The 57,671-nt window shown below is 34.7% G+C and carries 53 protein-coding genes, 1 tRNA gene and 1 pseudogene (1 of these 55 running past the window's edge); 13 read left to right on the top strand and 42 right to left on the bottom strand.

Features of this window, described 5'->3' with window-relative positions:
• The 4 genes from RT250_RS12160 to RT250_RS12145 form a co-directional block, all read right to left on the bottom strand.
• Nucleotides 1-246, bottom strand: the beginning of a protein-coding gene (locus RT250_RS12160) for a P-loop NTPase family protein (protein ID WP_313115057.1). 492 nt of this gene lie to the left of the window's left edge; only the first 246 of its 738 coding nucleotides appear in the window; its start codon is at nt 244-246; its stop codon lies beyond the left edge, outside the window.
• Nucleotides 247-342: 96 nt separating this feature from the next.
• Nucleotides 343-963 (bottom strand): hypothetical protein, encoded by a 621-nt coding sequence (locus RT250_RS12155; protein WP_313115056.1) that lies wholly within the window; start codon nt 961-963, stop codon nt 343-345.
• A 76-nt stretch (nt 964-1,039) separates the two neighbouring features.
• Nucleotides 1,040-1,315, bottom strand: a complete 276-nt coding sequence (locus RT250_RS12150; protein ID WP_185098758.1) for a helix-turn-helix domain-containing protein — start codon at nt 1,313-1,315, stop codon at nt 1,040-1,042.
• Between the two features lie 325 nt (nt 1,316-1,640).
• Nucleotides 1,641-2,477, bottom strand: a complete 837-nt coding sequence (locus RT250_RS12145; RefSeq protein ID WP_313115054.1) for an RteC domain-containing protein — start codon at nt 2,475-2,477, stop codon at nt 1,641-1,643.
• A gap of 202 nt (nt 2,478-2,679) precedes the next feature.
• On the opposite strand from RT250_RS12145, the gene RT250_RS12140 reads away from it, so the two are divergent.
• Entirely contained in the window at nt 2,680-3,363 is a 684-nt protein-coding gene (locus tag RT250_RS12140) for a DNA-binding response regulator (RefSeq protein ID WP_313115053.1), read from the top strand.
• Here RT250_RS12140 and RT250_RS12135 read toward each other — a convergent pair.
• Both RT250_RS12135 and RT250_RS12130 read right to left on the bottom strand, forming a co-directional pair.
• Nucleotides 3,360-4,607, bottom strand: a complete 1,248-nt coding sequence (locus RT250_RS12135; RefSeq protein WP_271393770.1) for a site-specific integrase — start codon at nt 4,605-4,607, stop codon at nt 3,360-3,362. The genes RT250_RS12140 and RT250_RS12135 overlap by 4 nt on opposite strands.
• 216 nt (nt 4,608-4,823) lie before the next feature.
• Nucleotides 4,824-4,897 (bottom strand) — tRNA-Pro (locus tag RT250_RS12130).
• A gap of 236 nt (nt 4,898-5,133) precedes the next feature.
• Between RT250_RS12130 and trxB the strand changes: the two genes are divergently transcribed.
• Nucleotides 5,134-6,105, top strand: a complete 972-nt coding sequence (gene trxB / locus RT250_RS12125) for a thioredoxin-disulfide reductase (RefSeq protein WP_139855729.1) — start codon at nt 5,134-5,136, stop codon at nt 6,103-6,105.
• A gap of 72 nt (nt 6,106-6,177) precedes the next feature.
• Here the strand turns inward: trxB and RT250_RS12120 are convergent, their stop codons facing one another.
• The 5 genes from RT250_RS12120 to RT250_RS12100 form a co-directional block, all read right to left on the bottom strand.
• Nucleotides 6,178-6,609, bottom strand: a complete 432-nt coding sequence (locus RT250_RS12120; protein WP_271424637.1) for a hypothetical protein — start codon at nt 6,607-6,609, stop codon at nt 6,178-6,180.
• Nucleotides 6,610-6,736: 127 nt separating this feature from the next.
• Nucleotides 6,737-7,456, bottom strand: a complete 720-nt coding sequence (locus RT250_RS12115; protein ID WP_313115052.1) for a head GIN domain-containing protein — start codon at nt 7,454-7,456, stop codon at nt 6,737-6,739.
• A 50-nt stretch (nt 7,457-7,506) separates the two neighbouring features.
• Nucleotides 7,507-9,201, bottom strand: coding sequence for a PspC domain-containing protein (locus RT250_RS12110; protein WP_313115051.1), 1,695 nt, complete (start codon nt 9,199-9,201; stop codon nt 7,507-7,509).
• Nucleotides 9,198-9,536, bottom strand: coding sequence for a PadR family transcriptional regulator (locus tag RT250_RS12105; RefSeq protein ID WP_139855725.1), 339 nt, complete (start codon nt 9,534-9,536; stop codon nt 9,198-9,200). Before RT250_RS12105 ends, RT250_RS12110 begins: the two co-directional genes overlap by 4 nt.
• A gap of 166 nt (nt 9,537-9,702) precedes the next feature.
• Nucleotides 9,703-10,203, bottom strand: a complete 501-nt coding sequence (locus RT250_RS12100; protein WP_313115048.1) for a DUF4870 domain-containing protein — start codon at nt 10,201-10,203, stop codon at nt 9,703-9,705.
• A gap of 362 nt (nt 10,204-10,565) precedes the next feature.
• Here RT250_RS12100 and RT250_RS12095 point away from each other — a divergent pair, with 362 nt between their 5' ends.
• A complete protein-coding gene (locus tag RT250_RS12095) occupies nt 10,566-11,018 on the top strand; it encodes a DUF4442 domain-containing protein (RefSeq protein WP_313115047.1) in 453 nt (150 codons plus the stop codon).
• Between the two features lie 189 nt (nt 11,019-11,207).
• A complete protein-coding gene (locus tag RT250_RS12090; RefSeq protein ID WP_139855722.1) occupies nt 11,208-11,405 on the top strand; it encodes a hypothetical protein in 198 nt (65 codons plus the stop codon).
• Nucleotides 11,406-11,463: 58 nt separating this feature from the next.
• Here RT250_RS12090 and RT250_RS12085 read toward each other — a convergent pair whose 3' ends face one another.
• Nucleotides 11,464-12,858 carry a GFO_1087 family putative carboxy terminal peptidase gene (locus RT250_RS12085; protein ID WP_313115044.1) on the bottom strand — a complete coding sequence of 465 codons (1,395 nt, stop codon included), beginning with the start codon at nt 12,856-12,858 and terminating at the stop codon, nt 11,464-11,466.
• Between the two features lie 192 nt (nt 12,859-13,050).
• Here RT250_RS12085 and RT250_RS12080 point away from each other — a divergent pair, with 192 nt between their 5' ends.
• The 4 genes from RT250_RS12080 to RT250_RS12065 are packed head-to-tail and all read left to right on the top strand — an operon-like array spanning nt 13,051 to nt 15,106.
• Nucleotides 13,051-13,557, top strand: a complete 507-nt coding sequence (locus RT250_RS12080; RefSeq protein ID WP_313115042.1) for a GFO_1088 family ECF-type sigma factor — start codon at nt 13,051-13,053, stop codon at nt 13,555-13,557.
• Nucleotides 13,544-13,984 (top strand): PG0215 family putative anti-sigma factor, encoded by a 441-nt coding sequence (locus tag RT250_RS12075; protein ID WP_313115041.1) that lies wholly within the window; start codon nt 13,544-13,546, stop codon nt 13,982-13,984. Before RT250_RS12080 ends, RT250_RS12075 begins: the two co-directional genes overlap by 14 nt.
• Nucleotides 13,985-14,025: 41 nt before the next feature.
• Nucleotides 14,026-14,565 carry a GFO_1090 family protein gene (locus tag RT250_RS12070; RefSeq protein ID WP_139855718.1) on the top strand — a complete coding sequence of 180 codons (540 nt, stop codon included), beginning with the start codon at nt 14,026-14,028 and terminating at the stop codon, nt 14,563-14,565.
• 1 nt (nt 14,566) lies between these two features.
• Nucleotides 14,567-15,106, top strand: a complete 540-nt coding sequence (locus RT250_RS12065) for a GFO_1091 family lipoprotein (protein WP_185098769.1) — start codon at nt 14,567-14,569, stop codon at nt 15,104-15,106.
• Nucleotides 15,107-15,181: 75 nt separating this feature from the next.
• Here RT250_RS12065 and purB read toward each other — a convergent pair whose 3' ends face one another.
• The 13 genes from purB to RT250_RS12000 all read right to left on the bottom strand — a co-directional run bounded on the left by purB (nt 15,182) and on the right by RT250_RS12000 (nt 29,592).
• Entirely contained in the window at nt 15,182-16,525 is a 1,344-nt protein-coding gene (purB, locus tag RT250_RS12060) for an adenylosuccinate lyase (protein WP_313115039.1), read from the bottom strand.
• A 197-nt stretch (nt 16,526-16,722) separates the two neighbouring features.
• On the bottom strand, nt 16,723-18,366 hold the full coding sequence (locus RT250_RS12055; RefSeq protein ID WP_313115038.1) for an acyl-CoA carboxylase subunit beta: 1,644 nt from the start codon (nt 18,364-18,366) through the stop codon (nt 16,723-16,725).
• A gap of 149 nt (nt 18,367-18,515) precedes the next feature.
• Complete coding sequence (gene ribB / locus RT250_RS12050; protein WP_313115037.1) at nt 18,516-19,664, bottom strand: 3,4-dihydroxy-2-butanone-4-phosphate synthase; 1,149 nt, start codon at nt 19,662-19,664, stop codon at nt 18,516-18,518.
• Nucleotides 19,665-19,779: 115 nt separating this feature from the next.
• Entirely contained in the window at nt 19,780-21,219 is a 1,440-nt protein-coding gene (locus RT250_RS12045) for an LptF/LptG family permease (RefSeq protein ID WP_313115036.1), read from the bottom strand.
• Nucleotides 21,220-21,229: 10 nt separating this feature from the next.
• Nucleotides 21,230-21,868: an outer membrane lipoprotein periplasmic chaperone LolA1 gene (gene lolA1 / locus RT250_RS12040; RefSeq protein WP_313115035.1), complete on the bottom strand. Its 639-nt coding sequence runs from the start codon at nt 21,866-21,868 to the stop codon at nt 21,230-21,232.
• 1 nt (nt 21,869) lies between these two features.
• Nucleotides 21,870-24,251, bottom strand: coding sequence for a DNA translocase FtsK (locus RT250_RS12035; RefSeq protein ID WP_313115034.1), 2,382 nt, complete (start codon nt 24,249-24,251; stop codon nt 21,870-21,872).
• Nucleotides 24,252-24,411: 160 nt separating this feature from the next.
• Nucleotides 24,412-24,771, bottom strand: a complete 360-nt coding sequence (locus RT250_RS12030) for a diacylglycerol kinase family protein (protein ID WP_313115032.1) — start codon at nt 24,769-24,771, stop codon at nt 24,412-24,414.
• The gene (tpx, locus tag RT250_RS12025) at nt 24,771-25,271 is read right to left on the bottom strand and encodes a thiol peroxidase (RefSeq protein ID WP_313115031.1); all 501 of its coding nucleotides are present in this window, start codon (nt 25,269-25,271) and stop codon (nt 24,771-24,773) included. Before tpx ends, RT250_RS12030 begins: the two co-directional genes overlap by 1 nt.
• A gap of 180 nt (nt 25,272-25,451) precedes the next feature.
• Complete coding sequence (locus RT250_RS12020) at nt 25,452-25,700, bottom strand: DUF6952 family protein (protein WP_313115030.1); 249 nt, start codon at nt 25,698-25,700, stop codon at nt 25,452-25,454.
• Entirely contained in the window at nt 25,681-25,995 is a 315-nt protein-coding gene (locus RT250_RS12015) for a thioredoxin family protein (protein WP_313115029.1), read from the bottom strand. Before RT250_RS12015 ends, RT250_RS12020 begins: the two co-directional genes overlap by 20 nt.
• 3 nt (nt 25,996-25,998) lie before the next feature.
• Nucleotides 25,999-26,634 (bottom strand): peroxiredoxin, encoded by a 636-nt coding sequence (locus RT250_RS12010; RefSeq protein WP_313115027.1) that lies wholly within the window; start codon nt 26,632-26,634, stop codon nt 25,999-26,001.
• Between the two features lie 151 nt (nt 26,635-26,785).
• Complete coding sequence (gene nhaC, locus RT250_RS12005) at nt 26,786-28,279, bottom strand: Na+/H+ antiporter NhaC (protein ID WP_313115026.1); 1,494 nt, start codon at nt 28,277-28,279, stop codon at nt 26,786-26,788.
• A 110-nt stretch (nt 28,280-28,389) separates the two neighbouring features.
• Nucleotides 28,390-29,592 carry an aminotransferase class I/II-fold pyridoxal phosphate-dependent enzyme gene (locus tag RT250_RS12000; RefSeq protein ID WP_313115025.1) on the bottom strand — a complete coding sequence of 401 codons (1,203 nt, stop codon included), beginning with the start codon at nt 29,590-29,592 and terminating at the stop codon, nt 28,390-28,392.
• 168 nt (nt 29,593-29,760) lie between these two features.
• Between RT250_RS12000 and lpdA the strand changes: the two genes are divergently transcribed.
• Entirely contained in the window at nt 29,761-31,164 is a 1,404-nt protein-coding gene (gene lpdA / locus RT250_RS11995) for a dihydrolipoyl dehydrogenase (RefSeq protein ID WP_313115023.1), read from the top strand.
• Between the two features lie 95 nt (nt 31,165-31,259).
• Here the strand turns inward: lpdA and RT250_RS11990 are convergent, their stop codons facing one another.
• Together RT250_RS11990 and RT250_RS11985 are read right to left on the bottom strand one after the other, a co-directional pair.
• Nucleotides 31,260-31,844: a superoxide dismutase family protein gene (locus RT250_RS11990; RefSeq protein ID WP_313115021.1), complete on the bottom strand. Its 585-nt coding sequence runs from the start codon at nt 31,842-31,844 to the stop codon at nt 31,260-31,262.
• Nucleotides 31,845-31,975: 131 nt separating this feature from the next.
• Complete coding sequence (locus RT250_RS11985; protein ID WP_313115020.1) at nt 31,976-33,190, bottom strand: bifunctional alpha/beta hydrolase/OsmC family protein; 1,215 nt, start codon at nt 33,188-33,190, stop codon at nt 31,976-31,978.
• 180 nt (nt 33,191-33,370) lie between these two features.
• Between RT250_RS11985 and RT250_RS11980 the strand changes: the two genes are divergently transcribed.
• Together RT250_RS11980 and RT250_RS11975 are read left to right on the top strand one after the other, a co-directional pair.
• Nucleotides 33,371-34,492 (top strand): vWA domain-containing protein, encoded by a 1,122-nt coding sequence (locus tag RT250_RS11980; protein WP_313115019.1) that lies wholly within the window; start codon nt 33,371-33,373, stop codon nt 34,490-34,492.
• Between the two features lie 74 nt (nt 34,493-34,566).
• Nucleotides 34,567-36,030 (top strand): magnesium chelatase, encoded by a 1,464-nt coding sequence (locus RT250_RS11975; RefSeq protein ID WP_313115092.1) that lies wholly within the window; start codon nt 34,567-34,569, stop codon nt 36,028-36,030.
• A 62-nt stretch (nt 36,031-36,092) separates the two neighbouring features.
• Here the strand turns inward: RT250_RS11975 and RT250_RS11970 are convergent, their stop codons facing one another.
• A complete protein-coding gene (locus RT250_RS11970) occupies nt 36,093-36,470 on the bottom strand; it encodes a LysM peptidoglycan-binding domain-containing protein (RefSeq protein WP_313115017.1) in 378 nt (125 codons plus the stop codon).
• 191 nt (nt 36,471-36,661) lie between these two features.
• On the opposite strand from RT250_RS11970, the gene RT250_RS11965 reads away from it, so the two are divergent.
• Entirely contained in the window at nt 36,662-37,294 is a 633-nt protein-coding gene (locus RT250_RS11965; protein WP_313115016.1) for a fasciclin domain-containing protein, read from the top strand.
• A 51-nt stretch (nt 37,295-37,345) separates the two neighbouring features.
• Here the strand turns inward: RT250_RS11965 and RT250_RS11960 are convergent, their stop codons facing one another.
• From RT250_RS11960 to RT250_RS11945, 4 genes are all read right to left on the bottom strand, one after another.
• Nucleotides 37,346-38,011 (bottom strand): ATP-binding cassette domain-containing protein, encoded by a 666-nt coding sequence (locus tag RT250_RS11960; RefSeq protein WP_313115014.1) that lies wholly within the window; start codon nt 38,009-38,011, stop codon nt 37,346-37,348.
• Nucleotides 38,012-38,454: 443 nt separating this feature from the next.
• A complete protein-coding gene (locus tag RT250_RS11955) occupies nt 38,455-41,745 on the bottom strand; it encodes an amidohydrolase family protein (RefSeq protein WP_313115012.1) in 3,291 nt (1,096 codons plus the stop codon).
• Nucleotides 41,746-41,787: 42 nt separating this feature from the next.
• Nucleotides 41,788-43,410, bottom strand: a complete 1,623-nt coding sequence (locus RT250_RS11950; protein WP_313115010.1) for a M1 family metallopeptidase — start codon at nt 43,408-43,410, stop codon at nt 41,788-41,790.
• A 262-nt stretch (nt 43,411-43,672) separates the two neighbouring features.
• The gene (locus tag RT250_RS11945; RefSeq protein WP_313115008.1) at nt 43,673-44,539 is read right to left on the bottom strand and encodes a TolB family protein; all 867 of its coding nucleotides are present in this window, start codon (nt 44,537-44,539) and stop codon (nt 43,673-43,675) included.
• Nucleotides 44,540-44,745: 206 nt separating this feature from the next.
• Between RT250_RS11945 and RT250_RS11940 the strand changes: the two genes are divergently transcribed.
• The gene (locus RT250_RS11940; RefSeq protein WP_313115006.1) at nt 44,746-45,894 is read left to right on the top strand and encodes a cysteine desulfurase family protein; all 1,149 of its coding nucleotides are present in this window, start codon (nt 44,746-44,748) and stop codon (nt 45,892-45,894) included.
• A gap of 167 nt (nt 45,895-46,061) precedes the next feature.
• Here the strand turns inward: RT250_RS11940 and acs are convergent, their stop codons facing one another.
• The 10 genes and pseudogenes from acs to RT250_RS11895 all read right to left on the bottom strand — a co-directional run bounded on the left by acs (nt 46,062) and on the right by RT250_RS11895 (nt 57,315).
• Nucleotides 46,062-47,969 (bottom strand): acetate--CoA ligase, encoded by a 1,908-nt coding sequence (gene acs / locus RT250_RS11935; RefSeq protein ID WP_313115004.1) that lies wholly within the window; start codon nt 47,967-47,969, stop codon nt 46,062-46,064.
• Nucleotides 47,970-48,171: 202 nt separating this feature from the next.
• Nucleotides 48,172-48,378 carry a YgaP family membrane protein gene (locus tag RT250_RS11930; RefSeq protein ID WP_313115003.1) on the bottom strand — a complete coding sequence of 69 codons (207 nt, stop codon included), beginning with the start codon at nt 48,376-48,378 and terminating at the stop codon, nt 48,172-48,174.
• Nucleotides 48,379-48,479: 101 nt separating this feature from the next.
• A complete protein-coding gene (locus RT250_RS11925; RefSeq protein ID WP_313115001.1) occupies nt 48,480-48,785 on the bottom strand; it encodes a hypothetical protein in 306 nt (101 codons plus the stop codon).
• Between the two features lie 111 nt (nt 48,786-48,896).
• A complete protein-coding gene (locus tag RT250_RS11920) occupies nt 48,897-52,094 on the bottom strand; it encodes an efflux RND transporter permease subunit (protein ID WP_313114999.1) in 3,198 nt (1,065 codons plus the stop codon).
• Nucleotides 52,095-52,096: 2 nt separating this feature from the next.
• Nucleotides 52,097-53,176, bottom strand: coding sequence for an efflux RND transporter periplasmic adaptor subunit (locus RT250_RS11915; protein ID WP_313114997.1), 1,080 nt, complete (start codon nt 53,174-53,176; stop codon nt 52,097-52,099).
• Nucleotides 53,177-53,182: 6 nt separating this feature from the next.
• Nucleotides 53,183-54,487, bottom strand: a complete 1,305-nt coding sequence (locus tag RT250_RS11910) for a TolC family protein (protein ID WP_313114996.1) — start codon at nt 54,485-54,487, stop codon at nt 53,183-53,185.
• 567 nt (nt 54,488-55,054) lie between these two features.
• A pseudogene (locus tag RT250_RS13625) lies at nt 55,055-55,174 on the bottom strand (DUF302 domain-containing protein); the annotation flags it as partial.
• Nucleotides 55,175-55,458: 284 nt separating this feature from the next.
• Nucleotides 55,459-55,872 carry a DUF6691 family protein gene (locus RT250_RS11905; protein WP_313114994.1) on the bottom strand — a complete coding sequence of 138 codons (414 nt, stop codon included), beginning with the start codon at nt 55,870-55,872 and terminating at the stop codon, nt 55,459-55,461.
• Nucleotides 55,873-55,883: 11 nt separating this feature from the next.
• Nucleotides 55,884-56,447, bottom strand: coding sequence for a YeeE/YedE family protein (locus tag RT250_RS11900; RefSeq protein WP_341769334.1), 564 nt, complete (start codon nt 56,445-56,447; stop codon nt 55,884-55,886).
• A 280-nt stretch (nt 56,448-56,727) separates the two neighbouring features.
• Entirely contained in the window at nt 56,728-57,315 is a 588-nt protein-coding gene (locus RT250_RS11895; protein ID WP_313114990.1) for a hypothetical protein, read from the bottom strand.
• Between the last annotated feature and the right edge of the window lie 356 nt (nt 57,316-57,671).

Below are 57,671 nucleotides of genomic sequence, written 5' to 3'. Positions count from 1 at the left end.
ATACTTTTCACAGCTTAGTTTGTCTTTGATAAAGTAAAGGCAGAGCTGGTAGATGATTGGATGATCTTCTTCGTGAATTTTAAAGTGTTTGCCGAATAGTATTTTTCCTTTTGCTGATAGATAGTTGAGCATTTTGGGAAAATCATACTGGATTGCGTTTCCTTTTATCTTTCCTAGCGTGAATTGTAAACCGCCTTCGATGAGGATATGTGGTGTTGCTGGATCGTATTTTGGTAGCGTTATCATTGTTGAGCGTTTTCGTCCTTCGGTACGTTTTCTTCAGCTCTTCTAGCTTAAGAAAACACTCAGGAGCCTTTATATTCTTCACTATTTATATGGTGGTTATAGAGGTTCTTTGTAATTTTTAGATTTGGTGGTTTTGAGGTTGTCCTTGTTTTGGGACAGTGGAGGTGAATGTTTTAGGTTGAGGTCTTTGGCTTTTAGCATCCAACTTTTTGCGGATGCGTGCCAATCGGTCATATTAATTTTTCCGCCAATTTTCCAACCGACGGCTGAATAGTGTGCGAAGAATTTTTGAGCTTCGATTTTTGGCCATTTATTTGCAGAAAAAAAAGAAATTACTTCATTTTCATTTTTCGGGAGCTCTCGTTTAAATCTGTTTTCTATAGGTTTATTATAGTTTATATATGATACCAACGGTTGTCCTGAATTTGGTACAGTTGAGTCCAACGGTTGTCCAGAGGTTGTCCCAAAAATGAACAACCTAATTCTACTTCCTCTAAATGAATTGTGGGATGGGATATATTGGATGTACTTCCAGCTATCGAGTTGTTTGAGACAACGATGATAGGTTGATTTGGAGCCAATTTTGGAGAGTTTCATAACCTCATCGCGAATGATAATGAAGTCTTTTGGAAATCGGTTAATATTCCAATAATTGAACAGTGCCATGTATAAGCTTATATGGGTAGGGTTCAGCCTAGTGTCCTTTGCTATGGTCATAAAAAATGCGTTTAGATGTGCTATGTAATTTACATTGGACATAGTATGAGATTCATATAGGAGCTTATGCGCGATTTTATCGTATTGAGTATTTATTCTCTTCTAGTACGCGTTCGATTTCTTTTTCTTCATACAGGATGATTCCGCCTATCTTGGAATAGGGGAGGGTTCCGTTAAGTCGTAGGTTTTGTAGTGTACCAGGACTGATGGATAGCAATTCCATAACTTCAGAAGATTTGAGATACTTTTTTGGTTCTTGCGGTTTTAGACTTTGGATTACTTTTTTCATTTCCTCTAGAAGTTCTAGTTTAAACTCGTAGAGATCATCGGTGGTAAGAATTTCTACTGCCATAATTAAAGAATTTAGATTGTTAAAATAATCCCCGTGGGGAGGCGGGGATTATAAAAACTACCAAAGGGTTACGTTTTTTTAGATTGGTAGTTTTTAGCACGATTTGACCTTCGTACTACAAAGGTTTGAAGAATGAAGAATTAAATTTCACAAGGTGTACCCAAGGTGGGTGTTTTTTTTTGAGATCTGAGATTTGAGACGTTAGATGTGAGAGTAGATTTTTGGGCGTATAAATGGAATTTTACTAGAGAAAGAAGTTAACTGATTTTGCTTTTTTTATTCCTATTTTGCTGAGGCTATTGAGGGCATAGGCTGAGTGCCAAGTTTATTCGTCGGCTTGGAGGATTCTGTTTGTTAGACTTTGCTTTAAATTATCTAGGAATTTTGTTGGGTTTATTTTTCTTGAACGGATTTCGATGAACGTGCGGTAGTAGTCTCCAAGCTCTATATTGAATGCTTCTTGAACTATTGAAGCTATATCTTTTATTTCTACCTGTCCATTGTTGATTGACTTTACTGCGTGTAGTGCGTATATCAGTTCAATTAAATCCACTTTGTTTGCGGTCCACTGTAAAGGAGAGGTTGTGGTTAGAAATGTGTTTAGTCGCGATGTGTTTTTTAATTTAAATAATTCCTTTCGCAGTCGGCTAATAAGCAGTTTGTGTGCAAATATTTTTGCAGTAATATAATCGTGGGAGGTGGAGAAATTTTGGTCTATACAATAGTGTACCGCATCGAGATGAAATTTGACTTTGCCATTGCTGCGCAGGAAGTATTCTGAATCGCGATCTGTCCTTCGACGCTCTAGGTATTTATAAAATGTTCTGTGTTCGACAAAGTATTCTTGATAGGAAGCTATTTTCTCTTGAATATATTTTTTTACTTTTCTATTGCTGGTTTGTGGTCTGTTTAATTCAAAATCTGCTAGTGATATAAAATATATCATATATCCAGCAGGGATTGGTTTGATAGTTTTAAAAAAACAACATTCTTGATCTGGTGATAATAGTTCGATAGAAAGGAACCTTTTTCTTAACTTGTTTATGGCTTTTCTACAAAAATACATTCCCGTTTCGACTTCCTCGAATACCGAAGTTGACCCAGAGTTTAAAGTGACAATTTTCTGCTCTAGGTCGGCAACAATTTTCCTGCAATTTTTCATGGTAGATCAATTGTTGAGGTTTTGGAAAATGTAGGGGAGTGTACTGAACTAACCAATATAAGAAATTGCTTGAGGAAATACTAAAGTACTACCGTACTTAATTTACGGTTTAACCGTACAAAATATATGCTGTTTTACTTATATGTTTGTTCTGTTGCCTATTGTTCATAGGTTTTTGTTTTGTTATAGATTTTTTTTGAGAATGAAATTTAATGATTTGACCATCGTTCTAATTAAAAGCTTCCCATTAGTAGTAGAATTTTATCGAGAGTTATTTAAAGAGATTAGTGAGGCTGATTCGAGATATCAATTTAATATTGAAACTTGTTTTAATTATGATGATGCCGTTGTTTTGTTTGAACGATTGAGAATGGCTAGGAAACGAATTGATCTTGTTGTTCTAGGTTTAAATGTTCCGGATTGTTCTGTTGATAGGCTTTTATTTGGAGAGGATATAGGTGTATTAGTTCGTAAGAATCATCCAGAGGCAAAGATTGTAATAACTACTGCTTTCAAGAATAATTATAAGATCCATTCTATTTTGAAGAACATAAATCCTGAAGGGATATTAGTTAAATCAGATGTTAATATAGCTACATTTAAGTATGCAATATTAGAGGTGTTGAATGATTCTGTATTTTACAGTAGAAGTGTTTCAAAGTGGATAAATAATTCAAGGAATTGTGACTTCGCGCTTGATAATTGGGATCACAAGTTACTATATGCGTTATCTCAAAATGTAAAAACTAAGGAGCTTACCCAATACCTGCCTTTTTCACTTTCAGCTATAGAGAAACGAAAAAAACGCATCAAGCTTTTATTTGGTATTGATGATGGAGATAATCGTCAATTAATATCTCTGGCTCGTCAATATGGTTTTATTTAATTGACATTTTTTAATAACTCTTTTTGATGGTTCAATACGATTCTTAAATTATTTATGTCTGAGCTAATTCTACTCTCTAATACCTTAGCATAAATCTGAGTGGTGGATAGCTTTGTATGGCCGAGTAGTTTTGATACGGTTTCTATTGGCACCCCGTTGCTTAAGGTTACAGTTGTAGCAAAGGTGTGTCTTGCACTATGAAAAGTTAGATACTTGTTTATTTTTAGTTCCTTAGCTATTTCTTTTAAATATATATTGAGTTTTTGATTTGAGTAGACTGGCAAAAGCTTATCGCTATTTGTCATTTCATCTTTATATTTATGGATGATATTTTCTGCAACATCTAGTAGCGGGATTTTAATGGGATGGTCTGTTTTCTGTCTTTTTGTGAAGATCCAATCTTTACCGTCTATACCTTTTACGATGTCATTTTTCATAAGGTTTTTCACGTCTATATATGAGAGGCCGGTATAACAACTGAAGATGAAAATATCTTTAGTTCTATTTTGATAAGTATGATTGAGTTCGGTGTTGATTAACAAGTCTAGTTCTTTTTGGGAAAGGTAATGTCTTTCATTTTTGACAAATTTGAGTGAGAAATTTGCGAATGGATCGCGTTCGACCCATTCTAATTTTACTGCTAGATTGAGTAGCTTCTTTAATCGCTCCAGGTGTTTCATTACGCCATTGTTTGTTAGGGGTCTTGATTTTTGTATTTGTGCAACATTCCGTCGTAGAAAATTTTCAAAGTCGATTATAAAAGCATAATCGAGGTGCTCTAGATATATGTCATCGGTATTTCTTTGAATTTCTAGAAATCTCTTAATATAGGTTTCTGTTGTGTAATAGTTTTTTAGGGTTCCTGGTTTTAATACAGACTTCATATTGAATTTGTGGTATTCTGACAACTGGATGAGTGTTTTCCTTATTTGATCTTCCCCTCGATATCTTGCTATTACGGTTTGGGGGGTAATTAATTTTCGTTCTTTTTTAAGCTCTCTGTATGCCTCATCGATTTGGATTAGAACCTGATTTATGTGATTGTTGATTTGACGGGCCTCCGCGCTGTTTCCCTTGAGCCTAGAAACAGAAGGTTCCCACAAATCTGTAGTAAATTTTATTTTAATACTAAACCTCTTAAACTTGCCATTGACTGTTATTCTTGCATATAGAGGTGTTTTTCCTTTAGATTCTTTCTCAAATCTTGGTAGGAGCATTACAGAAAAGGTGTCGGATTTCCTCATAATATTTTACGTTTTCTAATTAATAAATCTTTGAAAACGAAGGTCAAATCAGAGGTTTCGCGAAATAATCCCTTTTTAAAAAGGGTGTCCGATTAGGGTACATTTTATATGATTTCGAACCAAATTTAATGGTTTTTTGCTATGAATTCGAAAACTAAAAAACCCTGTAAACCATATGATTTACAGGGTTTTAGTGTTTTTTGGTGTTTTTTCTTGTCGAGATGACAGGATTTGAACCTGCGACCCCACGCCCCCCAGACGTGTACGCTACCAGACTGCGCTACATCTCGATAATTAGAACACAAAAATACCCAAAATCCAAATCTTTACAAGAGGTGAGGTTTAAATTCCGTAGAACACTCCACCTAATTCAACCTTTTTAAATTGAAAAGGAGTTTCAATGTTATTTTATATTAGGCACAATAGTAGTTTCCAATACTCAGATAACAAATCTTAATAAAAATTAAACGTCTTTTCCTTTAAAAGTTGCTATTTTTACCGTTCGAAAATTATTGAAGAGAATATCATGAGCGAAACTATTGAAAGAATTAAATGCCTTATCATTGGGTCTGGGCCGGCAGGTTATACGGCAGCGATTTATGCTGCACGCGCAGACTTGAAACCTGTTGTTTACACTGGGATGGAACCAGGTGGACAGCTAACTACAACTACAGAAGTTGATAACTTCCCAGGATATCCTGAAGGAATTGATGGACCTACTATGATGGTGCAGCTACAACAACAAGCTGAGCGTTTTGGAACTGAAGTTAGAATAGGAATGGTTACTAACGTAGAATTTAGTGATAAAGTTGGAGGAATTCATAAAATTACTGTAGATAATAGCACTCAATTAGAGGCAGAAACAGTTATTATTTCAACTGGTGCTACAGCTAAATACTTAGGTCTTCCAAGTGAACAAAAATTACGCGGGGGTGGAGTATCTGCTTGCGCAGTTTGTGATGGCTTTTTCTACAAAGGACAAGACGTTGCTATTGTAGGAGCTGGTGATACTGCTGCTGAAGAAGCTACTTATTTATCTAATATTTGTAATAAAGTTACAATGCTTGTTCGTAAGGACTATATGCGTGCTTCAAAAGCGATGCAACACAGGGTAAACAACACTAAAAACCTTGAAGTACTATATAATACTGAAGTAGACGAGGTACTAGGAGATTCTGTGGTTGAGGGATTAAGAGTAGTAAATAATCAAACTGGAGAGAAATCTGATATAGAAATCACAGGTTTGTTTATTGCAATCGGACATAAACCTAACACTGACATATTCAAAGGACAAATAGATATGGATGAGACAGGTTACATCATCACTAAAGGAAAAACTACTAAGACAAATATCCCTGGAGTTTTTGCGAGTGGAGATGTTCAAGATAAAGATTATCGCCAAGCAGTAACAGCTGCTGGAACTGGTTGTATGGCGGCGCTAGATGCAGAGCGTTACCTTGCAACAATTGAAACAGAATCTGAAGTTACTGCAGAGTAATTTTCAAACTATATAAACATAAAAATGCCGCAATTGTTGCGGCATTTTTATTTATAATGATAAGCAAAATATTTAAATTTTAGTAAAAGTTAAGAGTTCAGTGTCTCCATCCCCACCACTTATATCTGAAAGTTCTATTTTTACATTACTCACCGAAACTATATCCCAGTCGTCATTTAATTCGTCAAAAGGTTCCATTTCACTGAATTGAAGCACCAACTCTTCGCCACTGTTAGAAGAGTTTTGATAAGCCCAAGTTCCTGGCTCAGTTAAAATATCGTTTTTAGCGGTTACTGTACCATCTTCATTAAATGTAAATGAAAAACTTTGAAAATCGGACGTGTGATCTGATGTACCATCAACCATTTTGGTTATTTTCCATTTTCCTTGCGGAAGCGTGGTTATAATGTTTTCAAATTCATCTGTTTTTACGTTGCCTGCATCATCATCAGAATTACAAGAAAATAACGTTACTACTGCTAATATTAAAAGGAGTTTTTTCATAATTGATTTTTTACAAATTTCGGTTTTTACGAATAAATAACGCTTAAAATTGTATTAAATTTTAAAAACCTAACAAATTCTTGTGAAAATGTTGGGTTTTTGATTATAATATGCTGTCTTTCAATTCTTATATTTTTTTTACACTACCTGAATGACTTTTATTACTTTCTATAGAAGATGGATCGCCGTGGTAGTTAATTTCACCTCCGCTACTTACATTCGTTTTTAAATTTTCTCGAACGTTAACAATAACTTCGGCGCCACTTGATGCTTCAGCTTCACAGTTAATGACCAATAGTTTTTTCGCATTCAATTCACTGCCACTAGAAGCATCGGCGTTTAAGAAGGAAGCTTTTCCGGAAACATCCATATCTGCTCCACTACTAGTTTTAGCATTTACCTCCTGAGCGAATACTTCTACTTTTAAATCGGCGCCACTACTGCTTTTTAAGGTGAGGTTTTGACTTTTTATAATAGAATTTCCAACTACGTCGGCACCGCTACTAGCTTCAATAGTGTTTAATTCTACAAAGGTAACGTATACTTTTTTAGCTTTTGAACTCCTGATGTTCTCGGAAGTGGTAATGTGAAGTTTTCCATTTTCAATATCGGTTTCAATATACTGATGAAGATTTTCATCGGCTTCTACTACAATTTTGTTTTCACTACCTTCAGTAAGATACACATCTAATCCAGCACTGCCGCGAACTTCTTCAAAATTTTCTGAAACACTGCGCTCTTTTGTAACAATATTTCCATTTCCTTTTTCATCTATATCGATATTAAAATTACATGCGCTTAAAAGCAATGCAATTCCAAATAAGGTGATTATTTTTGATATTTTCATAATTGATTAGTTTAATTGTTTAAAAATGAAATAGTCGTTGAATTAGACTATTATATGTTTTTAAAATCTTCTTTCACCTCTTCCTCCCAGCTTTTTTGAGGTGCTGAAACAGAGTCTATTTCAATATTTATGATTTTAGTTGAATCGGTAGCATTCTTAGATTCTTCAAGTGATTGACAGTCCAAGCATTGAAATGAATCTTTTAATACTCTGAAATAATGTTCATCATTACTCCGTTTTTTTATCTCGTTTAAATCTGTATTGTATTTTATGTAAGAATGAATTGTTTCATCTGGATTTATTACAGTTCCTTCAGGTAGATAAATAGTTATATCAATTTCTTGATCACGAAATTTATTTGCCGTATCTGTAGTAAAATAACCATCAAGAATTAAAGTGTTGTTTTCAATAGTATAATTGTATGAAATAGCTTCGGCTCGCTTTTTTGCATTCAGGTGGTTACTACCTTCTGCAGCTTTTTCGATTACTATTTTACCAATTGTATCTTTTGAAGTTTTAATGTTTAAAGAAATATCAGTCGAATAGATAATCTGCTTCTCATTCTCGTCGTACTTTAATTCCCAATCGCTATCCTGCCTAACTTCATAACTGAAAGCTTTATTAGCCCGCATTGATATCTGTAGGGTATCGTTTGATTTAATTAATAGGGCTTGCTCTTGAATAAAATTACCATCATATGCTTTTTCGGTTGCCTGCTTGATGCCGATTACTGCCAATCCAATTATCGACAATGCCCAAACTACAATAAGTAGTATTTTAACTGTTGAATTCATTGATTTTAAGTTGCTTATCAACAACTTTAATCCCAAAACAAAGAGTGCAAAAAACGGTATCCCAATAGCGAGTAATGATAATAGTGCTACTAGCCACATTAATCCATTTGTAGTGTCGACCATTGTAATGTATTCTGCTATTTCATTATTCCCCCAATAATCGATAGACCCGAAGGTAAAAAATCCAATTATTAAGCTGATAAGTGTGAATAATGAAACTATGATTATCATAATTCCGATAAACTTTACGAATACTTTAAAAAGACCGATGAATACGTTTCCCAAGGAATCGAAAAAACCCGTGGTACCCGTTTTTATTTTATTTCCATATTTGTCGTAATCGACGTTTTTTACGCGATCTGCAACATTATCGAAACCCTCTTTAAACTTTCTTTCGATGTTCGAAATGTTTACTGGCTCACCCTTCATCTTCAATTTATCTGAAGTGGTAACAGCCGCAGGAACTAATATCCACAATAAAATATATACTAATATTGGAGATCCTAAGCCCGCAACTACCAAGAGAACCCAAAGAAGTCTAATCCATATAGGGTCTAATCCAATATAATGACCTATCCCTGAGGATACCCCCGATATATACTTATTGTCTATATCTCGAAATAGTTGTTTGCGTGTATTGCTATTGCTGTATGAAGCATCGGAATTTGCATCTTCAAAAATCTCATCGTCAACCTCATAATCTTCTGGCTGTCCCATAATGGCAATAACTTCATCTAGCGTTTGCTGAGTAATAACCTGAGTTGGACTCTTGGTTTTTTCAAAGAAAAGTTCTCCAATACGTGCTTCAATATCCTGCATTATTTCTTCTCTTCCATCAGCACCTTTTAGCGACTTTCTAATGGCGTCTAGGTAGCGTGAAAGCTTCTCAAAGGCATCTTCATCTATGTAAAAGGAGGTGCCTGCCAAATTTATGTTTACTGTCTTGTTCATTTTTTGTTTTTTTCGCTGGTTACTATGGTTACGGCCTGTTGCAGTTCGCTCCAGGTGTTGTTCAATTCGGTTAAAAATAATTTGCCTTTTTCAGTAAGGCTATAATACTTTCGTGGTGGTCCGCCGGTAGATTCTTCCCAACGATAAGCAAGTAATCCAGCATTTTTAAGCCTTGTGAGCAGCGGATATATTGTGCCTTCCACGACAAGCATTTTTGCGTCTTTTAAGGTTTCAAGAATATCTGAAGTATAAGCCTCACCGTCCTTTAGGATGGATAGGATACAAAACTCCAAAACCCCTTTTCGCATCTGCGCTTTTGTGTTTTCGATTTTCATTTCTTAATTATTTGTTTTGTGTAACTCATGTTCGTTATTAATGATTTTTGAATAGGGGAGTGCACTAGTTTGTTCTTGGCATTGTTGATTAGTCAATGCACTATCATACTCCTTATGTACTGGCGTACTAACTCCCAAAAATTGAATCGTAGCAGCCAAAAGAAAATTAACTATTGTGCTCATCTTGACTTATTTTTTGACCGTTAGTTTTTATAAATGGAATGTTAAGTGGGTATTTATATAGTTGTCCGCGCGATGCGTGAATAGAAGCATTGATTACTGCGTAAATTTCAAAAACAAACAATGCTAGGAATAATATTATTACAAGACTAATTAATAGTAGGTAGCCCGATAAATTTTGAATGTTGTTTATGGAAAACATTCCGTCATTAAGATTGATGCTTTCTGCTAACGAAATAATATCTGAAGCAAAAATTATAATAAAAGGCAAACATAACAGTCCAATTAGAATAGTATATAATAAAGTGCTTAACTGAAAATTGATGGCTTGCTTTCCATGATCGTCTATAAACGCTTTTTCCTTATTAAAAGTCCATAGTAGTAAAGGAGCTATAAAATTGGCAAAAGGAAAAAAGTATTTTAAGAATGTTGATAAGTGTATAAAAACACTGGTATTTTTTTGATTTTCTGTTATTGTAGTTTCCATAGCTTGATATTGTCTTATGCAAATATATGTCTAAAAGACAGTAGTATGTTACACATAGTACTATAATTAACTTTTTTTTAACATTTATAGTTTTTGTTTTTAGATGTTTAAATAAATTTATTATGTTGTTGGATATTAGGGTTTTGGAATGTTATAGTTGCCTTGAAGCTTGTGTTTCTAGGTGTTCATCAAATATCGAAGAGATAAAGTAACTTAAAAAGAATAATTGAAGTAAGATGGTAAAATTCATTGATAGCGATAAATACATCTACCTAATATTTTAATGAACCAACAACTTGTTTTTAATTTTACTGAACTTTAAAACTATATTTATCAATATATTCGTGTAAAATATTCTTCTGATGAAACTAAGTCCGAGTAAAATCAATTCATTTTTATTATTCAAGCTTCCTTCTGCTTACTTCACAGGTGTACGAGTAAAATCGATTACAGATACTACTTGTGTTACCTCTGTAAAACACAGATGGATAAATCAAAATCCTTTTAATTCAATGTTTTGGGCTGTGCAAGGTATAGCTGCCGAGTTGAGTACTGGGGCAATGGTGATGGATAAAATTAAAAAAAGCAATAAAGGGATTTCCATGTTAGTGCTAAATAATAAAGCTACTTTCACCAAGAAAGCAAAGGGTAGAATTATGTTTTATTGTAATGATGGTGATAAAATAGACGACGCCCTTAAAAAAACGATTGCTACTGGTCAAGGTCAAACTATTTGGATGAAATCTGAAGGAAAAGACTCGAAAGGAGATACGGTTTCTATATTTGAATTTGAGTGGACGCTAAAAGTAAAATGATTTAATCTCCCGAACATTAAAGGGTTAGCCTTGTGATTCCTTAGTTAACAAATCTTTAACAGTGTTAATCTCCTTTAGAATCAATTTTAGATGACTTATAATTCTTATATTTAGATTGAATTTAAAAATAAACCCTTTGCGTATTGATTAAACTTCTACCTAATCTAATTTATTAAATTTTAATTAGCTATGGCAAGAGCAATGTTTGATTATACCAAAGCTGTACTAGCAAAAGTCAGTTTTGATGTCAATTTGTTCTGCAAAGAATTGAAAAAAGCGTTAACCCGTTTACTTCCTTATGAAATTGAGGAATTAAAACTGTGGATTGATTCGCTTATCAAGCAGAACCCCCAACTGGATAAATGTTTAATGTATTTAAAGACATGAAAATGAAAAATCCCTCTGAACTTCAGAGGGATTTTTCATTTTAGTATTTCAATTTGGCTTAATTTTCAATCATCCTACCATATATAGGAGAGCTAACTTTCCCATCGGTAAATTCATTTAATTCAACCTCTTTTTTTTGAAGTGGTGCTGGTCTTCCTGCTATATCTTGCAATGCTTGGGCTAATAAAGGTTCGTTCATATCACCAAGTTGCCCTAGATTGAAATAATTTTCTTTTAAATAAATATCTGGAGCCAATCCATTAATAAAGTCGGTATGACCGTTTTTATTTGCAGTTTTATACACCAATGGAAGCATGCAATAAGTATGGCTAGGGTCTGAAAGTTGTTTACTAAAGCTTGGCGCCGGAGCGTCGTAAAGTAAAAACGAAGCTTGGAATTTTCCAGTAGTGGTATCGCCAATTTGTACAGTATTAATATATGGGTCAAGTCCGTTTAAAACCAATTCACTTGCCGAAGCAGAACGTTTCGTTGTTAGGATATACACCTTGTTTAGATTTAAACTATTAGTGCTAGAACCATTACTAATTTTGTTGTCGAATAAACCATTTTCAGCTCTTTCGTCTTGTCTGTCCTCATTCCAAAACTCCTGATAAAACAATTCACCATTAAATTGACCTGTAATCATACTAGCCAGATCTGTTGCAGTTTCTACAGAACCACCACCGTTATAACGTAAGTCTAAAACTAAATCGGTTACTCCTTCTGCTTGAAACTCACCAAAAGCATTATTAAGTTCTACATCATAATTCCTTGTAAACGAATTATACATTAAATAACCAATTTTGCGACCATTTACATCTAAGGTTGTTGCTTTATAAACTGGGTTTTCGGTGTATTGATTTTTTATTAATTGAACAGTTTCACCGGTTGGTAAAAATTCGGTTCCATTATAAGTTGCTAAGCCAATAGTATAACTTTCAGTTGATAATAATTCTTGGTAGTTGTTGTCGTTTAATTGTTGCCCATCAATTGTGGTGAAGATATCTCCTCTCTTTAGTTCCTTGTCTTCGGCATCCGTATTAGGAAGTATATACCGTACATATCCAAATACATTACCACTGCCATCCGGATAATATACTAAGCCGTATTCCATTCCATTGCTCAATGAAATTCCGTTTAAAGCATTTTCGATAACATTGTAGTCATCAAAAAGATTACTGAAACGATCTTGTGACGATTTTAAATAGGCGAATAAAGATTCAGGAGAGTCGTATGTTTTTAAAAAATTGTTTCTCTCTGTATCATTTACAAAGGCGTTATTCGCTAATTCTGGTGTATCCTCTTTGTAGAGATAGTAGTAATTAAGTCCACGGTACACAAAGTTTTGAATATCTAGCGAAGTAGCTGTTTGTAACGTGTCATCCATATCTTTAAAGCAAGAAGCTAAAAGAAACGAACTCATTAGGACTGCTGCAAAATGTTTTATTTTCATAAAAATGGTTTAAAGGCGTAGTGCTATAAAAACTAATAAATTAAGAATTATATTGTAATGATAAAAATAAACATTTAAGACTGATGTGTATTAAGCATATATAATATTTTAAAAATACATTATTAAAATAGAGTAACAATTGTTCAATTGACTCGTCTTTTAAATAGAGCGCCAAAATACTAAGCTTAGATTATGAATCAGGTAGAATTTTTAGAAATCGTTTCCCCTTTTAAGGATAAGCTCTATCGCTTAGCTAAAAGAATCTTGATTTCTACTGATGAAGCCGAAGATGCGGTACAAGAAGTGTATTTAAAATTGTGGAAAGCAAAGGCAAACATTAAAAGTTATAGCAATGTTGAAGCTTTCGCAATGACGATGACAAAGAATTTTTGTTTAGATAGGTTGAAGTCGAAACAAGCTTCAAATTTGAAGTTAGTGCACACTAATTTTCCTACAAGTGGAAATATTGAGCGTAACTTAGAAGCAAATGAAGGTGTAGATATGGTTTTGAAAATTCTTGAAGATCTACCAGAACAACAGCGAATTGTAATTCAGTTACGAGATGTTGAACAACTTGAATTTTCAGAAATAGCGAAGATATTGGATAGCAACGAAACAGCAATTAGGGTAGCGTTATCCCGAGCTCGAAAAACGGTTAGAAATTTGATGATTAAAAAATATAATTATGGAATTAGCTAAAATAGAACAGCTACTTAATGCCTATTTTGAAGGTGAAACAAACTTAGAGGATGAGAAAATTCTTAGAGATTATTTTCTCAATGAAAATGTGCCAACGCATTTGCTTCAATACAAACCGATTTTTGTAGGTCTAGAGGCAGCTCGGAAGGAGCGTTTTCAGAAAGAAATTGATTTGCCAAAACCTGAAACAGCTGCATTTACAAACTGGAAATATATAGCTGTAGCATTATTGGTTTTATCTTTCTTGGTTGGAGGAGTTTATTTTTCTCAATCCAATAAGTTAACACCTGAAGAAAAAGAAGCTTTAGCCGCTTTTGAAGAGAGTAAAAAAGCAATGTTGCTGCTGTCACAGAATCTTAACAAAGGAACAGAGCGACTTACTTTAGTAAATCAATTTAGCACTGCGAAAAATAAAGTATTTGAATAAACGATAAACAATTTAGAACAACAATCTTAAATAAATAAGCAATGAAAAAAATAGCAATATTAATAGCACTAGTTATAGCGCCTTTTATTTCGGGAGCTCAAAGCACATTCGACTTTCTAGAGGATGAGAAAAATGTTACATCTGTAATTGTAACTAAAAATATGTTCAAACTATTGAGTAAAATGGATTTAGACTCAAGCGATCCTGAAGCGCAGGCGTATTTAAAAATGGTTAACGATTTAGACTATATTAAAATCTATACTACCGACAATCCAGCAACGGCAAAAAAGATGAATGAAACTGTTGCGAAGTACATAAGTAGCTCAAAAAACCTAGGTGAGCTTATGCGCGTAAAAGATGAAGGAACAAATGTGAAATTCTATAGTAAAGAAGGAAAAAATGAAAACTATGTTAGCGAACTTCTTATGAATCTTGACGGAATCGTAGATGGAAAACCAACTACTGTAATAATGAGTATTACTGGGAATATCGATTTAAAAAGAATTTCAAAACTTACGCAGGATTTAAAAGTTCCTGGAAGTGAATTATTGAAAGACCTTGATAAAGCTAAAAAACAATAATATGAAATATCTTAAATATTCATTATCTATAATTTTGGTTGCTTTAACTCTGGTTTCGTGCTCGGAAAAATCACTTCAGAAATACCTTGTAGAAAAGCAAGACGATGAGCATTTTGTAAAAATGGATCTTGCAGCAAGTTTATTACAAGGAAAGGAGAACACTTTTACCGATGAAGAGAAAAAGACTTTAAGTACAATTAAGAAAGTAAATATTGTAGCTTATCCATTATCTAGTGGAGATTCTGTAAATTATGAAAGTGAGCGTATTGAGGTTAAACAAATTCTTCGCCAAGACCAATATAAGGAGCTTGCGAGGTTTAATAACGATCAGTGGGATGCAACTATAAAATTTACGGGAGAAGAAGATGCTATTAATGAATTAATAGTTTTTGCAAGCGACGACAATCGTGGATTTGCGGTTTTGAGAATTCTAGGGGATGATATGCGTCCAGATGAAATTTTTAAACTTGTAAAAGGGGCTGATAAAAATGATTTAGACTTTTCGAAGTTTGGTGGTTTAGGTGAAATATTTAAAGACTAATTTTCAATAAATTAATAAAACAAAAAGGCTTCATCGCAATAGTGATGAAGCCTTTTTACATTTATAAGTAGAATATTAAATTCCAGTATAGTTACTTGGAGTAATTTGTCTCATCTCTTCTTTAACGCTTTCAGGAACATCTAAAGTTTCTATAAAGTTGGCCATAGAATCTTTATTTATTTGTTCGTTGGTACGTGTCAATCCTTTTAATGCCTCATAAGGATTTGGGTACCCTTCACGTCTTAAAATTGTTTGAATCGCTTCAGCTACTACAGCCCAATTGTTTTCTAAGTCTTGTTTAAACTTAGGTTCGTTTAGTAATAATTTATTCAGACCCTTAAGTGTAGATTTAAATGCGATAAAAGTATGTCCTAGAGGAACACCAACATTGCGCAACACAGTGCTATCGGTTAAGTCACGCTGAAGTCTACTAACAGGTAACTTAGCTGAAAGGTGTTCAAAAATTGCGTTTGCAATTCCTAAGTTTCCTTCGCTATTTTCAAAATCGATTGGGTTTACTTTATGTGGCATTGCGCTACTTCCTACTTCACCTTCTTTAATTTTTTGTTTGAAGTAATCCATAGATACATAAGTCCAGATATCTCTGTCCAAATCGATAATTACCGTATTAATTCGCTTTAAACAATCAAATAGCCCAGCCATATGGTCGTAGTGCTCAATTTGAGTGGTTGGGAAAGAATGGTGTAGACCAAGAGTATCTTGAACCAATTTTTTTCCAAAAGAAAGCCAATCTGTTTTTGGGTATGCTACTTTATGAGCATTGAAGTTTCCTGTAGCACCACCAAATTTAGCGGCATTTTTAATATTCTTTAGAATTTCAAACTGCTCTTCAATTCGAACAACAAAAACATCTAGTTCTTTTCCTAAGCGAGTAGGTGAAGCTGGTTGTCCGTGAGTACGGGCAAGCATAGGCACATCTGCCCATTCTTTAGCAAGTTTTTTAAGGTTGTCTAATAATTCGTTTAAAAGTGGAGTATATGCCTCTACAATCGCATCTTTAATAGAAAGCGGAATAGCAGTGTTGTTTATATCTTGAGAGGTTAGTCCAAAGTGAATAAACTCCTTATATTTTTGAAGGTTTAGATTATCAAATTTTTCTTTTATAAAATATTCAACAGCTTTTACATCGTGGTTTGTTACCTTCTCTGTCTCCTTGATTTTTAGGGCATCTTCAACCGAAAAATCTTTATAAAGCGCACGAAGTTCATTAAAAAGAGATTTATCAAAATCTTTAAGTTGCGGTAGATCTAATTCAACTAACGCGATAAAGTATTCAATTTCAATAAGAACACGATAACGAATTAGCGCCTCTTCAGAGAAATAAGGAATAAGACTAGATGTTTGATTGGTATATCTACCGTCTATAGGTGAAATAGCTTGTAGTGCCTTGATATTCATAGGTTCAAAAAATTTAAGTTGCAAATATACAAAATGCAAGAATGTTTTTGGTGTGAGTTTATCTATTAAGATTCTTTAAATCAAAGGATAAAAGCTCACTTTGCTGTTATTGATTTAAATAGAAGACTCCGATTCAATTTTATGCGAATCGGAGCCAGTATGTATATAATGTTTAGTGCTATAGTTAAACCAGATTCTTATACTTGAAGTACTCCAAGATTAAATGGTTTTGTAATAGGTGAGTGGTCTGCTGCTTCAATTCCCATAGAAATCCATTTTCTCGTATCTAAAGGATCGATTACAGCATCTGTCCACAATCTCGCAGCTGCGTAATAAGGAGAAATTTGCTTGTCATAACGCGCCTTAATTTTGTCGTAAAGCTCTTTTTCTACTTCTTCAGTAATTTCTTTTCCTTGTTTTTTTAGGGAAGCGGTTTCAATTTGTAAAAGTACTTTTGCTGCACTATTACCACTCATTACTGCTAATTCGGCACTTGGCCAAGCAACGATTAATCGCGGGTCGTACGCTTTTCCACACATGGCATAGTTTCCTGCACCGTAACTATTTCCTATTACTATGGTAAACTTAGGAACAACACTGTTACTTACAGCATTAACCATTTTGGCGCCATCTTTTATAATTCCGCCATGCTCGCTTTTACTACCAACCATAAATCCTGTTACATCTTGTAAGAAAACTAATGGAATTTTCTTTTGGTTGCAGTTAGCGATAAAACGAGTTGCCTTATCTGCACTATCACTATATATTACTCCACCAAACTGCATTTCGCTAGGTTTAGTTTTAGCTTTAGTAGTTTTCACCAAGGTTCGTTGGTTAGCAACTATACCTACTGCCCAACCATCAATTCTCGCATATCCGGTTAAGATAGTTTGTCCGTAGCCTTCCTTGTATTCTTGAAAATCACTATCGTCTACAAGGCGTTTAATGATTTCACGCATATCGTATTGCTCACTTCTAGACTTAGGTAAAATACCGTATATATCTTGAGGATTTTCTTTTGGTTTTACAGCCTTCTCGCGATTAAAACCAGCTTTTTCAAAAGATCCAATTTTAGACATAATATTTTTAATAGTGTCTAAAGCTTCTTTATCATCCTTCATCTTGTAATCTGTAACACCACTAACTTCACAGTGAGTAGTAGCACCTCCCAGAGTTTCATTATCGATGCTTTCGCCTATTGCAGCCTTTACAAGATAACTTCCCGCTAAAAAGATACTTCCAGTTTTATCTACGATTAAAGCTTCATCGCTCATAATTGGCAGATAAGCACCACCAGCAACACAACTTCCCATAACAGCAGAAATTTGAGTAATCCCCATACTACTCATTACTGCGTTGTTTCTAAATATACGTCCGAAATGTTCTTTGTCTGGGAAAATTTCATCTTGCATTGGTAAAAATACTCCTGCGCTATCCACTAAATAAATGATAGGAAGTCTGTTTTCTATGGCAATTTCTTGTGCGCGTAAGTTTTTCTTAGCAGTAATTGGGAACCAAGCTCCAGCTTTTACAGTAGCATCATTGGCAACAACTATACATTGTTTTTTCTTAATATAACCAATTTTAACAACTACACCTGCACTTGGAGCACCCCCGTATTCCTCATACATTTCATCACCGACAAAGGCACCAATTTCAATACTTGGGCTGTTTGGGTCTAAGAGGTAGTCAATACGTTCGCGGGCAGTCAATTTGCCTTGGGCGTGTTGTTTTTCTATTCTTTTTTTACCACCACCAAGCTTTACTTTGGCAAGTTTATTTTTTAAATCTGAAACCAGTAACTTATTGTGGTCTTCGTTTTTATTGAAGTCTAAATCCATTTTTTAATTGGTGTTTTGGCTAAAATACAAAATGCCTTTAAAATGTTTTGATTACTCTGAAAACTTTATTTTGAAGTGACTATATTTAAGAAAATAAAACTTTAAAATTGGTTGACAGCTCTATTTGTTGGTTTTTAATAAATGAAGGTTTAGTATGAAACGTATTCTTTAATTTCTAAACCGTAACCAATCATTCCTACCCTTTTAGTTTGTTCGCTATTTGAAATCAAACGAATTTTATGAATTCCTAAATCATGAAGAATCTGTGCGCCAATTCCAAAATCTTTATTGTCCATTTCAATTCTTGGAGCTTTAGCAATTTCATTTGGTTTTTGCTTTTCTTTTAAATCTTTCAAACGGCTTAAAAGGTTTAAAGATTGACTTTGCTGATTGATAAATACAATAGCACCTTTCCCTTCCTTGTTAATCACATTAAACATGTCGTCCAATTTTTGCTCTGCATTATTGGTTAATGTTCCTAGAATATCACTATTTACTAGGGTAGCATTTACTCTAACCAAAACAGGTTCGTTTTCTTTCCAGTTTCCTTTGGTAAGTGCAATATGTATTTGATCGTTTGTTGTTTGTTTGTAGGCTCTAAGTCTAAACTCTCCAAATCTAGTGTTGATTTTAAAATCTTCTTTTTTCTCAATTAAAGAATCGTGCTCCATTCGGTATTTCACTAAATCTTCAATAGAAATAAGTTTTAAATCAAATTTTTTAGCAACTTCCATTAGTTGTGGAAGTCTTGCCATTGTACCATCTTCATTTAGAATTTCAACTAAAATCCCTGCAGGTTTTAAGCCAGCAAGTCTAGCTAAATCTATAGCAGCTTCGGTGTGTCCTGTTCTTCTTAATACACCACCTTCTTTAGCGCGCAATGGGAAAATATGCCCTGGTCTACCTAAATCGTGACTCTTGGTATTTTCATCTACTAAAGCTTTAATAGTTTTTGCTCTATCGTGAACCGAAATTCCTGTAGTACAACCGTGGCCAATTAAATCTACAGATACTGTAAATTGAGTATGATGTAAAACAGTGTTGTTTTCAACCATCATATTCAATTCAAGTTCGTTACATCTTTCTTCAGTTAAAGATGCACAAATAAGCCCTCTGCCGTGAGTGGCCATAAAATTTATCATTTCTGGCGATACCATTTCGGCAGCCGCAATAAAATCACCTTCATTTTCTCTGTTCTCATCATCAACAACAATAATTATTTTACCCTTGCGGATATCCTCAATGGCTTCTTCTATGGTGTTGAGTTGAATTGAATTTTCTTTATTTGTAGAAATCATAGCTTAAAATTGTGAGTGCAAAGATAATGGAAACGCCCATAAATAAACATGAGAATGAGGTATTCTTTATTGGGATTGAGAATGATGAAATCCTAATTGAATTTGTAAGGAAAACCTACTTCTTTTTTTTAATAAAATAGAACAATCGTCCAATGCGTTGAATGAATGAGTCGAAGTCGAATATTCCTTGATCTGTAGTGGCTCTATAGGTTAACCATATGCTTAATGGGAACATAATTGCGGTACTTAACCAAGTAGCAATAAATGGATGCATCGTTCCATCTTCAGCACTGTTTTTAGCAAAAATACCAATAAAATGATAGGTTAAAAATAGTAGTATTGCTACCACCATAGGCAATCCCATACCGCCTTTTCTGATAATAGCACCAAGCGGAGCTCCTACAAAGAAGAGAATGATACAAGCGAATCCTAAAACATATTTTTCGTGTAAGGCTATTTCCGTTTTATTGAGTCGCTTTGTTTTGTTTCTGAATTCAACCTTTTTAGCATCTATCGCTTGAACAGTTCCTTTGGCGTTGTTTAATGCTAGTTTTATAATTTGATGTTGATGAGTAGGATTGTAAATTTCTAATATGCTATTAATGGCAGGAGGTACAGAAGAGTCATCTACATTGATATCATTGAATTTTTCAATTCCACTGCGGTAGTACATATTTTTTGTGTACGATTCAACATCTTTTGAATAACTTCTTGAGAGCGAATCTATTTCAACTCTTAATTCGCTACTGTTATACATATTCTGGTTGTCGATATTATTGTCCTTATCAATATCTTTCTCATTCAACTCGGTAAGGTCAATATTTATTGCGTACTCTTCAAAGTAGCTTTTAGCAAAAGGTTCTCTCTTTTTGGTGGCAGGTTTTTTTGATTGAATTTCTTCGTAATAGTTTCCCTCTTTCAAAATTAAGGAAAGTGTATTACTACCTTCTTCGCTGGCTAACTCACCCTTATTTGCAATAATAACAGTAAAGTTACCCGTAGGTCTATCTTCATTCTTTTTATGAATTACAACGTCCTCTAAGAACTGACCGCGATCGCCAGTTTTCTTTTCCACCTTTATATTAAACAAATCTCCAATCTGACTAAATTGTCCTTCAGAAATAACCATAGAAGGTTTAAACTGAGAAATATTTCGTCTTAGATTTTGCCATTTATATTCAGAATATGGAATAACATTGTTAGCGAAGAAAAATGCAGTAATAGCAAGGATTCCTATAAAGCCAATCACACTTCCCATAGCTCGCTGTAGCGAAATTCCAGTAGATTTCATGGCAGCAAACTCATACTTTTCAGCAAAACTACCGAAAACCATTAAAGAGGTTACTAAAACAGTAAGCGGAAGAACTAAGGGTATTAATCTTGGAGATACAAACCATAAAAACTTCATTACAATCCAAAAGTCAAGATCTTTCCCTGCAAGTTCGGAGATGTAAAGCCAGATGGTCTGAAGCACAAAAATGAACATTAAAATAATGAAGACGCTTATAAACGTCTTCAAAAATGTTACTAATATGTACCTGTCAAGTATCTTCACTTATAAGGGCTTATAGGTTATTGATGTAGTAGCCGTCTTTTTTGTACTTAGCCTCGTCAAAAGTAAATAAGGTTTTTGAAACAGGTAAGTTTGTCTTAAAAGAATTAACTGTTAGAGTGTATTTTGTTCCTTGGTTATCTGTTTGTATCAATTTGTAGATGTGTTTTGTCTGCGCATCAATCCCCAAAAGAATATTTTTAATTTCTGCGTTAGAGTCGATTGGCATCAACTTTACATATTGAATTTTTCTTCCTTTTACATTTTGAACAATGTCCATTTTGTAGTTGTAACCGTTTTCGTAAAAAGTCAACATTTTTGAAGGAGTAATTTCCTTATCATCTTTTGGGTTGTAAGAAGAAATAGTTACTTCTTCATCTTCAGGAACGATGGTGTATATTTTTTTACCGTCGAAAATTCGGGTTGTCCCTAACATATTCAAAACATATTTGTCACCTTGTAGTGTTACGTCACCACGAGTGTCTTGATTTACGTTTTCTTTTGAATTGTTTAAGTTGTATTTGAAATCTATGGCTATGTTGTCATAGCTTTTCACTTTTTCAGAAACCTCCTTAAGTAAAGATTTGGCATCTTGTGCTTGTGTAAATGTAGTGATAAAAAGAGCTATTAAAATAATGCTTATGTTTTTCATTTTAGGTGTTTTTTGTTTCGTTTTCTAATAATTGATTTAATGCGTCAATAGTTGGAACTAAAACTAATCGTGCTTTGCTGCCTTCAAAAGGGCCAACAATTCCTGCTGCCTCTAATTGATCTATAATTCTACCAGCTCTATTATACCCCAACTTTAGCTTTCGCTGTAGTAATGAGGCGGAACCTTGCTGCGCAATTACAAGAACTTCGGCTGCTTCACGGAACAGTTTATCGCGTTCCTCTATGTCATTATCAAGAGTTGTGCCACCTTCTTCTCCAACGTATTCAGGGAGAAGGTGGGCATCTAGAAATGCTTTTTGCGAACCGATAAAATCTGTAATGTCATCAACTTCTGGTGTATCAACAAATGCACACTGTAAACGAGTTAATTCATTCCCTTGAGTGTACAACATATCCCCACGACCAATAAGTTGATCGGCTCCAGAATTATCCAGAATGGTACGGGAGTCTATTTTACTTGTTACTCTAAATGCAATTCTTGCAGGGAAGTTTGCTTTAATAATACCAGTAATAACATTTACTGATGGTCGCTGTGTAGCTACTATTAAGTGAATTCCAATAGCACGAGCTAACTGCGCAAGTCGAGCGATAGGAGTTTCAACTTCTTTTCCTGCAGTCATAATTAAATCTGCAAACTCATCGATAACTAATACGATATACGGTAAAAATCGATGCCCTTCATTAGGGTTTAGTTTCCTGTTTTTGAATTTGGTATTGTACTCTTTAATGTTGCGCACCATTGCATCTTTTAGCAAATCGTAACGAGCATCCATTTCAATACAAAGTGAGTTTAAAGTATTGATAACCTTAGTTGTATCAGTAATAATCGCTTCTTCTGAATCTGGAAGTTTAGCTAAAAAGTGACGTTCAATTTTATTGAATAGCGTAAGTTCAACCTTTTTTGGATCTACTAAAACAAATTTTACTTCAGCTGGATGCTTTTTGTATAGGAGGGAAGTAAGAATTGCATTAAGTCCAACCGATTTACCTTGACCTGTAGCTCCAGCCATAAGTAAGTGAGGCATTTTTGCAAGATCAACTACAAAAGTTTCGTTGCTAATTGTCTTACCAAAAGCAATTGGCAGTTCCATTTCAGCATTCTGAAATTTTGCCGATCCAATTACAGAACGCATCGAAACTATTTTAGGGTTTTTATTTGGGACTTCAATACCTATAGTACCACGTCCTGGAATTGGGGCAATAATTCTAATTCCTAAAGCCGATAGTGAAAGTGCAATATCATCCTCTAAGTTTTTAATTTTAGAAATACGAACGCCAGCATCGGGTACAATTTCATAAAGCGTTACGGTTGGCCCTACAGTTGCTTTAATATTTGCAATACCTATTTTATAATTGTTTAGCGTTTCTACAATTCTATTTTTGTTTTCTTCAAGTTCTTCTTGGTCTATGGTAATTGCTCCACCGATGGTATGGTCGCGCAATAACTCTAGCGTTGGAAATCTGTATTTACTCAATTCCAATCTAGGGTCGAATTCTCCATAGTCTTTTACAAGCTTTTCACTTAAAGTGTCAACCTCTTCTTCTTCAGCTGCTTGTTCGACCTCCATATCAACATCACCTTCCGTTTCAGATTTTAAAATAATTTTTTCTTTAGGAGGTGAGGGTGGAGTAGAAGTTGGCTTTTCCACAACCTCAACAGTTTCTTCTTTTGATAGTTTTGATACTTCTTCTGTATTAGAAGTGATTGTGTTTTTGCCTTCTTCAGAAATTTTAGTTTTTGGCGTAGTTTCGTTTGATTTGAATTCTGAAATTATCTCGTTTTTAGACTTTCTAAGCGCGCCAATTACTGTCTCCGGAGTAAGTTTAAGGCGGACAACTAGATAGATTATAAGGATAAATGTCATCACTAATATTGTTCCGATTAACCCTAAGTAATCTTGCATATAATCATTGGCCTCGTAACCAATAATTCCACTAAAGAGTGTTGTTTTTTCATTGAAGAAACCGAAGAATATGGAGAACCATAACATTAATAATAATCCCCAGAACCAGAATCTTAACAGTTGTTTTTTATCAAAATCAAAGAAGTAATACACTCCTGTAAGACCAATGAGAATAGCTAGAAAATAGGCAGCTATTCCAAACCCGTCATATATAAAAAAGTGAGCTATATTGGCTCCAAACTTATTTAATAAGTTTTCTGTTTGAAGTTCGCGTTCGTTAAAAATACCAATTTCGCTTTGATCGGTTTTCCAAGTAAAAAAATACGAGGTAAATGAAATCAAAAGAGCAACCCCTAACAAAAATAAAAAGCTACCTAAAATTATTTTCTGTTGTTTAGATAACTTAAAACTTATTTTTTTTGGCGGTGTCTTGGCGGTTTTTTTCTTTTTCTTGGCCATTAATGGAACAGTTGTCTTTTTTGCAAAAATACAAATATAGAACTTGTAATTTTCAAAATGTAAACTTCAAATTTTTTAAATTGTTTTAAATATTAAATGTTAGAAGTTTATATATTATACGGGTATAAACTTCTAAAATAAAGGAAATTAATCTGAATTTTTAAAATTTTGGGATATAAATAATGCATCCTATAATTACAGCAGTAATTGCACCAAAGAATACTGCACCTGCAGCAATGTCTTTTATAAAGCCAATTTTAGTATGAAAATTAGGGTGAATAAAATCTGCTATTCCTTCAATTGCCGAATTTAGCCCCTCTAGACCTAAAACTAACCCTATCGCAAAAATCTGAAACATCCACTCCGTAGTGGAAATTTTAAAATAGAAACCTGCTATAGTCATTAACACACCTATTATAGCTTGAACTTGAATGCTTGGTTCGGTGCGAAGCAATAAATAAGCGCCCTTTATAGCATAGCCAGCCCCTTTAAGGCGTTTACCTAAAAAGGTTTCCCACATTATAAAAGTGTTTTTAGTGCAGAAAGATAATCTGGTTCTTCTCCAATCTCTGGAACTAGTTGACTATGGATTACTTTTCCTTCTTCATCTAAAACAACAACTGCTCTAGAATGAAGACCTTTTAAAGCGCCAGTAGTCATTTCCACTCCATATTTCTTTCCAAACTCTCCAGTGCGAAAGTCTGATAGGTTATTTACGTTTCTCAATTCTTCTTCACTTACAAAACGCTTATGAGCGAATGGAAGGTCTTTTGAAATGCACAACACTTTTGTATTGTCTAAACCAGTAGCTTTTTCGTTGAACTTTCTTACCGAGGTAGCACAAACATTAGTGTCAATACTCGGGAAGATGTTCATTACAACTCGAGATCCCTTGTAGTCTGATAACTTTTTAGTGCCTAAATCTTCTGATGTTAATTCAAAATCTGGAGCTGAATCTCCAATTTGTGGTAGACTTCCAATAGTTTCGATGTCTTTTCCGCCTAATTTTATATGTGCCATAGTATTTCTTTTAAATGAGGGATAAAGATAAGAATTCGTTTTTTGTTAATCTATCAACAAGTTCTTAAAGAAAAGAGTTTTTTACTCGACTGTTAAGATAGGTATGTTTATTATACTTTATACAAAAGAAAAGGCCGTCTAAAATTTAGACGGCCTTTGTTGTAATTATAAAATGTAAAATTATCGGTCTATAGAGCCTATTACTTTTTGTGCAAATGCATTAGCAGCATCGCGCTCAGGCATTCCATCTTCAATCATTTTATGAACTTCTACCGCACCACAAAGGTTGGTGATAAGCTCTCCAATAACGTCCAATTCTTCATCTGAAATTCTATTGTATTCGCTAAACGATTCTAAAACTTCAATACAGTTTTCTATCTGTTCTGATGAATTGTTTCGCTGAATATGTCTAATTACCGGTAACTTCATCTATAAGACTCTTTAAAGGTTCAACTTTATTCGTTTGAACTTGGTTTACTAATTCGCCATTTTTGAAAGTTGCGAAAGTTGGTAAATTATTCACATTAGCCATCTTTCTGCTTTCAGGAAACTTCTCAGCATCTACCATAACGAATTTGTAACCATCAGTTTCTGTCGCCAATTTTTTAAATTTTGGCTTCATCAATCTACAATTGCCACACCATCCTGCAGAATATTGAACTATTACGTTCTTTTCTTCAGATACAAATTGCTGCAGGCTATCATCTTTTAGCTCTACTACCATATCTTAATTTCTTAAATATGTAGCAACTCCTTCGCGATTAGCAATCATTGCTTCTTTACCTTCTTCCCAGTTTGCTGGACATACTTCACCGTTCTTCTGAACGTGAGTATAAGCATCAACTAATCTTAGGTATTCATTCACGTTTCTTCCAAGTGGCATATCGTTTACACTTTCGTGGAAAACTTTTCCTTCCTCATCAATTAAGTAAGTTGCACGGTAAGTTACGTTATCACCCTCTACTGTGTAAAGACCAGTTTCTTCATCATACTTTTCATTTTTAATATCAAGAATACCTAAGGCGTTAGATAGATTACGATTAGTATCTGCAAGTAATGGGTAAGTAACACCTTCAATTCCACCTTCATCTTTTGGAGTGTTTAACCAAGCAAAATGAACTTCTGGAGTATCACAAGATGCACCAATTACCATTGTGTTTCTATCTTCAAATTGTGAAAGTACTTCTTGGAAAGAATGAATTTCAGTTGGGCAAACAAACGTAAAGTCTTTTGGATACCAGAAAAGCAAAACTTTTTTGTTATTCTTTTTTGCTTCTTCTAATACATTTAACTTAAAAGTATCTCCCATTTCGTTCATTGCGTCTACTGCGATGTTTGGGAAATTTTTTCCTACTAATGACATAATTTTATTGTTTATTAAGGTTAATAATTTTCTTCTACAAAGATAAGAACAACCCTAATATTTAATAGAGATCCTCAATGGATTAATTTATAATTCGATAGGTTTTGTCGATAGGTTAAATTTTTAACAATAAGAAAAAGCTATGAGTCGATTATGCGGTTTCTATTGTAGCTAACTGTCTGATTTTAATTCTGAAAGCCGCAAAAAGTAAAGTAGTAAACGGACTCAACCAGTTGAAAATTGCATAACCTGCATAATGTAGCGTGTCCACACCTAAAACTCCACTATGGTAAGCACCACAAGTATTCCAAGGGATTAATACTGAAGTTACAGTTCCACTATCCTCGAGAGTTCTTGAAAGGTTTTCTGGTGCAAGACCTTTATCTTTAAATGCCTGTGCATACATTTTTCCCGGAACAACGATAGCTAAATACTGATCACTTGCTGTAAGGTTTATTGCTAAACAACTTGCAACAGTACTGGCGAAAAGTCCAAAGGTAGTGTGAAACAATTTCAACAGCGCTCTACTAATAGCCGATAATGCACCAATTGCATCCATAATCCCTCCAAATGTCATTGCGCAAATAATTAACCATACCGTATTTAACATGCCAGACATCCCTCCAGCTGAAAACAAATCCTTTAATGATTCATTGTCCGTCGCAATAGAACTATCAACGGTTATTGCGTTCATTATTCCTTTATAGCCAGATTCAAAAGTTAAAGAAGTTCCTCCTCCAACAGAAGCTACAATGTCTGGTTGAAAAATTAATGCGGCTACACCTCCAAGCAAGGAACCAATTAATAGGGCAATAAGTGGAGATGTTTTTTTAACAATCATGACAATTACCGCGATCGGAACTACAAACAACCAAGGGCTTACATTTATAGATTTCTCTACAGAAGCTAAAATGGCTTGCGTATCTGCTGTTCCTGTAGTATCAATATTCAACCCTAATATTATAAATACAAATAAAGTTACCGTTAATGTAGGAACGGTAGTATAGAGCATATATCTAATATGTGTAAACAAATCTGTTCCTGCCATTGCAGGAGCAAGGTTGGTTGTATCACTTAAAGGTGAAATTTTATCCCCAAAATAAGCTCCAGAAAGAATTGCACCAGCCGTCATTCCAAGGGGAATGTTCATAGCATCTGCAATACCCACTAAGGCAATACCTACTGTTGCAGAGGTTGTCCAGCTACTTCCCGTTGCAACTGAAATAACAGCACAAATTATAACACAAGAAGCTAAGAAAATAGTAGGATTTAAAATCTGTAATCCATAATAAATCATTGTTGGGATTATCCCGCTAATTAGCCAAGTTCCTGCCAATGCACCAACCATTAATAATATTAATATAGCCCCAGCAGTCGATTTAATATTGGAGGCTACTTCTTCTATCATTTGGTCGAATTTAACTTTGTTAAAGAAGCCTACAATAGCTGCTACAGCAGCTCCCATTAAAAGTATAAACTGGTTGCTTCCACTTAAAGCATCATCGCCATAAGCTACAAATACATTGTAAAAAAGCATTATTACTAATGCAACCACAGGTATTAAAGCCTCCCATATACTTAATTCAAAATTTTCAACAGCATCTTCGTTTTTTGGGTCCGTAGGCTTAATATCTTGGCTTTGCATAGTTTGATTTATTTTAGGAATGTAATGTTACGATTTTGAAAAAACTTACGCAAATTAAAAAAGGGGAACAGATTGTCTGTTCCCCTTTTTAATTATAAACAAATAAGAATTTATTTTAAAATTCCAACTTTAACCATGCACTCACGCATCATCGTGTAAGTGCGTTCAATGTCGTTATCTAAACCAATGCTAAAACGTATTAATCCATCGCTTAATCCCATTTCTTTTTGTTCGTCTTCTGGAATTTCAGAAGAAGTAGAAGATCCTGGAGCGCTAAACAATGTTTTATAAAATCCTAAACTTACAGCTAAATAACCAAGATTGCGTTCTTGCATTAACTCCATTAATTCATTAGCCTTATCAATGCTGCCAGCATCAACAGTTAGCATTCCACCATAGCCGTATTCTTTATTCATCATTTTTTTATAAATCTCGTGTCCTGAATGCGATTTTAATCCCGGATATACGGTTTTTAAGCCGTCAGTCTCGAATTTTTCAGCTAAATACAAAGCGTTTTCGCTATGTTGCTTAACTCGTATATGAAGCGTTCTTAGGTTTTTTAATATTGAAGCAGCACGCATACTATCCATTGCAGGACCTAGAAGCATATTTGCCCCGTCGTTTACATTTCGTAAGCTATCAATAAATTCTTGGGTACCACAAGTAACGCCACCCATGGTATCACTACTTCCATTTATAAATTTTGTTAAACTGTGAAGTACAACATCGGCTCCTAGTTTTGCTGGAGAAAGGCTTAATGGGGAAAAAGTGTTATCTACTAATAATTGAAGGTTGTGTTTTTTTGCAATTTTAGAAAGTCCTTCAATATCGGCAATTTCCAAAAGTGGATTGCTTACTGTCTCGCAGTAAAGAACCTTAGTGTTTTCAGTAATTGCTGCCTCAACCTGATCAAGTTTAGTAATGTCTACAAATTTAGTTTCAATATTTAGTCTTGGTGCAAAGTTTTTAAGAAATGCATAAGTCCCACCATAAATAGTACGACTAGAAACTATATGGTCTCCAGCTTTACACAGTTGTAGTAGTGCAGGAGTTATTGCGCCCATCCCGCTTGCAGCAACATTTGCTGTTTCTGTGCCTTCCATTGCAGCGAGAGCTTGCCCTAGGTATAAATTTGATGGACTCGTGTGTCGCGAATAAAGATAACATCCGTCTGCATTTCCTTCAAAAGTATCGAACATAGTTTTTGCGGAAAGAAATGTGTAAGTAGAAGAGTCTGATATAGAAGGGTTAACGCCTCCAAATTCTCCAAAGTATTGTAAATCTTGAATTTTATCTGCTGGTTTAAATGCCATGATTGTCTTTTTATTGTTGTTTCACAAATTTGCGAAAATTTATAGGAGTGGTCAAATTATAAAAGCAATTACTTTTTAATGATAAAACTTTAACTTTTAAACCGCTAAACTTTTAAACTATTAAGCAGTATTGTACCTTTGCATCTTCAAATAAAAAACACATACAAGATGTCAAAATATGATGTAGCAGTAATAGGTTCTGGTCCTGGTGGCTATGTAGCAGCAATTCGTTGCGCACAATTGGGTTTGAAAACCGCAATTATAGAAAAGTACGATGTATTGGGAGGTACTTGCCTTAATGTTGGCTGTATTCCTAGTAAAGCCTTATTAGACTCTTCACATCACTACGAAGATGCTATGAAGCACTTCGAAGATCACGGAATTGAAATTCCAGGCGATATTAAGCTTAATTTCAAGAAAATGATCGAGCGCAAAGCTTCTGTTGTAGATCAAACTACCAAAGGAATTGTGTATTTGATGGATAAAAATAAAATCGATGTTTATACGGGAATGGGTTCATTTAAAGATGCTACTCATATCGATATAACTAACGGCAAGAAAACCGAAACCATCGAAGCAAAAAATACAATTATTGCTACTGGAAGTAAACCTTCAACGCTACCTTTTATTAAGTTAGATAAAGAAAGAGTTATTACTTCAACTGAAGCATTAAGTTTAAAAGAAGTGCCTAAGCACCTAGTTGTTATTGGTGGTGGGGTAATTGGTTTAGAATTAGGCCAGGTTTACCGTCGTTTAGGTGCAGAAGTTTCTGTTATTGAATATATGGACAGAATTATTCCTACTATGGACGCTGCCCAGAGTAAAGAACTTACAAAGGCAATGAAGAAACAAGGGGTTAAATTTTACCTTTCACATAAAGTTTCTGATGTTTCTAAAAAAGGAAAAGAAGTTGTAATTACTGCAACCGATAAGAAAGATAAAGAAGTTACCTTTAAAGGTGATTACTGCTTAGTTTGTGTAGGTAGAAAACCTTATACAGATGGACTGAAAGCAGAAAATGCTGGGGTAAAAGTTACTGAGCGTGGAATGATTGATGTAAACGACCAACTTCAAACTAACATTAGCAATATTTACGCTATTGGTGATGTTGTTAGAGGTGCAATGTTAGCTCATAAAGCTTCAGAAGAAGGAACTTTAGTGGCTGAAATTATTGCGGGTCAAAAACCACATATCAATTACAATTTAATTCCAGGTGTAGTTTATACTTGGCCGGAAGTTGCTTCTGTAGGTAAAACAGAAGAGCAGCTAAAAGAAGCTAAAGTAGAATACAAAGCAGGACAATTCCCAATGCGGGCATTAGGAAGAAGCCGTGCAAGTGGCGATATTGATGGTTTTGTGAAAATTCTTTCAGATAAAAACACAGATGAAGTACTAGGTGTACATATGGTAGGGGCCAGAGTTGCCGATTTAATTGCTGAAGCTGTTGTAGCTATGGAATTCCGCGCTAGTGCCGAAGATATTGCTAGAATGAGTCACGCACACCCAACGTATGCCGAAGCAGTAAAAGAAGCTGCACTTGCCGCGACTGATGATAGAGCTATTCACGTATAGAAAAAGTGAATTACGATAAATGGTGAGTAACCATATAAAAAAAGCATCTTGAGATATTTCAAGATGCTTTTTCACTATATCAGTTTTATTGTAAATTACTCAATAATTCCTCCGCAAGAAACACGTCCACCAGCATCACCTGTTGGTTGTGAAACAAAATCGTCTTCACCGTCGTGAACTATTATAGCTTTCCCAACAATGTTTTTATTTTCATCATCACATCCAATACACCATTCGTCGGTTTCCATGGAAATTTTTGCCATTCCATTAGCATCAGCAACCATATTTCCTATGTCACCTTTATGATATCCTTCGGCATCTCCCCACTTACCGTGTCTTTGATGAGTTGGGTTCCAGTGACCTCCTGTTGAAGTTCCATCATCTGCACTACAGTCTGCTTTTTCATGAATATGAATCGCGTGAGTACCTTCAGTTAAGCCTTCAAATTTTGCATCCATTTTTACCACTCCATTTTCTTCAGTAAAGACAACCTGACCAATAGCATTACTTCCACTTTTAGACTCCATCATTACCGATAGCGTTTTCGGAGCTTCCTTTACTTCCTCCACCTCAACCGATTCGGTTAATTCTTCTAAGGAATCAGTATCTTTTTTTTCGTTTTTACAACTTACAAAAGCTAACATTGCTGTAGCTGTAAGTAAAAGTCCTAATTTTTTCATTTAAAAAGTTTTTTAGTTTGTGTTGATTTTTAATTAATCATTAAAGGTAAGATTTCACCATCCCACAAACAAGAATTTAAAAAAATCTTAGCAGTTTTTATTAATAATGAACTTCTAATAATAGTAAAGCGCTATTCTACAAGTTTAGTGATAATTTGTGTTTTGCTATGAAGCGTTTTATGAACAGGGCATTTATCTGCAATTTGCATCAATTTCATTTTTTGCTCATCGGTTAGATTTCCTACTAATTTAATTTCACGATTAAATGTGTCAATTTTTGAAGATTTTTTTTCACATTCTTGACAATCTATAGCGTGTTCTTTTGAATAGTCTATATGCACGGTAACATTGCCTACATTCCAATTTTTTCTTCTCGCATACATTTGTATTGTCATAACTGTACATGCAGCAAGTCCTGCCGATAAAAATTCGTAAGGCGAAGGACCGAAGTTATTTCCGCCGAAAGATTTTGGCTCATCCGCAATTAAATAATGATCACCAACTTTTAAATTAGTGGTAAACTTCTCGTCTTGTCCTAAACTGGCAGCAACTTTACTTTTACTCTTTAATTCTTCAGTAGTAGGTATTTCTACATATCGCGAAGCCCATCCAGCAATAACTTCACCTACGTACTTGGAATCTTCTTTTTTCGAGAGCAAATGATCTACGCCGTCTAATGACACAAAGCTTTTTGGGTGATGAGCTGCAATATATATTTTTTCAGCATTTTTTATACCAACCGTCTTATCTTGAGGAGAGTGTAAAATTAACAGTGCTTTTCTAAGATCACTTACAACATGTTTTAAAGTGTTATTTTCTAAATCGTCTAGAAATTGTTTTTTTATGGTGAAATCTACCCCGCCTAAATTAACTCTAGCTTTCCCATTTTTAGTTATTTCTTGTTCGCTATCCTTTAATAAATGCATAACGTGCGATGGATCACTAGGAGAATTGATTACTGCAACAGCTTTTATAGATTCAAGTTTTGAAGCCGCAAAAATAGCCGCAGCCCCACCAAGCGAATGCCCAATAATAAGAGTAGGGGCTTGATAATTTTTTTCTAGGAAATTAGCTGCTTCTATAAGGTCATCAACGTTTCCTGAAAAATTAGTATTTTCAAAATCTCCTTCGCTTTCACCTAACCCTGTAAAATCAAATCGCAACACTCCAAATCCTACATTCGTTAGTGCTCGACCAACATTTTTTACAGCAGTTAAGTTTTTGGTGCATGTAAAACAATGCGCAAATATTACAAAATTATGAGGCTTCTGGTCTAACGGAAGTTCTAAACGACCTGCTAATTGCTCTTCATCTTTATTAGTAAAGGATACCTTATGGATATTCATAAAAATCGTTTTTGATTAAATTACAAATTATAAAAATATATATAGCTTTAAAATTAAGTATTTTACAAAGGAAAAACGGAAAGTTTCTCTGAATTAATTCTACAGTGTTCAATAGTAGTTTTAATGCTAGTTTAACGTTTACTTGTTTTATTTAAACATCAAATCCGTTACATTTATAAGATGAATAAAAAAGGACTTAAAAGTGGATTTGTCTTCACCAAGCACACTCCTAAAGAGCTGTCTCCTTTCGAAAAACTCTTAGATGTTTTCCAAGAATTAATAACGCATACTTCCGGGGATGTCGATGAAGCTTTAGAGTGGTTAAAGCAATTGGATGACGAGTATAAACTTACCAATGAAGATTACACATTAGAAGATTTTGTAGAAGATCTTAAAAAGAAAGGGTATTTACGTGAAGAAATTAAAGTTGACGGAAAGGGAGGTTTAGCCATTACCGATAAAACCGAAAGAGCACTTCGAAAGCGAGCTTTAGAACAAATTTTCGGGAAATTGCGAAAAAGTGGCGCAGGGAATCATCGCACCAAACAAACAGGGAGAGGCGATGAGCAAGCAGGAGAATTTCGTTCCTATCGATTTGGAGATTCACTCGAACAGATTTCAATGACCGAGAGCTTTAAAAATGCACAGATAAATCACGGTTTAGGCGAATTTACACTGTCTGAAAACGATTTGGTTGTTGAAGAAACGATGTATAAAACCCAGATGAGTACAGTGTTAATGATAGATATAAGCCATAGTATGATTCTTTACGGCGAAGATAGAATCACCCCCGCTAAAAAAGTGGCAATGGCTTTATCCGAATTTATTACAACGCGATATCCAAAAGATACTTTAGATATTTTGGTATTCGGAAATGACGCCTGGCCAATTCAAATTAAAGATTTACCATATTTAAATGTAGGTCCTTACCACACCAATACAGTTGCTGGGTTGCAATTGGCAATGGATTTACTGCGAAGAAAAAGAAATACAAACAAACAGATTTTTATGATAACTGATGGAAAACCAAGCTGTGTTAGACTTCCCGATGGGCGTTATTATAAAAATAGCAATGGTTTAGATAGTTATATTGTTAATAAATGCTACTCCATGGCATCACAGGCTAGAAAACTTCACATTCCCATAACAACCTTTATGATTGCTGAGGACCCCTATTTAATGCAATTTATCGAACATTTTACCGCAGCAAATCAAGGGAAGGCATTTTACACTGGGTTGAAAGGACTAGGTGAAATGATTTTTAGCGACTATGAAACTAATAGAAGGAAGAGAATAAGGTAAAAAATCCGTTCCAAACAGGTAGAAATGACATTACCTATGTGGTTTAAAAACTTAAGAAAGAAAAAGAAATGAATATAGATATATCTAAAATAAAAACATTAGGCGACCTTCAAAAGTCAGATTACGAATCAAAACCTGTAAAGGAGGAACTTCGCAGGAACCTTCTTCATAAGATAATGAAAAAAGAAAGTCCGTTTGTAGGAATTCACGGATATGAATTAACAGTAATTCCAGCCCTGGAACGAGCCATATTGTCTAAACACAATATTAATCTTCTTGGCCTGCGAGGACAAGCAAAAACCCGGTTAGCACGGCAAATGGTTGAATTATTAGATGAGTATATCCCGATTGTGGAAGGTAGCGAAGTAAATGACGATCCTTTTAATCCTATTTCTCGATATGCTAAAAATTTAATAAAAGAAGAAGGGGATAATACTCCTATAAGTTGGTTGCATAGAGATAATCGTTTTTTTGAAAAACTTGCCACACCGGATGTTACGGTAGCTGATATTATAGGCGATGTGGACCCTATTAAAGCAGCCAATTTAAAACTGAATTATGCAGATGATCGTGTAATTCATTTTGGGATGATTCCGCGTAGTAATCGATGCATATTTGTAATTAATGAATTGCCAGATTTGCAACCGCGAATTCAAGTGGCGTTGTTTAATATTCTCCAAGAAGGAGATGTACAAATTAGGGGTTTTGCCTTGCGATTACCATTGGATATACAATTTGTATTTACGGCGAATCCGGAAGATTATACTAATCGTGGTAGTATTGTTACACCATTAAAAGATAGAATAGGGTCGCAAATTCTTACTCATTATCCAGAAAGCATAAAAACAGCTCGTGCTATTACTGAGCAAGAGACCGACCAAGCTACAAAAGAAAAATCTGGTGTTTATGTTCCGGATTTAGCAAAAGATGTTTTAGAACAAATTAGTTTTGAAGCACGAGAAAATGATTATATAGACGTTAAAAGTGGCGTAAGCGCTAGATTGAGTATTACAGCGTTTGAAAACTTATTGAGCACCGCAGAGAGAAGAGCATTGCATAACGGAGTGCAGAAAACTTCTGTTAGGTTAGGTGACTTCGTAGGCATTATCCCTGCAATTACTGGTAAAATTGAATTGGTGTATGAAGGAGAACAAGAAGGAGTAAATCAAGTGGCTCAGCAGTTAATAGTTGATGCAGTAGACACTACTTTTAAAGATCGTTTTCCAAAAATTGAGAAACTTGCCAAAGAAGGAGCTGACGATCCGTATGCTGAAATTGTTTCTTGGTTTTTTGAAGAAAGTGATTTTGAATTATTGGACTCTTACTCCGATGAGGAATATAGAATGGAGCTTGATAGGATAACTCCTTTACAGGAATTGATAGAAATACATCAGCCTGATACTTCAAAAAAGGATATTTACTTTTTAAAAGAAGTAATTTTATGGGGACTAGCAGCCAATAACAAGTTAAGTAAATTTAGTATTGGCAATGGACTTCATTTTAAAGATGTTTATGGTGGCTATATAAGTGGACTATAGGTTATAATTAAAAAAGGCTGTCAAAATTTTGACAGCCTTTTTTGATAAATGCTTATAGAATATTAAGGGTTTGGAATCACCAACTCATCACCAGGATGAATAAGATCTGCAGACTTTAATTTACCTCTATTAGCTTCAAAAATAGCATTGTATTTGTTTGCATCACCATAGTATTTCTTAGCAATCTTACTTAAAGATTCACCGCTTTGTACAGTGTGATGTGCAAAAACAGAACTATCCGCAACTTTAATGTCAGCCATAATGTCTGTAGGGTTTTCACCACCAACTCGCTTAATTTCATCCCAAATTAAGTTTTTGTCGTATTGAGTCTTTGCCGTACCCCAAACTTTAAGTTGACCATTTTCTTCTTTTACATCACCCTCTTGGATGTTAAGTTTTTCTCCTAAATCCAGAACACTCTGGTATTTTGACTTAATCATTTTTTATAGTTTTTGTGTTAATTTCTATAAAGATACAATTTTGCCCAAAATTAAATTTAACATTTAGAAAAATTTATGACAAAAGCGTAACTATTTCATTCTCAGTTAAATTTAACTAAATGTTAATGATAATTGGTAAAAACTTCACAGTTTGAATAATACCTTTGATACAAACTAAAAAACACACAACTATGAAGTTTAAACAAATTGTACTATCAATTGCAACCGTAGGAATTCTATTCGTTGGTTGTAATGATTCAAAAAAGAAAGAAGCCGAAGCTCAAGCACAGGCAGAAGAATTGAGAATGGAACGTGAAGCCGACTCTATATTAAAGTTGGAAGAAGAAAAAATGGCTAGGATGGAAGATATGGAAGCTAATTCCATTTCGGCTAAAGCAATGGGTAACGACAACTTATCTATTTTAGTTAGTGCGCTTCAAACTGCAGATTTAGCCGATACCTTTAAAAGTGAAGGCGAATACACAGTATTTGCTCCGACAAATGATGCATTTGATAAAGTTTCTAAAGCAACTTTAGATGATTTGATGAAACCTGAAAACAAGGAAAAACTACAAAGTTTGCTTAAGTATCACGTACTTCAAGGAAAATTGCCTTCAGTGGATGTTTTAGCGAAAATTAATAATGCTAATAACAAATTAGATGTTACTACCTTGAATGGAGAGATTCTTACTCTATCAGAAAAGGATGGTAAAGTAATGATTAAAGATGCAAATGGAAATGTTGCTACTGTTACTAATGTAGATATCGATGCCTCCAATGGAGTGGTTCATACTTTAGATAAAGTACTGATGCCAAAAATGTAAATCATCTTAGTTTCTATTATTAAAAACCTCTGAAAAGAGGTTTTTTTGTGTCTAATTTTTTCTTAAATAAGTCCAAGCATATAAGTCCTCCTTAGAATTTATGCTGTGTGAAATACCATTATTTATGATTATGTTTTTAGAAGTAATAGCTAATACATCTTCATAATAATGGTCAGTAATTATTATACCCTTAGTAGAACTAATTTTTTGAAGGAGATTTTGAATTTCTATTTTATATAAAGGTTCAATCATTGAAAAAGGTTCATCAAGCAATAAATAAGGATGATTTAAATTACTTACTAACAACACTTCTAAATACCTAATTTGACCATGGGAGAGTGCTCCTATATTTTGAGCAGCAATTTTTGCTATTAATGGATTGTAAAATATAACATCTTGCTTTTCCTCTTCAGAAAAATAGATTGGGATTACATCACGTACTTTTAAATTCATAGGTAAAAATGAGTGTTGAGGTAAATAGGCAATCCTTTTTTCTGATATATTTTTTGATGGATAAAACTTTTTATCGTCAATTGTAATTTCGATAAAACCTTTTTTTAAGGTTCCAAAAATCATTTTTAATAAGGTAGACTTGCCACACCCATTACGACCGAATATACCTAAGATTTCACCGGTCTCTAATGAGAAAGAAATTTCATTTAAAACTTCTTTTTTACCAAAACTAATAGATGCTTTATGTAATTTTAAGGTTGCCAAAAAGGAAAAATATTATAAAAATGAAAAAAGAAAATATAGGAATACCAAGAAATAAATTTATAATAAATGAGGTTTGAAATAATTCCAATTTACTTATTCCTAAGTTAAAGTAGAAATAATAGTTATTATTATAGAAAACGTTGAATCCTAAAAAACCTATAAGCAAGCCAACAGTAGCAAACATTATAAACCCCCAGATTATTCCAACAAAGAGAAGACTTAAAATGGAAAATGCCGCTATAAACGGAAATATACTTTTATAAAACTGCCAATAGGCTCGATACATATAAAATTTTTAAAAAGTAGGCTATCCAAAATGCAACTCTCGCTGTAGGTTCGAGTGCAGTCGAGAACTTTAAGTTACCAACTCCCAATTAGTTCTCGCTTGCGCTCGACCTGACAAACCAATTCAATTTTACTTTTTAGATAGCCTCTTTTGTTTTTTAATGACAGGTACAACCGCCATCCATAAATCCTTGGGTTTTTTGATGCCAAGGGAATGCTTGGTTATAACCATCTAGCTCCCAGAAAAAAGGTAATCGTTCCTTTGGATTGTTACCTATTTCATTCATTGTTTCAGTATCGTACAATCTACCATTAACCATTACCATATTTATAGATAAAGTGTTTTCGATATCTTCTAATGGGTTTTTATCCATCACAATTAAATCTGCGAGTTTACCAACTTTTAATGAGCCTATATCTTCACCTGCACCAATATATTCAGCAGAGTTAATAGTCGCGGCTTTTAAAGTTTCAAGATTGCTAAGTCCACCTTGGTTAATCATCCAGGTTTCCCAATGTGCTCCAAGACCTTGTAATTGACCGTGAGCTCCCATATTTATTTTTACGCCTGCTTCACTTAAATCTTTTACAGTTTCAGAAACTAAAATATGCCCATTTTGGTATTCTTCCTGTGGAACTTTAATTCTATGACGGGAACGACTGTCTATAACGCCACGCGGAGTAAAGTTGAGTAGTTTTTCGTTTTCCCATACATTGTCTCTTTCATAAAAATACATTTCTCCATTCATCCCACCATAGTTTACGATAAGCGTAGGAGTGTAGCCAGTATTGCTCCTGCTCCAAACTTCTCTAATATCTTTATAAATAGGTGCAATAGGAATATTGTGTTCTATCCCGGTGTGTCCGTCAATAACTTGCGTTATGTTGTGATAAAACGTTGAACCTCCTTCAGGTACCACGTTAATTCCCATTTCACGTGCTGCTTGTAAAACTTGCTGACGTTGATCGCGACGCGGTTGGTTGTAACTCTTTACACTTTTAGCACCAAAGGCTTTTGTACGGCGAATGCTGCTTCTAGCATCTTCTAAATTGTTTATTACCGCTTTAAAATCGCCATCACCACCGTATAAGATAAATCCAGTAGAATATAATCTCGGCCCTACCAATTGGCCATTCTTTTGAAGTTCAGATAGTGTAAATACTGTTTCTGTATTCGCCGAAGGATCATGAGCTGTAGTTACACCAAAGGCTAAATTGGCCATAAACGACCAGTTTTGTTGCGTAGGTAAACCATAACGGAAAGCCCCAACGTGAGCGTGTGCATCTACCATTCCTGGCATAATAGTTTTTCCTTCAGCAGCATAAATCCTCGTTCCTGATGGAATAGAAACTTTATCTGCAGTTCCTACAGTTTCAATTTTATTGCCATTAATTACAATAGTTCCGTCTTCAATTACTTCATCGCCCTCCATTGTGATGATTCTCGCATTTGTGAAGGCAATTCTACCGTTAGGAATATTTACTGGAGCTTCTAAGTTAATTTTGGTACCAGTTAATGTAACCTCTGGTAATTCATCTGGTGAACCTGGCAAAAAGTTAAATCTGTTTTTTAATTCATTGTTAAAATACTCATCTCCAAGTGTCCACATTACATTCTTGCTGTTTGCCGACCAATGTATATTGATACCCGCATCTTTTGCAAGTTGAGAAACTGGTAATGCTTTTGATTTATCGTCTAAGTTAATTGTTTGTCCGTTAAGCAATAAAGGCGCAACATATAACTTATGAAGATTTGTAAAAGCAACCCATTTATTATCTGGACTTGGAACTAATCTATTTGCATACTTTGAAGTAATGTGTGTTTTTTCTTCGTTTCCATCGAGGTTTACACTAATTAGTTTCTTTTCAATGCTTCCAAAATAAGTACCGCCCGTTTGTAAGAAAATACGTTTTCCATCTGCACTAAACATTGGGTAATCCCCTTTGTCGGTTACAAAAGTTTCATTACCACCATCGGCATTCATTACATAAATTCCTTCTTTCTTTGTATATGTAAAACCTTGATCGGTATTTCCACTTTCTTTTTTAAAGGTAATTTGTGTTGCGTTAGGCGAAAAAGAAGGCATTCGGTAAATACCTTTATTTGAAGTGAGTTTTACAGGGGTTCCACCGTTAACTGAAACCTTGTAAATAGCTCCTTTTTCAACGTCGTTCCAAGTAACATAAATTATTTCAGTTCCATTAGGTGAGAAGGTAGGTTCGAATTCAAAATCGGCACTATTTGTTAAACGTTGCGGTTTTCCGTTAGGTAATTCTTTTTTGTATAAATGCCCTAAAGCGCTAAAAACAATATGTTTTTGATCTGGTGAAGTAACCGTATGACGGATCATTTTAGGGGTAAACCTTTCACTTTCAATTCTATTGCTAAAATGAACAGTTTCGGCTAAATCTATTTTTACATTTGCTGTAAAAGGGATGTTTGTAACTTCTAATGAGTTAACGTCAATTTTATTAATTTTTCCACCACTCCAAAATATGATTTCGTTGTTATTTGGCATCCAATTAAAGTTTGGATAGACTCCAAATATCGCCCAAGCTTCTTGCTGATCTTTATTTAGCTTATCGTAGATAGGAAACTCTTCTCCTGTTTCTAGGTTGTGGATAAATAAAACACTTTTGGTGCGAACTCTTTTTACAAAAGCTAATTTCTTACCGTCAGGAGAAACTGTTGGTCTTGCTGCTCCCCCAGGTCCACCTGTAATAGTTTCGGTTTCTCCGGTTTCAAAGTCGTAGCGTTTTATAACATAAATCTGACTGTTTGGATCTTTATTATATTGGAAATATCCACCAGGGTACACATCTTCACTGTAGTACAAATACCTTCCATCTGAAGAAGTGAACGGTTCGTTTACATCTTGTTGGTCATTTTTTCTTTTGGTAAGCTGAATACCAGAGCCTCCTGTTTTGTGGTATTGCCACATCTCTCCAGCTCCTAAACTTCTTCCTGACGTAAAGTGTTTTCTAGCAATTAAATAATTTCCATCTGCACTCCAAATGGCATTGTTAAGTAGTCTAAAATCTTCTTTGGTAACTTGTTTTGCATTGCTGCCATCAACATTCATCACCCAAATATTATCACCACCACCTGCATCGCTGGTAAATGAAATTTTTGTCCCATCTGGACTAAATCTCGGCTGAATTTCAAAAGGAATTCCAGTTCTAATAGCTTTGGCTGTACCTCCTGTAATTGGTAGCGTATAAATATCGCCCACCATATCAAAAACTATGGTTTGCCCATCGGGGCTAACATCAAGATTCATCCAAGTTCCTTCATCGGTAGTAAAGGAATGGGGCTTGTAGTTAAACTCTTTACCAGGATTTGCAACTTCCCATTTCGTTTCTGATTTTTCACTGTCTTTTTTCTTCTTCTTTTGCGCGCTAAGCGTTAGTGAAATTGTAAAAATAAGGAGTGTTGAAAGTAGTTTCATATTCAATGTTTATAAATTTCGGTATTATTAAAATTAGGTGTGTTATTCAATTTCTTCAGTAATCACATAAAAGTCTTTTTTAATTTCAGCAGTTTCAATGGATGATGAAAATTCTTTTATTTTCCATTCCGAAGTAGGTTCTATCCATTCTTCTCTTCCATTGATTATTGCAATTACAGGCATCTTAAAATTTTTAAGAATGTCGGTATAACGAAATTTCAATTTGTTGTCTTCAACTTCATACTCCACCTTAGGAATCATAGTTGTTCTTAGATATTGATTAAAAAACACATTGAGATCTAAGCCACTTTTTTGCATTATGTAATCCTCAACTTGTTTGCTGCTCACAGTTTGATGATAAAAATCTTTATTCAAACCTATTAAAATTTGGCGCCACTTCTCATCATTATCAATTAGCTGTCTAATGGTGTGAAGCATATTTGCACCTTTGTAATACTTATCGCTGCTACCAGAATGGCTAACATTATAATTTCCAATTATTGGAATATCGTTTAAAATACTACGGCGTAGTCCCACCACATATTCTGAAGAAGCTTTTTTTCCAAAGTGATAATCGAGATAGATGTTTTCAGAATAGCAGGTAAATCCTTCATGAACCCACATATCTGCCACATCATTATTAGTGATATTATTTGCAAACCATTCGTGTCCACTTTCGTGAATTATTATAAAATCGAATTTCATTCCCCAACCCGATCTAGATAAGTCGCGGCCTAAATATCCGTTTTCAAACTCATTGCCGTAGGTAACACTACTTTGATGTTCCATTCCTAAATATGGTGCTTCCACAAGCTTATATCCATCTTCGTAGAAAGGGTAGGGACCAAACCAGTGTTCAAACGCTTCCATCATCATTGGAGCTTGTTTGAATTGTTCTTTGGCTTTTTCTTCATTTTCTCTAAGCACGTAGTAATCCATGTCTAAAGTTCCATTTAAACCTTGATACTTTTCACCCCAATGTACGTAATCGCCAATATTTATGTTTACTCCGTAAGCATTAATAGGATTTACAACCTCCCAAATCCAAGTTTTTGTAGTGTCGTTTTCAATTACTTTAGTTAGTCGTCCGTTGCTTACATCCATTAAATGTTTTGGTGCTGTAACCGAAATTGTCATGCCATTATCAGGCTCTTCGGAAGGGTGATCTTTTAATGGCCACCAAACGCTTGCTCCAATTCCTTGGTTAGCAGTGGCGATAAAGTCGTTGCCATTGCTATCCTTCGTCCAAGTAAAACCACCATCCCAAGGCGCACGTCGAGCTACAGTTGGTTTTCCAGAAAAGTAAATGGTGATTTTATTCTGCTTCCCTTTTTTCTGTTTCTTTTTCAGTTTTAAAAAATGCGCGTTTCCTTCTGAAGTAAATGAAAGCTTTTCATTGTTTTGAAGAATTTTGTCAATTTTCATCGGAGCTTGCAAGTCTATTTGCATAATGTTGTTGTCCTCTAAAACTTCATAAGTAATGGTGTTACTACCTTCAATAGATTTTTCTGAAGGATTTACGGAAACTTTTAAATCGTAATGAGTTACATTCCACCAAGCTCTTTCAGGTGTAATACTACCTCGAAGCGTATCTGCACGTGTGAATTCTTGTGCATGTGAAACAAAATTAATGCTCAGGAATAGTAGAAAGAAAAGATTTTTCATTGAGAAGAAATTTTTGTCTAAAAATACCAAAAAGAAAGACTTCAAGCTATTAGAAATGCTGAAAAGTAGCTGAGTTATGCAAAAGAGAAATTATTTAGGTTGATCAGTTCAAACTTTTTTCTTTGCTTTAGCAAAACTAAAGTTTCCAAAAACTTTAAAGCAGAAAATTTCATTTCAAAATTCGTATACAAAAGAATTTTCTTTCTATTTCGTACCCAAAGTAACAATGTCAGACTTTAAGTATAAAACAAATTTTTACACCTTATTTCTCTTCAACAACTAGGGCTATTTTTTTACCATTAGGACTAATAGCCATTCTAGTAATATTTTTTATACCGTAGTCTTCAAGTGACGCCACACGATTCCATTCCGACTCCCCTAGAGTGTCGTACATATAAAGTTTATTCCCGCTTCCAACAAGTAATTGGGTATCATTAATCCAAACGTAATCTTGAATACCAATTGGTAACTCGCTAACAAAATAGTTTTCCTTTGAATTCATATCTAGCATATAGATATCTAAATTTCCCGCGTCATTATTTAAGGAATAGCTCATATAAGAGGTTTTTGGAATTCTTTGAAGCGTTCTTCCGGCATTTCTAAACAGAGTTTCAACAACTTTTGTGTTTAAATTAATCATCACCAAATCCAATTTATCATCAGCCAAAACTGTTGCAAGCATTAGATCGTCATTGTAAAAGGCGAAATATGCTACTTCTAAATTTTCTATAATTTCTGAAGATTTTCCTGTTTCTGAATCATATCTATAAAGTCGTTGTTTTCCGTCTTTGTCTAATCTTACAGCTGCTATATCATTACTAGAAGGAAATTTTTGAGGTGAATATTCGCCGCCCTCGGTTTCTTGGTTAACCCAAGTTTTAATTTTTGAATTTAGATTGTATTCTGAAATATCAGTTTGACCATTATTATTTCCAGCGAAGACTAAGGTTTCATTTGAAATAAATGATGGCTGATTGTCGTAACCTTCATTATTTGAAACGTTACGAGCGTTTAGTAATTCCATACCAGAATAAGAAGGTGAAATATCAAAAATATATACCTCTGTGTTTTGTTGGGCGAAACCTAGTTGAATAATAGATAATGTAAGTAGGAAAAGAATCTTTTTCATAGTAAGTCATTTTTCTTCAAAAATAGCAAACTCTACGCCATATTCTAGAAGAAGCAATGTTTTGCCGAATTTTTGGCTCATTTTTTCTTTTCCACATAATAAGCTTGAAAACTGTTTAAATATGTATTTTTGCAATCTGAAAATAATAAATAGGATTTTAGATAATTCCCACTTGTTTAAATGCCAATATTTTAAATAAATTCTAAATGAAAAAAGTATACTTTGATAGCGCTGCCACTACTCAGCTTAGAGATGAAGTGATTGACTGTATTAGTGAAGTTTTAAAAACCGAATACGGAAATCCCTCATCAACTCACTCATACGGTAGATCTTCAAAGTCGTTGTTAGAAAATGCTAGAAAAGAAATTGCCAAGCTATTGAATGTTTCTGCAAGCGAAATTATTTTTACTTCCGGTGGTACCGAAGCAGATAATTTAATACTAAACGGCGCTGTTCGTGATCTAAGTGTTAAACGCGTAATTTCTAGTAGAATTGAACATCACGCTGTTTTACACACGTTAGAGTGGCTTCAAGAAAAGTACGGGATTAAATTAGAATTTGTAAACTTGGATTATTGTGGACATGTAGATTACGAGCATTTAGAAAAGTTATTGTCAGATACATCCGAAAAAACATTAGTGAGCTTAATGCACGTTAATAATGAAGTTGGTAATCTTCTTGATTTAAAAAAGACGGCTGAGCTTTGTAAAAAATACGATACTCTTTTTCATAGTGATACAGTACAATCTGTTGGGCATTTTGAACTTGACTTTAAAGAGATTCCAATTGATTTTGCTGCTGCTGCTGCCCATAAATTTCACGGACCAAAAGGAGCAGGTTTTGCTTATATTCGTAAAAATTCAGGGTTAAAACCATTAATTCACGGGGGTGCTCAAGAAAGAGGACTTAGAGCGGGAACTGAAGCGGTATATGCAATTGCTGGTATGGCTGAAGCCTTAAAACTTTCGTATCGCAAATTAGAAAAGGAACGCAAATACATCAGCGAATTAAAGCAATATTTTAAAACACAACTTTCAGAAAATATTGAGGGAGTAAAGTTTAACGGAGATTGCGATAATGACGAGCGCAGTACGTATACATTACTAAACGTATGTCTTCCTATAACTCCAGAGAAAGCGATGTTGTTATTGTTTCAATTAGATTTAAAAGGAATTGCTTGTTCTAAAGGAAGTGCTTGCCAAAGTGGTAGCGAAGGCGGATCACACGTATTAAGCGCTATTCTTTCCGACGACGACCTTGCAAAACCATCAATTCGATTTTCATTTTCTTCTTTCAATAAAAAAGAAGAAGTGGATTATGTAGTTAAGGTTTTAAAGGAGTTTATTGAAGGGTAAACAGAAAGTATAAAAGATAAATTCTAACCCACTCCGAGCGGAGCCGAGGGGTAGCAATATTTTCTAAATTTCACCTCCAACCTCCAATCTCCAACCTTCAACCTTAAACCTTCAACCTTCAACCTCTAACTTCTAACTTCCAACTTCCAACTTCCAATATCGTCCATCTATAGCGCCTCCTTCATAATCTTCTCTACTATTTCAGGATTTAGTAGGGTAGAAATATCTCCAAGGTTTGAAGTGTCTTTTTCTGCTATTTTTCTCAATATACGACGCATGATTTTCCCGCTTCTAGTTTTAGGTAAACCGGAAACAAATTGAATTTTATCCAATTTCGCAATGGGACCAATGTGTTCTGTAATAATCTGATTTATCTCCTTGCGCAAATTGTCGTGCAAACGGCTTTCTCCAGTTTCCTTCAGAATTACATAACCGTATAGTGCATTTCCTTTTATGTTGTGAGGAAAGCCTACAATCGCACTTTCTGATACTGCTGGGTGTTCATTTACCGAATCCTCAATGGGAGCAGTTCCTAAATTATGACCAGAAACAATAATTACATCATCAACTCGACCAGTTATTCGGTAATAACCTGTGCTATCTCGAAGCGCACCATCGCCAGAGAAGTACATATCCTTATAAGCCGAAAAATAGGTTTCTCGATATCGCTCGTGGTTATTCCAAATGGTTCTTGCCATGGCAGGCCAAGGGAATTTTATACATAACTTTCCACTAACAGAATTTCCTTTAAGCTCCTCTCCATTTTCACCCATTAATGCAAGTTGTATCCCTGGTAGCGGCAAGGTTGCATATGTAGGAATTGTAGGAGTAGAGTAGGGAATTGGAGAAATCATAATTCCACCCGTTTCGGTTTGCCACCAAGTGTCTACTATTGGGCAGTTTTTCTTCCCAATATTATCGTTGTACCAATGCCAAGCTTCTTCATTAATAGGTTCCCCAACACTACCTAAAACTTTCAGTGATGAAAGATCGTATTTTTCTGAAAAATCTGTTTTTTCTTTTGCTAAGGCACGAATTGCTGTTGGTGCGGTGTAAAACTGAGTCACTCTGTGCTTTTCAACAACATTCCAAAAACGTCCAAAATCTGGATAGGAGGGAACGCCTTCAAACATTAAGGTTGTGGCTCCGTTTGCTAAGGGACCATAAACTATATAACTATGGCCGGTTATCCAGCCGATATCTGCTGTACACCAAAAAACATCGTTCTCTCGGTATTGGAAAACGTTTTTAAAACTATGTGCGGTATAAACCATATACCCTGCAATTGTGTGAACCATTCCTTTTGGTTTTCCTGTACTTCCAGAGGTGTACAAAATAAATAATGGATCTTCGGCATCCATAATTACCGGTTTGCATTCGTTTTTTGCAGCGTCTAATAAAGGTTGTAACCACTTATCGCGATTTTCCTTCATCGGAATATCAGAATTTGTTCGTTTTGCTACTAAAACAGTTTTTACACCTAGGCAACTTTCTAATGCATCATCCACAATTCCTTTTAAATCTATTGTTTTATTTCCACGGTAAGAACCATCGCTAGTGATAACCATCTTGCAATCGGAATCGTTAATTCTGCTAGATAGGGCAGAAGCAGAGAAGCCTGCAAAAACCACAGAGTGTATCGCTCCAATTCGCGCACAGGCCAATAAGGAAATTGCCAAATCAGGTATCATAGGTAGGTATATACAAACCCGATCTCCTTTTTGGATTCCGTGATTTTGTAATACATTGGCAAACCTACAAACCCTATCATGAAGCTGGCGATAGCTAATGTGTTCTGCTATCTCATCGGGATTGTTGGGTTCAAAAATGATAGCTGTTTTATTGGCGTGAGTATATAAATGCCTGTCAATACAGTTTTCGGTAATATTTAGTTTTGCCCCTTTAAACCAAGAGAATTCCGATTTTGAAATATCGTATTCCAATACTTTATCCCATCGTTTACGCCACAAAAAGTTTTCTTCAGCTATTTCCTCCCAGAAGCTTTCTGGATCACGAACAGACTTTCTGTAAACTTGAAAATATTCTTCTAAATTCTTTATGTGGTAATTACTCATTGCAAAACGGTTTTTATGGGAAGTGAATTTTCTAAAATTAAGACAGATTTTAATAAGCCTTAATAGAATAACGCCTTTCAAATATATTTACATTTTCAGAATATATAAATTGGAAATCAAAAAAATATGGAAATAACTATTTACAAAAACTAAAAATCCCGCATCAAAATGTGTGAAGCGGGATTTTTATTTAGTATTGTGCTTATATTCCACAACTATCACCTTCGTCTTTTATTCCAAGTTTCCTTAAAAACTTTTCCATCAAACACCATCTTGTAAAAGATGATTGAAGGAGGTTTACACCTACAAATCCTGTAAACCATAAAAAATTGATGTTTACATAAACAGCCAATAATATGCTGATTATAACGAATGATCCGGCAATTGCTCTAATATATCTATTAATCATAATTTTAAAATTTTATTTACTTATCTTATTCTTTCAATTAAACTATTACTAAGTAGATGAAAAACATCATCATGCATTTATAGTGATATTTAGGAAGGGAATTATATACTTCTTTCAATGGGTACAACCACAGCATGAACCGGATTATTTGTTTCTAAATGCTTATTAAATTCCCCTACTAATTCAAAAAAATCATCAATTTTTTCGTCTTCCGTAAATGAGAAAAACATGCTGCTATCTGCTCCACTTTTTTGAGAAGGAAACCAACTAGTATTCATCATAAATGAAGAGGCATTTTTGTAGCCATCAATATCTGAACCACTGAAGCTTTCAATATTTGCTTTCTTAAAAAGTTGTAGTACATCTTTCTCAAATTGGTCTACTACAGTTACAATAAGTAGTTTCATGGGGTTATTTTTTATTGGTTATAATTATTTTTTATTGGCTATTTATTTTTCCAACCTAACATGTTTTAACGTCTTACGTCCTACGTCTTTTAGCGCAGCGGTCTTAAGTCTTTACTCTTTATGATTTTTACGCTCAATCATATAATAAACCAATGGCACTACAAGTAAAGTAAGTATAGTTGAAACAATAGTTCCTCCCATTAGGGAAATCGCGAGGCCTTGGAAAATTGGATCGAAAAGGATAACGAAAGCACCTATTACAACCGTTCCAGCCGTCAATATGATGGGGGTTGTTCTAACTGCTCCAGCTTCAATTACAGCTTGTTTTAATGGTACACCGTCAGCGGTGCGAAGATTAACAAAGTCGATGAGCAGCACCGAGTTTCGCACCATAATTCCGGCGAGGGCAATCATTCCAATAAACGATGTAGCTGTAAAGAACGCGCCCATAATCCAGTGCCCTAATACAATTCCAATTAAGGATAAAGGTATAGCTACCATCATAACAATTGGAGCTTTAAAGTTTTGGAACCATCCTACAATTAAAATGTAGATTATGATAATTACACCCAAAAATGCAATTCCTAAATCCCGAAATACTTCTAGAGTAATTTGCCATTCGCCATCCCATTTCACGGTAAAGTCATCTTCATATTCTGGTTGTTGCAAGTACAATTCGTTCATATTATATCCTGCTGGTAATTCTATTTCGTTTAACTTGTCCGTCATTCCTAAAATAGCATAAACAGGGCTTTCAAGTTCCCCAGCCATATCTGCTAACACATAAACCACTCGTTTTTGGTTTTTACGGAAAATACTTTTTGCACGGATGGTTTCTTCAATACTTACTAAATCTCCCACAGAAACCATATTACCTTGTTTAGAAGCAATTTTTAACTGGGAAATATCCTGAATAGTAGATTTTTCTTTTTCATCTAAAGCAAGCAAAATCCCTACTTGGTTAGTAACGTTTTCATCATAAAGATTGGTTACAGGCCTATCTGAAAGCGCCATATTCATTGTATGCACAATCTGTTGTGGTGCCACGCCGTAGCGCATTGCTTTTTCTTTATCTATTATAAAATTGTATTCCTTCTGGTCAGCTTCCACCATCCAATCTACATCCACTACATCTTGAGTTTCGTTCAGTATATTTTCAACATTTTTTGCAACAGCAATTTGTTGATCATAATTAGGTCCATATATTTCAGCTACAATAGTTGACATAACAGGAGGCCCTGGTGGAACTTCAACAATCTTTACATTTGCGCCAAACTTCTTCCCAATTTCTTGAACTTTAGGACGAATTAGTTTTGCGATATCGTGACTTTGAAGTTTTCTTTCGTCTTTACTTACCAGATTCACCTGAATATCGGCCATATTACTACCGCCGCGTAAATCGTAGTGTCTCACCAATCCGTTAAATGTAATAGGAGCAGAAGTACCCACGTAATTTTGATAATTCACTACCAATGGTTGTGTTGAAAGATATTGTCCAATCTCTTTAGCCACTACTGCAGTGCGTTCTAAGGTAGTTCCTTCCGGCATATCGATTACTATTTGCATTTCGTTTTTATTGTCGAAAGGAAGCATTTTTACAGCGACAGACTTGGTAAAGAACATCATTACAGAACCCAAAAGCATAACCACGGTAACTCCTAAAAACAGGAATCTCGTTTTTTTGTTTTCAATTAACGGAGTTTCTATTTTTGAATAAATTCTATAAATAAGCGTTTCTTCTAAAGGCTTTTTTACTTTAGGTGCCTTACCCTTTTTTTCTTTTTCACGAAGGAAAATAAACCCTAAATAAGGCGTAACGGTTAAGGCCACAAACAAAGAGAGTACCATTGCAATTGATGCTCCAATTGGCATAGGAGACATATATGGTCCCATCAAACCTGATACAAACGCCATAGGCAATACAGAAGCAATTACAGTAAAGGTTGCCAGAATTGTAGGGTTTCCTACTTCGTTAATTGCATAAATAGCTGCCTGTTTAAACGGCAGACGTTTCATTTTAAAATGCCTATGCATATTTTCCGCAATAATAATAGAGTCATCCACTACAATACCTGTTACAAAAACCAAGGCGAAAAGTGTAATACGGTTAAGCGTATAATCCAGTAAATAGTAACTTAAAAGCGTTAAAGCGAATGTAATTGGTACAGAAAGAAAAACCACCAATCCACCACGCCAACCCATTGCTAGCATTACAATTAAAGTTACAGCAAAGATCGCTCCCAGTAGGTGCATCAATAACTCCGAGACTTTTTGAGAAGCGGTTTCCCCGTAGTTTCTAGTTATTTCAACGTGAATATCATCTGGGATAAGATTGCTTTTTAAGTTTTCAACTTTGGCAATAATTACATCTGCAATTTGCATTGCATCTGCACCTTTTCTTTTTGCTACAGAAATAGTAACCGCAGGATATTCTGAAGGATATTTTGAAGCATTTTCAGTAGCACCACCATATCCAAAAGAAACATAATTACGTGAAATTTCTGGGCCATCAAAAATATTGGCAATTTGTTTTAGATAAACTGGTTGTTTCTGCTGTATGTCTACAACTAAATTTTCAACATCAGTTAGCGATTTCAAGAAATTACCAGTAGTAACCAAGAATTCAGTATCATTTTTATCAAAACTACCCGAACTCAGTTGTTGGTTATTAGCTTTAATCATTTCGGCGACCCCTAAAAAGTCAAGACCGCTCGCAGCTAATTTATCCTTGTCTAAAACTATACGCAGCTGTCTATTTCTTCCTCCAATTTTGTTAGTAAGGGAAACTTCATTTACTTTCTCAATTTCTTGACTAAGCTCATCTGCTATTTGTTTTAGCTGAAAATCGTTGTAATTCTCGCTCCAAAGTGTAATTCCAAGCATGGGAACATCATCTATAGCCCTTGGTTTTACAAGCGGCATGGTAACGCCCGGAGGCATTTGATCCATATGCTTGTTCATTTCGTTGTATAGTTTTACAAAAGAACGTTCAATATCTTCGCCCACATAAAATTGCACACTTACCATTGCTCCTTCATTAAACGAGGTAGAATATACATATTCCACTCCTGCAATATTTGATGCAAGTTTTTCTAAGGGCTTTACAACCCTAGATTCTACTTCGGTTGGGGATGCGCCGGGGTAACCCACAAAAATGTCGGCCATAGCCACATCAATTTGTGGCTCTTCCTCACGTGGTATCAAAAACGAGGCCCAGACACCTACGACCATAAAAACAATCATCAACAGCACTGTGAGCTTTGAGCCTATAAATAACTTGGCAATTTTGCCTGCTAATCCGTCCTTCATGTTTAATTTTTAATAGTTAATTTAGCACCGTTGTATAGCTTCGATTCGGAAGAAATAATATAGTTTTCATCTGAAGATAAACCAGAAAGAACCTCTACATTATCACCAAAAGTACGACCTACTCGCAACCAGCGAAGTATTGCAGTATTGCTCTGGCTAACTGTGTATATTCCTGTTAATTGTCCACGTTTTACTAATGCCTCTTCCGGCACTAAAACTGCGGTTTCATCGGTTGTTTTTTCAATAGGAAACTGAACCGTAGCATACATACCCGAAAGAACATTTGCGTCGGTTTTATCTAAAATTACTTTTACCAAAAACTGGCCTCCAGTATTACTTGCTGAAGAACTTACCTCCGTTACTGTTCCAGAAAGGATTTTATCTGATGATTTTACAATTACTTGTACTTCGGTTCCAGATTTAATTTTTGAAATTTCACTCTCTGGCACCGATGCCGTTACTTCAAAATTACCAGGTCCTTCAACCGAGATTAACGGTACCCCTGGATTTGCCATAGTACCAGCTTCTATAAATTTATTGGTTATAACGCCATTAAAAGGGGCGCGAAGATTTACGTAGGCAAATTGCGATTGCACTTCGTTTTTCATTTGTTTAGCACCTTCCAACCTAGCTTTAGCCATTTCGAAACGAGCACGCTGGTCGTCAAGTTCTTTTTGGCTTGCGCTGTTTTCAGCAAATAAATTTTGAAATCGTTGGTAATCTTTTTCAGCATTGTTAAATGCTGCTTGTGCTTCAGTGATTCCGGCGCTTGTTTGGGCTTGTTTTGCAGAAAGATCAGAATTATTAATACTCACTAATAGCTGTCCTTTAGAAACTTTGTCTCCAACATTTACGTGTACTTTATCTACAAAGCCCATCATTCGAGTGCTAAGTGTAGCACTATTTGCGGCTTCAATTTTACCGCTTGCGGTTAAAAATGGCGTGTTATTTTCAGCAGCAACAGAACTTATAGTTACAGCTATTGCTGAAGCGTTTTCCACAGCTTTTTCTTCGGAGGTATTATTACAGGCAGTAAAACTTAGTACTGCCGATAAAAGTAGAAGGGTATGTATATATTTCATTTCTGATTAGTTTTTCGTTAAAAATTGTAAATAAGCCAAAGCGTAATTATGTTGATATATAGTGTTAAAATATTCCAACTGTTTTTGTGCAAACTGAGTCTCCGCCATTAATAAATCGGTAGTTTTTTCTAATCCTTCAGTAAATCGATTAGTCCGAATTCTAAGTGCTTCTTTAGATTGTTCTAATGCCAATTCAGTTAATTTTAAATTGTTTTTTGCATCTTGAAACATACGTTTGGCTTTGTTAAGCTCTAGCTTACTTTCGGATTTGTACTGAGCTAATTCCAGGTTTGCTTGGGTGAATTCAGCTTTGCTTTTTTGAGTTTTTCCGAAGCGCTTTGAACCCTCAAAAAGATTCCACGTTAAGGCTGCACCGAATAAGTACCCATTAGCATCTGCCTGAAAGATTTCATCGTCGTAAAGTTCGTAGCTTCCGAAGGCGTTCAGCCTTGGTAAAAACGACATTTTATCGGCTTTATAATTTTGTTTATAAGCCTCGGCAGCAAATTCCATAGCTTTAATGTCTGCACGTGAATCTGAAATACTTTTAAAAGCATTTAACGCTGTTGCTATCGTTAAAGAATCTGTTGGTTTTAATACTCCTGAAATTTCTTCATTCATAAGTACCCCCAGATATTCCGAAGCATTTATTACATTACTCTTTGCGTATTGCAATTGGTTTTCCACTTCAGTAACCCGCACCTGCACAGACAAAACATCACTTTGTTGCAAGTATCCCTGCTTAAAACTATTATTTGCCAATCGCAAGTTTTCATTAGCCGCTTTTAATGCAGATTCCAAAACCGTTACACTTATATAAGCCAGTTGTAATTGCATATAGGCTTTTTCGGTTTCAAGAGAAAGATAATCTCCAGTTCGTGCCAATTGCATCTGCGTGGCGTGATATTTTGCTTTTGCCGCTTTTCTTTGGAATACCCCGTCTACATTTATAAGTGGTTGTTGCACTTCAATCTTAGTAGCAAACATATTTATCTGTGAAGGATTGTTTAGTTTATTAGGATCAAAATCCGCTTGTTCTACAACTTCTTGATTCAGTTTAAAACCAAATGCCATTAGCGGATTAGTTGTTGCCATTCCCGAATGCGATGCAGAAATATTCGGTAGAAAAACAGCGTTTGTTTGGTTGTAATCCCCCTTAGCCGCAAGCAATTGTTGCTCTCCAATTTTAAGTTTATTATTTTGTTGAATCACTTTTTCTAGCACTTCAGTCATAGAAATAGGTACGGTTTGCTGCGCAAGAGTGAGCGCTGGTAGCAAACCAATTAGTGTAATTATATTTTTAATATTCATTGCTAATTTATATTTGATACAAAAATACGCCCCCAATTCTAGGTGGTCAGTAACCAATGTTACCAAAGCTCATATTAATATTAAATAAATAAAGCACCCATTTCTGGATGCTTTATTCTAACCAAACTAAATCACTTATGTTAGAAACGAACCAACCAAGAAACGTTTCTAATTATTTTGAATAGTTAGGTTAATAATGCGTTAACCTAAACATTCTACAATTTGATAATACAAACTTAAAATAGTTTAAGAATACCTACTGTAACTTAAATTACATAAGGTATATTTTACTTAAAAAATTTGGGAAAGTGTAGAACAATGGATTTTTTCTGCAGACTGGAATTCAAATGATGTCATCTAAGTTATTTTCAGAGATCTAGTACCTTTTTTAATAAAGATTATAGGTTTTGGTTAGTGAAAAAATTTTTAAGGTAAAAACTATTGAATTTCTTCAATAACTTCTATTATCCTTTGTTGAATATTATTGACTACCATTATCGACGAATTATTTGCTACAGCCATCATCGAAGCAGCAGTTTCTAAAACCGAGATTTCATTAATTCCGAATTAGTGGGCTTGAATAAAAGTGTTACAAGGAGGCATAGTAACTATTTTATTTTCAGATTGTAGGGCTTGATCAGCCAATTTCGGATTGCAAGCCACAAATATGGTGTAGTTATAAAACTCAACGTCTAATTTATTTTTTTAAAGTAGAATGGATATCAGATCGATTTCGGTCAACACTTAAAATCCTTTACCTTTAAATGCTTTTGATGTTCTGTCTATAGCATCTTTAAAGATTGAATTCTTAATAGTTGTATTAATATAACCACTCATAACTTTTAATTATCGATTTGAATTATATTAAAAACATATAATTATATTAGGTTGGATAGTAGCAAATATTACAATGCTTCATCATTCTGAAGATTTTTAAACTGATTGATAAAAATTCAATATTAAATATTAAATTAATGAGGGAGTTTGTCTTTTATTAATCCATAAAGAAAAGTTCCTAATAATGCCCCGAGGATAACTATTAAAATTGAAAAATATCCTGCTCCAGCTAAAACGTACATCGGTCCTGGACATGCACCAGACAGTGCCCATCCTAAACCGAAAATTATACCACCAATCATATAACGGCTAAAACCTTTTTCTTTTGGCTGAAGTCGCATTTCACCTCCGTCAACAGGTTTTATATTTTTTCTTTTAATTAGCTGAACTCCAATTATTCCAATGGCTAAAGCAGATCCCATGATTCCATACATATGAAAGCTGCCAAATTGGAACATTTCATAAATTCGAAACCACGATGCAGCTTCAGATTTAAACATTATAATTCCGAAGAATATACCTACTATTAAATATGTGATGTATCTCATTTTCTAAAATTCTAAAATATTAAAGGGTAGATAAGGTGAATCATAACTAGGCCACCAATAAAAAAACCAACTACTGCAATCAATGAAGGAAGTTGTAAATTACTCAGCCCCGAAATCGCATGACCAGAAGTACAGCCGCCTGCATATCTAGCACCAAAGCCTACTAGTAAACCACCTATTAATAAAATCAAAATGTTTTTTGGCTGAGAAATACGCTCCATATTGAAAATTTCAGTCGGTAAATACGCTTCGTTTGCGGAAGTAATATTATAATCGTCAGCTAGTTGTTGTGCTATTTCAGGGTTTATGGTAACTATATTATCGCTCATAAAATTAGAAGCTATAAAACCTCCAATTATAGCGCCTAATACAACCATTAAATTCCAACGTTGCGTCCTCCAATCGAATTTAAAAAAGTCTGCTGCTTTTCCAGCTCCTAAGGCTGAGCAGGCTGTACGTAAATTTGAGGACATTCCAAATTGCTTTCCTAAGTACAAAAGCACGAACATTACAAGCGCAATCAAAGGTCCGCCTATATACCAAGGCCAAGGATCATAAATTAAATTCATAGTAATTTTTTTTTGCAAACTTAAGTATGATTTCGCAAACAAAGTATTGCTTAGATTACTTTCCTGTGAAGAATTAAAAGGAAAAGAGAATGACTTGATTTAATGTGATGATAACTATTTATAACAGAGTAGTGTATGGTTTTTTTATAAAGAAATATAAATTAGTACTATAGAATCTTTGGAGTGTTTGACATTAAATAGGAAGATATAAAATAAAAAAAAATGGCGTTATGTTTAACTACATACCACCACCTTATTAAAAAGTTCTAATTTTTAGCTGCTCTTTTTAATTTCTAGCTGGAGAAATCATAATATGAGCACGATGTGTTCCAGCATCCATTAACCACGGCATTCCAGGTGCTTGTGGTTTAGTTGGTAAGCCAGTGCTTTCCCCCGTCATATAGGGTTTGTAGAGTACATAACGAATTCTGCTATTTTCAAGTTCACCGGTTTCGGTATTAAGGTCTTTTTCTTCAGCAGCTAAAACATAAACCATTGAAGGCTCTTTAGGCATTTTTAGCGTTCCAGCTTCAATTTCTTGTTTTCGAACTTCTTGTTTTTCGGGATTAGATTTTCCTGCAGCCACTAGTTCTCTTCCTCTTGCCATAAAAGGTTCTAATTCGGCGAAATAGCAGGCTACACTTATCCCCTCTTTGTTAGGGTCGTCTGCTAAACAAATTAATGTATTTGTGCCTTCACGAAGTGTCACTAGTTCTCCATCGGCATTATACCCCAATACTGTAGCCGCATCGCGATACATTTCAGGTGCAGCTAGAACGGCAGTCTTTATCTGAGTGTCGGCAGGTAAAATTTTAGTTTGGGAAAATGCTGAAATAGCAAAAGTAAATGCAATAACAACGAGTAATTTTTTCATAATCAAGCTTTTTAAAATTAACGTTTAAGATACGAAAAAAATAAAACTTGGATTTTTTAAAGAGATGTGTAAATCAATGCATCTTGTAATTCCTATAGTTTCCATATAGTTTAATAGCTTCGGAGTCTTTCGTTTTGTCTCAGGATAAATTTACCCGAGGGTAAACTTCATCTTCATCTTGAACTTCATCTTGAACTTCATCTTCATCTTCAACTTCAACCCCTTCCGCCAGCTGGGTTTTTAATTTAGCTGTTAATCAATCTATTTCCCAGCAGCCACCTTCCCCTTAACACTACTAGTACAGTTATTTAAAATATTTCGAAGGGGAAGGAACGCTAAACTTTACTGAATTAGTT

Origin of the sequence: Aequorivita sediminis, assembly GCF_032080575.2 — a bacterium.
GTDB lineage: Bacteria > Bacteroidota > Bacteroidia > Flavobacteriales > Flavobacteriaceae > Aequorivita > Aequorivita sediminis.
The sequence above is the reverse complement of the archived record's forward strand: the minus strand, read 5'-3'. Positions and strand labels throughout refer to the sequence as shown.

Excerpts from the sequence above, each read along its gene's own strand:
- RT250_RS12155 (WP_313115056.1), bottom strand. The coding sequence starts at position 963 with ATGACCATAGCAAAGGACACTAGGCTGAACCCTACCCATATAAGCTTA.
- RT250_RS12150 (WP_185098758.1), bottom strand. The coding sequence starts at position 1,315 with ATGGCAGTAGAAATTCTTACCACCGATGATCTCTACGAGTTTAAACTA.
- RT250_RS12145 (WP_313115054.1), bottom strand. The coding sequence starts at position 2,477 with ATGAAAAATTGCAGGAAAATTGTTGCCGACCTAGAGCAGAAAATTGTC.
- RT250_RS12140 (WP_313115053.1), top strand. The coding sequence starts at position 2,680 with ATGAAATTTAATGATTTGACCATCGTTCTAATTAAAAGCTTCCCATTA.
- RT250_RS12135 (WP_271393770.1), bottom strand. The coding sequence starts at position 4,607 with ATGAGGAAATCCGACACCTTTTCTGTAATGCTCCTACCAAGATTTGAG.
- trxB (WP_139855729.1), top strand. The coding sequence starts at position 5,134 with ATGAGCGAAACTATTGAAAGAATTAAATGCCTTATCATTGGGTCTGGG.
- RT250_RS12120 (WP_271424637.1), bottom strand. The coding sequence starts at position 6,609 with ATGAAAAAACTCCTTTTAATATTAGCAGTAGTAACGTTATTTTCTTGT.
- RT250_RS12115 (WP_313115052.1), bottom strand. The coding sequence starts at position 7,456 with ATGAAAATATCAAAAATAATCACCTTATTTGGAATTGCATTGCTTTTA.
- RT250_RS12110 (WP_313115051.1), bottom strand. The coding sequence starts at position 9,201 with ATGAACAAGACAGTAAACATAAATTTGGCAGGCACCTCCTTTTACATA.
- RT250_RS12105 (WP_139855725.1), bottom strand. The coding sequence starts at position 9,536 with ATGAAAATCGAAAACACAAAAGCGCAGATGCGAAAAGGGGTTTTGGAG.
- RT250_RS12100 (WP_313115048.1), bottom strand. The coding sequence starts at position 10,203 with ATGGAAACTACAATAACAGAAAATCAAAAAAATACCAGTGTTTTTATA.
- RT250_RS12095 (WP_313115047.1), top strand. The coding sequence starts at position 10,566 with ATGAAACTAAGTCCGAGTAAAATCAATTCATTTTTATTATTCAAGCTT.
- RT250_RS12090 (WP_139855722.1), top strand. The coding sequence starts at position 11,208 with ATGGCAAGAGCAATGTTTGATTATACCAAAGCTGTACTAGCAAAAGTC.
- RT250_RS12085 (WP_313115044.1), bottom strand. The coding sequence starts at position 12,858 with ATGAAAATAAAACATTTTGCAGCAGTCCTAATGAGTTCGTTTCTTTTA.
- RT250_RS12080 (WP_313115042.1), top strand. The coding sequence starts at position 13,051 with ATGAATCAGGTAGAATTTTTAGAAATCGTTTCCCCTTTTAAGGATAAG.
- RT250_RS12075 (WP_313115041.1), top strand. The coding sequence starts at position 13,544 with ATGGAATTAGCTAAAATAGAACAGCTACTTAATGCCTATTTTGAAGGT.
- RT250_RS12070 (WP_139855718.1), top strand. The coding sequence starts at position 14,026 with ATGAAAAAAATAGCAATATTAATAGCACTAGTTATAGCGCCTTTTATT.
- RT250_RS12065 (WP_185098769.1), top strand. The coding sequence starts at position 14,567 with ATGAAATATCTTAAATATTCATTATCTATAATTTTGGTTGCTTTAACT.
- purB (WP_313115039.1), bottom strand. The coding sequence starts at position 16,525 with ATGAATATCAAGGCACTACAAGCTATTTCACCTATAGACGGTAGATAT.
- RT250_RS12055 (WP_313115038.1), bottom strand. The coding sequence starts at position 18,366 with ATGGATTTAGACTTCAATAAAAACGAAGACCACAATAAGTTACTGGTT.
- ribB (WP_313115037.1), bottom strand. The coding sequence starts at position 19,664 with ATGATTTCTACAAATAAAGAAAATTCAATTCAACTCAACACCATAGAA.
- lolA1 (WP_313115035.1), bottom strand. The coding sequence starts at position 21,868 with ATGAAAAACATAAGCATTATTTTAATAGCTCTTTTTATCACTACATTT.
- RT250_RS12035 (WP_313115034.1), bottom strand. The coding sequence starts at position 24,251 with ATGGCCAAGAAAAAGAAAAAAACCGCCAAGACACCGCCAAAAAAAATA.
- RT250_RS12030 (WP_313115032.1), bottom strand. The coding sequence starts at position 24,771 with ATGTGGGAAACCTTTTTAGGTAAACGCCTTAAAGGGGCTGGCTATGCT.
- tpx (WP_313115031.1), bottom strand. The coding sequence starts at position 25,271 with ATGGCACATATAAAATTAGGCGGAAAAGACATCGAAACTATTGGAAGT.
- RT250_RS12020 (WP_313115030.1), bottom strand. The coding sequence starts at position 25,700 with ATGAAGTTACCGGTAATTAGACATATTCAGCGAAACAATTCATCAGAA.
- RT250_RS12015 (WP_313115029.1), bottom strand. The coding sequence starts at position 25,995 with ATGGTAGTAGAGCTAAAAGATGATAGCCTGCAGCAATTTGTATCTGAA.
- RT250_RS12010 (WP_313115027.1), bottom strand. The coding sequence starts at position 26,634 with ATGTCATTAGTAGGAAAAAATTTCCCAAACATCGCAGTAGACGCAATG.
- nhaC (WP_313115026.1), bottom strand. The coding sequence starts at position 28,279 with ATGCAAAGCCAAGATATTAAGCCTACGGACCCAAAAAACGAAGATGCT.
- RT250_RS12000 (WP_313115025.1), bottom strand. The coding sequence starts at position 29,592 with ATGGCATTTAAACCAGCAGATAAAATTCAAGATTTACAATACTTTGGA.
- lpdA (WP_313115023.1), top strand. The coding sequence starts at position 29,761 with ATGTCAAAATATGATGTAGCAGTAATAGGTTCTGGTCCTGGTGGCTAT.
- RT250_RS11990 (WP_313115021.1), bottom strand. The coding sequence starts at position 31,844 with ATGAAAAAATTAGGACTTTTACTTACAGCTACAGCAATGTTAGCTTTT.
- RT250_RS11985 (WP_313115020.1), bottom strand. The coding sequence starts at position 33,190 with ATGAATATCCATAAGGTATCCTTTACTAATAAAGATGAAGAGCAATTA.
- RT250_RS11980 (WP_313115019.1), top strand. The coding sequence starts at position 33,371 with ATGAATAAAAAAGGACTTAAAAGTGGATTTGTCTTCACCAAGCACACT.
- RT250_RS11970 (WP_313115017.1), bottom strand. The coding sequence starts at position 36,470 with ATGATTAAGTCAAAATACCAGAGTGTTCTGGATTTAGGAGAAAAACTT.
- RT250_RS11965 (WP_313115016.1), top strand. The coding sequence starts at position 36,662 with ATGAAGTTTAAACAAATTGTACTATCAATTGCAACCGTAGGAATTCTA.
- RT250_RS11955 (WP_313115012.1), bottom strand. The coding sequence starts at position 41,745 with ATGAAACTACTTTCAACACTCCTTATTTTTACAATTTCACTAACGCTT.
- RT250_RS11950 (WP_313115010.1), bottom strand. The coding sequence starts at position 43,410 with ATGAAAAATCTTTTCTTTCTACTATTCCTGAGCATTAATTTTGTTTCA.
- RT250_RS11945 (WP_313115008.1), bottom strand. The coding sequence starts at position 44,539 with ATGAAAAAGATTCTTTTCCTACTTACATTATCTATTATTCAACTAGGT.
- RT250_RS11940 (WP_313115006.1), top strand. The coding sequence starts at position 44,746 with ATGAAAAAAGTATACTTTGATAGCGCTGCCACTACTCAGCTTAGAGAT.
- acs (WP_313115004.1), bottom strand. The coding sequence starts at position 47,969 with ATGAGTAATTACCACATAAAGAATTTAGAAGAATATTTTCAAGTTTAC.
- RT250_RS11930 (WP_313115003.1), bottom strand. The coding sequence starts at position 48,378 with ATGATTAATAGATATATTAGAGCAATTGCCGGATCATTCGTTATAATC.
- RT250_RS11925 (WP_313115001.1), bottom strand. The coding sequence starts at position 48,785 with ATGAAACTACTTATTGTAACTGTAGTAGACCAATTTGAGAAAGATGTA.
- RT250_RS11920 (WP_313114999.1), bottom strand. The coding sequence starts at position 52,094 with ATGAAGGACGGATTAGCAGGCAAAATTGCCAAGTTATTTATAGGCTCA.
- RT250_RS11915 (WP_313114997.1), bottom strand. The coding sequence starts at position 53,176 with ATGAAATATATACATACCCTTCTACTTTTATCGGCAGTACTAAGTTTT.
- RT250_RS11910 (WP_313114996.1), bottom strand. The coding sequence starts at position 54,487 with ATGAATATTAAAAATATAATTACACTAATTGGTTTGCTACCAGCGCTC.
- RT250_RS11905 (WP_313114994.1), bottom strand. The coding sequence starts at position 55,872 with ATGAGATACATCACATATTTAATAGTAGGTATATTCTTCGGAATTATA.
- RT250_RS11895 (WP_313114990.1), bottom strand. The coding sequence starts at position 57,315 with ATGAAAAAATTACTCGTTGTTATTGCATTTACTTTTGCTATTTCAGCA.